Consider the following 54512-nt stretch of genomic DNA (forward strand, 5'->3'; position numbering starts at 1 on the left):
TATGTCGCGGCCCGCGTGCAGCGGGCGCTCGCGGAGGACGATCGGACCGCCGAGCTGGGCATCCGGGTGGATGTACGAGGAGAAGAGATCTACCTGCGCGGACAGGTCTCCTGTGACGAGCGGCGGCGCCAGATCGAGAACGTCGCCCGGGAGGCGGCTCCGGGCCTGCGGGTGCACAACGAGATCACCTTGGTGGAGGTGCAGGAGGCGGGAGAGGAGGAGCACCTGTGAGGGAGCTGCGGATCGCCGCCGTCGCCGACATCCATCTGGGCGAGGATCTGCGCGGCCACTATCGCAAGAAGATCGAGGGCATCGAACGTCGCGCGGACGTGCTGCTGGTGGGAGGCGATCTGACCAGGCACGGCACGATCGCCGAGGGCCGGGTGGTCGCCGAGGAGCTGAGCGGCCTGCCCATCCCGGTCGTCGCCGTGCTCGGCAACCACGACTACCACTCCGACTGCAACCAGGAGATCATCGCTCTCCTCCGTGACGCCGGCATCGTCGTCCTCGACGACGAGAGCACCGTCCTCTCCATCGACGGCGTACGGCTCGGGGTCGCCGGAGGCAAGGGTTTCGGCGGCGGGTTCGCCGGGAAGTGCGCGAGCGAGTTCGGCGAGCCGGAGACCAAGGCGTTCGTCCGGCACACGAAGGAGATCGCCGAGCGGTGGCGGCGGGCGCTCAAGGGCCTGGACGCCGACCACAGGATCGTGCTCAGCCACTACTCACCGGTCAAGGACACGCTGATGGGCGAGCCGCCGGAAATCTATCCGTTCCTCGGCAGCTACATGCTGGCGGAGGCGGCCGACGCCGAGGGCGCCGACCTTATCATTCACGGTCATGCGCACGCGGGCACGGAAAAAGGCGTCACTCCCGGCGGTATCCGGGTGCGTAATGTCGCCCTTCCGGTAATCAAGCACGCCTACACCGTTTACTGCCTGGAAGGCGACGATTGCTGATTCGCTGTTCCGATTCCGAGACGGCGACCGGCCCTTCGGCCGATCGCCGTCTCGGTGTCCGCGAGTAGCGTGGGTGAGGTTGCGGCTGGTGGGTGAGGTTGCGGTTAGGGATTGAAGATGCTGACGCCCCCGGGGCCGACCAGGAATCCGAGGACGATGAGGACGATCCCCCAGAGGATGTCCCGACGGGCCAGGATGACGTAGATCCCGGCGATGACCAGTACCACGGCGATGATCCAAAGCAGAGTAGCCATGGCCCTCCACTGCCCCTGCAAAGGGTCTCGTAACATCATCGAGCCCTGGCGCCGATTGAATTTGCCGCTGAAGCACCCATTGTTACGTCTGCTTGACAATATCGGGGCATCCGGTGATGCATGACGACTTTCGGCTATTTGGCAGCGCGTGCTGGAGGGGGCCGTCGACGTCGTCAGGGAGCTGTGGACGGGCGAGCCGGTGACGTACCGCGGCGAGTTCTACGGCGAGTTCTACGGCGAGTTCTACGAGGTGGACAGGGCCCGGCTCTACTCGCTGCCCGACCGGCCTCCGCCGATCTACGTCTCGGGCTTCGGGCCCAAGCCGGTCGAGCTCGCGGGACGGCTCGGCGACGGCTGCATCCACACCGCGCCCGCCGCCGACATGGTCGAGGCGTTCCACAGGGCGGGCGACGAGGGCAAGCCGTGCGCGGCCGGGCCGAAGGTGCGCCGGGTGTATGACGAGGCCGAGGCGCGCAAGACCGTCCACATGCTCTGGTCCAACCAGGGGATCCCGGGCGAGGCCGCCCAGCTCCTGCCGCTGCCGCGGCACTTCGAGCAGCTCTCGGGCTCGTCACGGGGCGCGGCCGCGGGATCCCGGGCGAGGCCGCCCAGCTCCTGCCGCTGCCGCGGCACTTCGAGCAGCTCTCGGGCTCGTCACGGGGCGCGGCCGCGGGCACTGTGCTCATAGGCACTGTGCTCATAGGCACTGTGGTCGTGGGTGCTGTGGTCGCGCTCTTGTCGTCTTCTAATCGTCGGTCTTGACCAGGCGCAGCGACAGGAGCGGCTGGACGAACCACAGCCACGCGCACAGCAGCGCCACGCCCGCGCCGATCAGCGCGGCGGGCCCGGGGCTGGTCAGCGCGTCCAGCACCAGGGCGGTGGAGCAGGTCATGGACACGGCCAGGGCCACACCGCCGGCCACGCCCAGCCGGTTGGCCCGGCGCAGCAGCAACTCCTTGAGCCCCGACCGGAAGAGGATCCGGTGCTGGGTCGCCGGGGCGATCGTGCAGATCGACGCGACCGCCGCGCTGACGACCGCCAGGTAGAACAGCCAGTTCCCGGTCGTGTCGATCTTCCCGAAGCCGGAGGAGAACGGCAGCGTCAGCAGGAACGCGAACAGCACCTGCACGCCCGTCGCGGCCACCCGCAGGCCCTGCAGCAGCTCGCCGAGCTCGCGGTCGACGCGCTCCTTGCGGCTCTCGCCGGCGTTCTCCAGGGGTTCGAGCACCTCACTCACGTCTTGCCCTCGCCTCGCTCACTTCGCGGCCTTCATCAGGCGCGCGTACGCGAGCTGGAGCCAGTCGGAGATCGCCACGGCCGCCATGGTGGCCCCGGCCAGCCGGGTCACCCGGGGGAAGAACACCGTGCCCGCCGCGTATCCGGTCGCCACCCACTGGGACAGACAGAACGGGCAGGTCAGCAGCTCGCCCACGGCGTGCTGCAACCCGTGGCCGCGGACCTTCTCCTTGAGCTCCGCCGGGCCCGAAAGGCCCTCATAGCGGGTGAAGGGAGCGCGGATGGGGCTGGTGACCGGGTCCTTCGCGAGCGTGCGCGAGAGCCGGTGCGTGAACAGCCCCATCAGCATGAGGTCCATCACCTTGATGTTCTCGGGGGGCCTGCGGCCCGTCAGCTTCGCCGCGGCGAGCAGCGCCGTGACGGCCCCGCCGTACACCGCGAGAACCCGTGTGTACGAGGCCAGGGGACGGTTGTCCTCCCCCTCGTACTCGCGCTTGATCTCCTGGAGGGTCTCGGTCATGAGCGCGCTCTACCCTGGATTGTTTGCGGCGAACATGGCTGGGCAAGCGACGTAAGTGGGTAGTCACAGTCACGAAGTCACCGACGCGATCCTTGAGACGCTCAAGCGCGCCGGGGCCGGCCTCAAGGAGGCCGGGGTGCGGTTCGCGCTGGCCGGAGGCTGCGCCGGCTATGCGAGGGGCGCCGCACCATCACTGCATGACGTCGACTTCGCCCTGGTCGAGGAAGACGTCCCGCTCGCGCTGAAAACCCTGGAGAGCCTGGGTTTCCGAACCGCGAAACCACCGGAGGACTGGCTGGTCAAGGCGTTCGACGAGGAAGGCGTCCTCGTCGACCTGATCTTCTCGCTGGCCGACAGGCCCGTGACGGAGGCCATGATCGCAAGAGCCGAGCCGATCAACACGGCCGCGTTGAGCCTGCCCGTTCTCGAAGCCACCGACCTTGTGATCTCCTGGATACTGCCGCTGTCGGAGCACGCCTGCAACTACGGTTCGCTGCTGCCCATGGTCCGCGCCATGCGGGAGCAGGTGGACTGGGACCGGGTCGCCTCGGTCGTGGCACCGTCGCCGTACGCCTCGACGTTCGTCACGCTCCTGGAACGGCTGCGCATCATCGCCCCTACGACACCGCGGCCGGACGGCACCTGGCCCTGAAGGCCGCGCTCCGGTCCGCCGCACCGGTCCATGCGGTGTGGTTCGCCGACCTGGAGAGGGGCCGCGCCGTGCCGGCGCGGCCCCTTTCATATGCGGATCACATGGACTGGTCGCTCACATGGACGGAGTGCGGGGGAAACGTCCGTAGTACTCCCCGACACGGTCCCGGTAGCCCGGGTCGCTCATCGCCGCCTCGTGGAACTCCGGAGCGTTCTTGATCTCCTGTTTCGTCCGGTTGACGAATACCTTGCGGTCCTGGAAGTCGATCCTCGTCACCACACTCGCGGGAAGCATGACCTTCTTGCCGAAGATCCACGGGCCCGTGTCGACGACGATGTAGCTCTGGCCCACCTCATAGGTGGCCTCGTCCACGGAGCCGATCTTCCCGTCCACGGCCTGCACGTCGTATCCGGCGATGTCCATCTGCTGTCCTGTGGTCGACACGGCGTCGGAATACGACCAGAGATCCGGTGTCATGGTGGTCACTCCCTTCGTCGTCACTCCACGTACCCGAACGGGAGAAGGGGAACATCCCGGACACGTAACGGCAGGACATGATCTGGCCGCGCCGTTTTCCCGGCGCGGGGTCGCAGATGGCGCGGAACACCTCCGGATGCCGCTACTCTTGTGGTGCGGGCGCCGCTAGCTCAGTTGGTTAGAGCAGCTGACTCTTAATCAGCGGGTCCGGGGTTCGAGTCCCTGGCGGCGCACCACATTCTTCCTTCGTGACCTGCGGTTTCCCGGCGGCGACGCCTACGGGACCGCAGGTTTCGTCTTTTAGGCGCAGCCGTTCCCGGCCGGCCTTTCCGGGACGGCCTTTCCCGGGCGGCCGTTCCAGGCGGTCTTTCTGGGTGGCCGGTGACGCGTGGACGCGTGCCGCCCGAGCCGAGTGGGGACGCCGCGCCCAGAGTCCGGTCACGCTGTGTAGGGGCCGAAGCGGGCCCATGCGGTGAACGCGGCGGCGACGAAGAGGACGACGTCCATGTCACAGGCCCGCCGCCGACACGCCGCCGTCCACGGTGAACACCGCGCCCGTGGTGTACGCGGACCGGTCCGAGGCCAGGAAGGCGACGAGGTCGGCGATCTCGCGCGGGCTCGCGGCGCGGCCCAGCGGGAACATCGCGGTCAGCTCGGGATAGCGGGACTCGTCGCCGAAACGGGCGCGGGCCTGGGCCCTCATGAGGGTCAGGATGCGCTCGGTGGCGACGGGGCCGGGGTTGACGCCGACGACGCGAATGCCGTCGGCCAGGCTGCGGCCGCCCAAGGCCCGGGTGAACGTCATCAGCGCGGCGTTGCCGGTGCTGCCCGCGATGTAGTTGGCGTCGGCGCCCTCGCCTGAGGCACCGATGTTGTTGATGATCACGCCGTGGCCCGCGGCCTTCATCCTGGCGTACAGGTGCCGGGTGAGGTTGATGTAGCCGAAGACCTTCAGTTCCCAGCCGTGCCGCCACATTTCCTCGTCCACCGCGGCCAGCGGCCCGCCGGGGATGTCGCCGGCGTTGTTGACCAGGATGTCCGGCACCGGCACTTCGGCGGCGAACCGGTCGAGCTCGTCGCCACGGCGCAGATCCACGAGATGCACGGTGGCCGCCACACCGTGCTCGGCGCGCAGGCGGGCGGCGAGCTTCTCCAGTTCGGGCTCGTTGCGTGCGGCGAGGTCGAGGTCGCAGCCTTCTTCGGCGAGCACCTCGGCGATGGCCGCGCCGATGCCCCGGGACGCTCCGGTGATGAGCGCCCGCTTGCCGCGCAGGTTCAGGTCCATGACGTTGCCTCAATCTTGTCGGAACCATCGGTTTCGGTAAAAGCGTTGTCGAAACTAATAGTTTCGTCAAGTGTTGGCGCCGCCCTGAGGCCTGTCGGCTTCTTGCCAGGCTTCTGCCGGCGTGTGCCCGGCATGTGCCCGGCTTGTGCCGGTCCAGGCGAGGGCACGGCGTCCTCCGGCTGGGTGAGCGGGTCGCGGACGTGACGGATCTGCTCGGGGGTCATCGTCGGCCGGCGGCCCAGGGACCTCCAAAAGAGGCAGGCTCATGAACACCTGGCGCGACCTGTCGCCGACCGGTTGGAATGACCGCATGCCTTGGTTGTCCCGCCGTCGTCCGGCCGAGCTCACCCCGCCGCCCGAGTTCCCGCGGACTCCCCGTGCCGCAGCATGGTGGATCCTGCCGGCGGTGCTGCTGGTCGGCGGCACGGTGGCTGCTGCCATGTGGTGGTTGCTGACCGGCCTGCCTGCGGCCCCGCCAGGACAGGCGGGCGGCGCACGCGGGGAGGCCCTGCGCACCGCGCTGGCCGCCGGTGCCGGCGTCGGCGCCGCCATCACTCTGGCGCTGTCGTTCCGCCGTCAGCGCCACCAGGAGATCATCACTGCCCACACCACCTACGACGCCACCGAGCGCCGGGTCACCGAGCTGTACACCAAAGCCGCCGAGCAGCTCGGCCATGACAAGGCCGCCGTCCGCCTGGCCGGTCTGTACGCCCTGGAGCGCCTGGCCCAGGGCAACCCCGGCCACCGGCAGACCATCGTCGACGTCATCTGCGCCTACCTGCGCATGCCCTACGCCCCGCCCCGGCCTCCCCGCCCCCGGCCGTGGGCCCCATCGACGCCGGGCCCCTGGCAGGCGGCCGCGCCCGCGGACCTCGATCCCGCAGAGGGGGAACGGCAGGTCCGCCTCACGGCCCAGACCATCCTGGCCGAACACCTGCGCGACCCACGCCGTCCCGACCAGCGCGCAAGCCTCCCCTCCCCACCCCGCCACTGGCCCGGCATGCGCATTGATCTGACCGGCGCCATCCTCATCGACCTCGACCTCACCAAGGCCCATCTCAGCGAGGCGCAATGCGCGGGGGCGACATTCAGCGGGGACACCACGTTTCATGGGGCGGTCTTCGCCGGAGAGGCCAACTTCGACGGGGCGATCTTCGCCGGGGACGCCTCGTTCTCCTACGCCGCCTTCGCCGGCTACGGCTGGTTCGGCAGGGCGACCTTCGCCGGGGAGGCTGATTTCGAGGGGGCGACCTTCGCCCTGGACGCCGTCTTCCACGGGGTGACCTTCTCCGGGAACGCCCAGTTCAGCGACGCGACCTTCACCGACAACGCCCTGTTCCCCGAGGTGACCTTCGCGGGCGACGCCGAGTTCGAGGAGGCGGCCTTCACCGAGTTCGCCCGCTTCGATGGGGCGACCTTCTCCGGTGACCTCGTGTTCGACGGGGCGACTGTCACCGAATTCGCTGGATCTCGAATGAACAGGGCCGAATGGACGCAGATCGCCGACCATCCGGATCATGTGTGGCCGCCAGGCTGGCATGCGGTGACCCGCCCGGACGGCAGCACCGGCCTGGTCCGTCAGAAGAGCGGCGCGAGCGAGGAGAACGGCGAAGACACCGATGGCGCGCCGTCCATCCGGGCGGAGGGGCAGGACGGCGTAGAAGAGCGTCCCGGCGAATGAAGCGAGAACTGCGGTCCGGCCGTACGGGCGCACTTCAGGGGTTTCCTCCTCCTGTGACGCTCGGGTCGCCGGCTGGGGCCGCTTTCTGACCGGGGGATGCCGAAACCGTTCGTTCCGTCAACTGTTATGCTCGGCCGCGTGTCCGCAGAGCCGCAGCCTCGTCCGCATACCGGACGGCGACGCAATCCGGCCGTCCGGCAGGCCATCCTCGATCGCGCGGCCGACCTGCTGGCCGACAACGACTACTCGGCGGTCTCGATCGACGTCATCGCCCAGGCCGCCGGGGTGAGCAAGCACACCATCTATCGGTGGTGGCCCTCCAAGGGTGCGGTGCTGCTGGAGGCGATGGCGGAGCGGGCCCGGCAACTGACGCCCGGCCTCGACACCGGTGTCTTCGCCGACGATCTGGAGACCTTCCTGGCGGCAACCTTCCGCACCGCCGTGAAGGTGAGCGGGCTGCTGCGCGGCATCATGGCCGAGGCGCAGCGCGACCCGGTGGCGGCCGAGGGACTGCGCCAGTTCACCGCCGGGCGCAGGGACGAACTGCGGTCCCTGCTCGCCCGCGGGCTCCGGCAGGGCGAGCTGCCCGCGGACAGCGATCTGGACCTGCTGGTCGATCAGCTCTTCGGCCTGATGTGGTATCGCCTGCTGATCGGCCACGCGCCCCTGGACGACGCGGTCGCCGCCCGGCTGGCCCGTTCGGTGATCCGGCCGGGCTGAGCTGCGCCGCGGGCGTCAGCGGGAGATCTCGTACCAGTGGTAGGGGATCGACCAGTCCCAGTGCTCGGTCTCCTCGTCCAGTTCCGGTGCCGGAGCGGGCGCGTCGGGACCCCAGGTCAGCGCGTAGGGGAGGCCGAACTGGGCGACCCAGTAGCGTCCGAGCCGTACGAACCCCCGTCCGAAGGCGAAGATCATTCGTTTCGCCAGCGAGAACAGCATCGGGCACCACTCCTCGCAGGATCGGGCACGGCACCATGTGGCCCAGATCACTTTGTATCTGGAAATCTAAGGTTTATCTGGCTGAATCTTCCGTGTAAATGCCCAGAGCGGTATGTCACGCGGCGCAGTGGGATCGGATCGTACGCGTGACCGCCCGGCGTGAGGCATGCCCGCGCACGTCACCGTCCTGTATCCGTTCCTCCCGCGCGAGCGTGCCGATCGCTCCCGCGCGCCTGTGGATAACGTCACGGCACGGGCGGCGGGGGCTGACAGAATCGCTCGCACGAGCCGATCGGGGGAGGGCGAGCGGATGAGCGGCAGGGGTAGCAGCAGGGGTAGCGGCACGGGTAGCGGTAGCGGCGCGGAGCGGGAGGGCGCGCGGCGGCGGTGGAGCCTCGGGCCGCCGGGCGGGGCCGTCTGGAGCTTCCCCTGGTCGTCGGGCTCTCCCGGCCAGGCGGCCGAGGAGGTGGTGGCCGGGCTGCTGTCCGCGGCGCTGGAGGCGCGACGCCGCCACGACGAGCTCGAGTTCCGGCGATGCGTGAAGATCCTCGCGCAGGGTCAGGGGCTGCGTGAGGCCGTGGACCGGGCCCTGCTCGACGCACTGAACCGGCATGTGACGTTCGCCTGGCAGGGTGGCTGGCAGCCCGCCGACCTCGTCCGGCTGGCGAGCCGGCGGCTGGAGACCCGGCACGTCCGTCTCGTGACCGACGCCGTCGCGGCCGAGATGCGCGCCTATGCCGCCGCGACCGTGGACGACCGCTGGCTCGACCAGCTCGACGCCATGGGCGCGACGGTGTGGTGGGGCCGCGACGAGGAGTATCTCCGTGACGACGGCGACAGGACCGCGATGGTCGCCTGCGCGCTCCGGGTGATCCATCTCCTGGCCACGCTGCCGCCGCTGGAGCGGCTGTGCCCCCTGCCGGGAACGGCCCGCCGTACGCCTGGGGCCCGGGGCGGCGCCGTCGACGAACGGACGCTCGCCCGGGTGCGGGCCCTGCTGGCCAAGGCCGAGTCGACCGAGTTCGAGGCGGAGGCCGAGACGTTCACCGCGGCGGCGCAGGCGCTGATGGCCCGGCACAGCATCGACGCCGCGCTGCTCGCGTCACAGACGCCCGGCCCGGGAGGAGCCGGGGGCCCGGAGGGGCGGCGGCTGGGTGTCGACGCGCCCTACGAGGGCCCGAAGGCGATGCTGCTGGACGTCATCGCCTCGGCCAACCACTGCCGCTCGGTGTGGAGCCGGCATTTCGGGTTCGCCACCGTGCTGGGGTTCCCCGCGGACCTGGCCGCGGTGGAGGTGCTGTTCACCTCGCTGCTGGTGCAGGCGACGACCGCCATGCGGCTGGCCGGATCCCGCCGGGACGGCTTGGGCCGTTCCCGCACGCGGTCGTTCCGGCAGTCGTTCCTCGCGGCGTACGCGCAGCGGATCGGCGAGCGGCTGCGGGAGGCGACGGGAGAGGCGGTGCGGGAGGCCGCCGCCGATGCCGGGCGCGACCTGCTGCCGGTGCTGGCGGCCAGGGAACAGGCCGTCGAGGCGAGGGTCGAGGAGCTCTTCCCGACGCTGACCCTGGTCGGCGCGGGCGCGGTCAGCAACCGGGAGGGCTGGATCTCCGGCCGGGCCGCCGCCGACCGTGCCGTCCTCGACGTACGCCGGAAGCTCGCGGAGGGAGGCCGGGCTCAGTGAAGCGGGCGCAGTGGGGCGGGCGCAGTGGGGCGGGCGCAGCGGGGCAGGCCCGATGAAGGAGACGCAGTGAAGGAGACGCAGTGAAGGAGACGCAGTGAAGGAGGCGCAGGGGCGCGGGGTCAGACGACGGATCCGGTGGCGCCGTCGGTGAGCTCCCTGAGGATGTCCGCGTGCCCGGCGTGCCGCGCGGTCTCCTCGATCATGTGGACGTAGATCCAGCGCAGCGAGAGCGCGGGGATCTGCTCGTGCGGCACCTCGTGATCGAGCGGGAACCGGGCGGCGATGCGCCGCGATTCCGCGCACGCCTGCTCGTAGGCCGCGATCAGGGACTCGACGGTGTCGTCGTCGCCGACCGCGAAGCTTCTGTCGGCGTCCTCCTGTGAGGGAGGCGCCATGGACGGGTCCTGCGCCAGCACCCGCCCGAACCAGTTCCGCTCCACCACGGTCAGGTGCCTGATCAGCCCGGCCAGCGTCGTCGCCGACGGCACATGACGGCGGCGCACGTCCTGCTCGGACAGCCCCTGGGCCTTGCGGACGACCATCGCGCGGTGGAGGTCGAGAAAGGCCTCCAGCACCTGCCGCTCGTCTCCCGTGGCGGCCCGCACCACGGCCTGCGCCGGCTCGGTCGAAGGAAGAGTGGCCATGCCCCGGACCGTACGGAGCGCGCGGATCTCCCGGCAAGAGCCCCTGCCCACGCTCTCAGCGAACCCGCATCGCCGCCTCAGCCGGAGGTGTCGTCGAAGTGCAGCTCCGAGGTGATGCGGTAGCGGTCGCCGCGGTAGATGGACCGGGTGAACTCCACGACCCGGCCGCCGGCCTCGCGGGCCGTGCGTTCGATGAGCAGGGCGGGGGCGTGCTGGGGGACGCCGAGCAGTTCGGCCTCGGTCTCGTCGGTGACGGTCGGCTCGATGCTCTGGGTGGCGCGGCGGACGTCGATGCCGAACCTCGTGCGCAGGAACCGGTAGAACGACCCGGACACCATGTCGTCGGGCCGCAGGGACTCGACCAGGCGGTGCGGCAGGTGGATGCGCTCGATGGCCATCGGCTCGTCGTCCACGAGGCGGAGCCGTACGACGCGCAGGACCGGGTCGGCGGGGGAGACCTGCAGGCGGTGCGCGAGCCGGGCGGTGGCCGGGGCCGAGTCGAACTCGAGGATGCGGCTGAGCCAGTTCCCCTCGGCGGCGGGGGCGTGGAAGGAGTCGTCGCCGGCCGCGAGGGGCTGGGTGACCTTCCTGCGGCCGGTGAACGTCCCCCGCCCGTGCTCCCGCACGAGCATGCCCTGCCGTACGAGCCCGTCGATCGCCGCGCGGAGGGTCGGGCGGGAGACGCCGAGCTCGCGCGACAGGTCGCGTTCGGAGGGGATGGCGGTGCCGGGCTCCTTGTCGGAGATCAGGTCGAGCAGGACGTCTCTGACCCGGTCGCGTTTGAGGCCCGCTGGAAGTCTCTGCACGTCCCAGACCTTACCAGTAGTTGACCACTCCTCCCAGCGCGATGCCTGCGAATATCCCGAATTTTCGCCCCTTGACAGCCCGAATGGTTAAGACCACTCTCCTCTCAACGGTTTACCAATAACTGACCAGTGGGAGGACCGATGAGGTACCGCCTCCTCGCCACGGCGGCCGCGTTCAGCCTCGCGCTCGCCGGATGCGGTTCGGCGTCCGAGCCCGGGACATCCGGAGAGACCGGCACGACCACGCTGACCGTGTGGTTCATGCGCGACAGCCTGTCGGACGCGATCGTGAAGCGGTTCACGGACGACTTCCAGCGGTCGCATCCCGGGATCGCCCTGAACGTCCAGATCCAGGAGTGGGACGGCATCGGGCAGAAGGTCACCAGCGCGCTCGCCAGCAAGGACGCCCCCGACGTCATCGAGGTCGGCAACACCCAGGTCGCCGAGTACGCCGCGAGCGGCGGGGTCAAGGACCTCACCGCCAAGATCACCGACCTGGGCGGCGCCGTCTGGCTGCCCGGCCTGGCCGAGCCGGGAAAGATCGACGGCAGGCAGTACGGCATCCCCTGGTACGCCGCCAACCGCGTGGTCATCTACAACAAGGACCTGTTCGCCAAGGCCGGCGTCACGACCCCGCCGAAGACCCGCGACGAGTGGATCGACGTCACGACCAAGCTGAACAAGGGCGGCGTGCAGGGCATCTATCTGCCCGGCCAGAACTGGTACACCCTCGCCGGATTCGTCTGGGACGAGGGCGGCGACCTCGCCGTCAAGGAGGGCGCCGGCTGGAAGGGCGTGCTCGACACGCCGCAGGCGCTCGCCGGGATGGCGTTCTACCAGCGCCTCCAGGGGCTCGGCAAGGGACCCAGGGACTCCGACGAGGCCAAGCCGCCGCAGGCCGACGTGTTCGGCAAGGGCGACGTCGCGCAGATCATCTCCGCTCCCGGCGGGGCGGTCGCGATCGAGAAGGCCAACCCGGACCTCAAGGGCAGGCTCGGTTTCTTCCCGATCCCCGGCAAGACGGCGGACAAGCCCGGCGCCGTCTTCACCGGAGGGTCCGACCTGATCATCCCCGAGGCGTCCGCCCACCCGGACGAGGCGTACGAGGTGGTCAAGGCCCTGGCCGGGGAGAGGTTCCAGCTCGACATGGCCAAGGAGATGAGCTACGTGCCCAACCGCACCTCGTACGCGGGGGTGCTGAGTGGCGACGAGGCCACGGCGGCGATGGCGGCGGGGGCCGCGGTCGGGCACGCCACGCCCAACTCGCCCAACTGGGCGGCGGTGGAGGCGAAGAACGTCATCAAGGAGTACATGACCAAGGTGCTCACCGGAGGCGACGCGGCCACCGAGGCGAAGGCGGCCTCCGAGGTGATCACCACGATCCTCAACACCGCGTCGTGACATGGCGCGCACCCTCGCCCGTACGGCGGCCCGTCCCGCTCCCCTGATCGGGGCGGGAACCCGCAGGAAGGGGGCGTTCTGGCCCTACCTGCTGGTGGCCCCGGCCCTGGCCGGCTTCGCGTGCCTGCTCGTCTATCCGCTGGCCCGCAGCGTCGTGATCTCCTTCCAGCACTTCCGGCTGGGCGAGCTGATCAGGGGCGGAGCGGACTTCGCCGGGCTCGCCAACTATGCCGAGGCCCTCGGCGGGCCGGAGTTCTGGGGGGTCGTGCGGCGCACGTTCCTGTGGACCGCCGCCAACGTCGTGCTCATCATGGTGATCTCCACGGCCGTCGCGCTGATGCTGCCGCGCCTCGGGCGGCGGATGCGGCTGGCGGTCATGAGTGGGATGGTGCTCACCTGGGCCACTCCGGTGCTCGCCGCGGCCACGATCTTCCAGTGGCTCTTCCAGTCGCGCCTGGGGGTCGTCAACTGGCTGCTGGCCGGCCTGGGCTTCGACTCCTTCCGCGACTACACGTGGTTCGCCCACGGCGGTGCGACGTTCGCGATCCTGGTCGCGCTGGTCGTCTGGCAGTCGGTGCCGTTCGCGGCGCTCACCCTCTATGCGGGGCTCACGACGATCCCCGGCGAGCTGTACGAGGCGGCCAGGATCGACGGGGCCGGGTCGTGGCAGGTCTTCGGCCGGGTCACGTTCCCGATCCTGCGCCCGCTGTTCGGCCTGATCACGTCGCTGGAGGTGATCTGGGTCTTCACCTGCTTCGCGCAGATCTGGGCGATCAGCAAGGGCGGCCCCGGAGGAGCCACGGCCACGCTGCCCGTCTACGCGTTCCAGATCGCGCAGTCGCTGCACCGGTATGACCTGGGGTCGGCCGTCTCCACGCTCACCGTGCTGATGCTGCTCGCGGTGCTGGTCGTCCACCTGCGCCGCATGTTCCGGGAGGAGAACGCATGAACCGGGCTGCACTCAACAGGGGCATGCTCAACAGGGGCATGCTCAACAGGGTCATGCTGAACGGCGCGGCCCTGGGCGTGCTGGCGGTGTCGGTGTTCCCCGTCTACTGGATGGTGATCACCGCGTTCAAGCCGACCGTGGACATCCTCACCGAGACCCCGGCGTTCTGGCCCGCCCGGCCGACCCTCGACCACTTCGCCACGGCCGTGGGCGCCGCGGGGTTCTGGACGTTCTGGCGCAACAGCCTGGCGGTCACCGTCAGCGCGGTGCTGCTCGCGCTGGCCGTGGCGCTGCCGTCCGCGTTCGCCGTGGCCCGGCTGCGCTGGTCGGGCCGGCGCGGGTTCCTCCTGATGGTCTTCGTCGCCCAGACCGCCCCCTGGTCGGCGCTGCTCGTGCCGGTCTACATCATCGCCCGCGACGCGGACATGCTCGACCGGCTGCCGACGCTGACGCTCGTCTACTTCGTCACGACGCTGCCGTTCACGATCGTGACGCTGCGCGGCTTCATCGCGGGGGTCCCGCGCGAACTGGAGGAGGCCGCGCTGATGGACGGGTGCGGCCGGGCCGAGGCGTTCCGCCGGGTGGTGCTGCCGCTGCTCGCGCCGGGCCTGATGTCCACGTCGCTGTTCGGCTTCATCACCGCCTGGAACGAGTTCGCCTTCGCCAACGCCCTCATGATCAAGGACCAGGGCGACCGTACGCTGCCGATCTGGCTGTCCGGGTTCGGCAACGTCTTCGGCATCGACTGGGGCGCCACCATGGCCGCCGCCACGCTGTTCATGCTTCCCGTCCTGCTCGTCTTCCTCGTGCTCCAGCGCCGCGTGTCCGCCGGGATGATCGCGGGCGCGGTGAAGGGATGACTCAGATGATGATTCCGCGGCCCCGCGAGGTGGCCGTGCTCGGGGGAACCGTCACGCTCCACGACGGCCTCGTACGGCACGCGCCCGACGATCCCCGGCTCGGGGCGGAGGGATATCGGATCGACGTCACCCCCGACGGCGCGGAACTCGCCGCCGGGGGGCCGGCCGGCCGCTTCTACGGCCTGCGCACGCTGGCGGCGCTCGGCCCCGAGGCGCCGCTGTGCCGGATCGCCGACCGGCCCGCGCACTCCTGGCGCGGGGTGATGCTCGACGTCGCCCGGCACTTCATGCCGAAGGACTTCGTGCTGCGGCTGATCGACCTGCTCGCGGTGCACCGGCTCAACCGGCTGCACCTGCACCTCACCGACGACCAGGGCTGGCGGCTGCAGATCAAGCGCTATCCCCGGCTCACCGAGATCAGCGGGGAGCACTACACCCAGGAGGACATCCGCGAGATCGTGTCGTACGCCGCCGACCGGTTCGTCACGATCGTGCCCGAGATCGAGATGCCGGGGCACGCCCAGGCGGCCATCGCCGCCTATCCCTGGCTCGGCAACCAGCCGTCGCGCCGCCTGCCGGTGCGGGACTCGTGGGGGATCAGCCCCCACGTGTTCAACCTGGAGGACGCCGCCATCGACTTCTGCCGCGACGTGCTCGACGAGGTCATGGACCTGTTCCCCGGCGAGTACGTCCACCTCGGCGGCGACGAGTGCCCGCCGGACGAGTGGGAGCGCAGCGAGGCGGCGCTGCGGCGGATCGCCGAGCTCGGGCTGCCGGGCCCCGACGCGGCGCGGGCGTGGTTCACCGCCACCGTCGGCGCCCACGTGGCCTCCCGCGGCCGGCGCCCGATCCACTGGTACGACGGCCCCGGATGGGCTCACGACGTGACCGCCATGACCTGGCTCGACCACGAGAGCGGCCCGCGGGCGGCGCTCGAAGGGTTCGACGTCGTGCTGGCCCCGCACACCAGCACCTACTTCGACTATCCCGCCGACGCCCCCGGCCCGCACGGGCACATGCTCTCCCTCGCCGACGTCTACGGCTACGCGCCGCCCGCGGCCCCGGAGGGCGCCACCGGCCGGATCCTCGGCGTGCAGTGCCAGCTCTGGACCGAATACATGCCCACGCCCGAGCACGTCGAGGCGATGGCCTTCCCCCGGCTGTGCGCCTTCGCCGAGGTGGCGTGGGGCACGGCGGGGGACTACCGCGATTTTCTGCACAGGCTCACCCCCCACCTGGAGTCCTTGGGCGTCCGGCCGGGGCCGGTCATCCCCTGACTCCCCACCCCCCACGCACCCCACCCCCCACGAAAGGAAGACTGCGGTGTCACGAAAGCTCTTATGGGCCGGTCTCGCGGCCGTCCTGCTGGCCGCGCCGGTCGTGGCTCTGCCCGCCGAGGCGGCCCAGTCGCTGCGCCTGCGCTACAAGACCAGCGCCACCGGCGCCACCGCCGACCAGGTGGAGCCGTGGTTCGACCTGGTCAACAGCGGGACCACGGCGGTGCCGCTGAACACCGTGAAGATCCGCTACTACTTCACCGCCGACTCGGCCGCCCAGCAGTACCGTTTCGCCTGCTCGTGGGCGGTCGTCTCCTGCTCGACCGTCACCGGCGCCTTCCAGACGATCTCGGGCACGGCCGACCGCTACCTTGAGGTCGGCTTCACCTCCGGCAGCCTGGCGGCCGGCGCCTCGACCGGCGACATGCAGCTGCGCTTCTACCGGGCCGACTGGCAGACGATCCGGCAGAGCGACGACTACTCCTTCGGCCCCGCGCGCACCACGTACGGCGACTGGGACAAGGTCGCGGTCTACCAGGGCGGCACGCTGGTCTGGGGCACCCCGCCCGCTGGCGTCACCGACCCCTCGCCGTCCCCGTCGCCCTCCGCCTCGCCCTCCACATCGCCGTCGCCGGGCGGGCCGGGCGGCGGCAGCGGGGTCGTCTTCGACGACTTCGCCTACTCCTCCTCGTCCGATCCGCAGATCACCGCGCACAACTGGACCGTGCGGACCAACAGCGGCGGCCCCGGCGTCCCCGGGGCGAGCTGGCCGGCGTCCAACGTGGGCTTCCCCGTCGTCACCGGCAGCAACCGGGCCCTGCAACTGCGGGCGGCCACCGACGGCACCGCCGGGGGCACCTCGCAGGCAGAGTTCCTGCACCAGCGCAAGTTCTTCGAAGGCACGTACGCCGCGCGGGTGAAGTTCGCCGACGCCCCCGACAGCGGACCTGACGGCGACAACATCGTCGAGACGTTCTTCACCATCACGCCCCTGGCGTACGACCTCGACCCGGACTACAGCGAGCAGGACTTCGAGTATCTGCCGAACGGCGGCTGGGGCGCGCAGGGCCCGATCATGTACACGACCACCTGGGAGACCTACCGCAACGAGCCCTGGCTCGCGGTCAACACGCACACCGAGCGCACGGCGAGCTACGCCGGCTGGCACGACCTCGTGCTGCAGGTCTCCGGCGGCACGGTCCGCTACTACATCGACGGCACGCTGTTCGCCGAGCACGGCGGCGACTACTACCCCGAGACCCCGCAGTCGGTGAACTTCAACCTCTGGTTCATCGGCGGCGGGCTGCTGGGCAGCGCCACTCCGCGCGTCTACACCCAGCAGGTCGACTGGTTCTACTTCAGCAAGAACGAGGTCGTGGCCCCGGCCGACGTCACCTCCAGGGTGAACGCCTTCCGGAGCGCCGGCACCACGTGGCAGGACACCGTGCCGATGCCATAAAACCCTGGCCCGGGTCCCGGCGGCGGCCGGGGCCCGGGCCCGGGTCCTTCAGCCGAGCAGGTCGGGGTCGGAGGCGAGGATCTGGTCGAGCAGGGGCTGGAAGTTGATCCAGCCGACGAGGTCGTTGCCGATCTGGCCGTGGGTGAGCTTGGCGTTCTCATGTGTGATGGGCACGGTCGGCCCGGCGGCCTTGGCAGCGAGCTGCGCCTGGCAGCTGCGTTCCATGGTGATGAACCACCAGGCCGCCGCCTCCACGCTGTCGCCCACGGTCAGCAGCCCGTGGTTGCGCAGGATCACCGCCTTGTGCGAGCCCAGGGCCTGCGCGATGCGGCGGCCCTCCTCGGTCTCCACGACCACCCCGGTGTAGTCGTCGAACAGGGCGTGGTCCTCGTAGAACGCGCACGCGTCCTGCGTCAGCGGTTCGAGCAGCGTGCCCAGCGCCGACAGGGCCTTGCCGTACACGGAGTGGGAGTGGGCGGCCGCGACCACGTCGGGCCTGGCCTGGTGGACCATCGAGTGAATGGCGAACGCCGCCTTGTTGACGTGATAGCGGCCCTCCACCACCTGGCCCTCGTGGTTGACCAGGATCAGGTCGCCGACCTTGATCTGCTTGAACGACATGCCGAACGGGTTCACCCAGAAGTGGTCGGTGTGCTCCGGGTCGCGGGCCGTGATGTGGCCGGCCACGCCCTCCTCGAAGCCGAACCTCCCGAACAGGCGCAGCGCCGCCGCGAGCCGCTCCTTGCGGTGCCGCCGCTCCTCCTCCACGGTCTCGAACGCCGGCGGCATCCGGAAGGCGAGCTGGTCGGCGGGCACGGGCTGCAGGTCGGACAGGCTCATCGCGACTCCCAGGGCTGGTGAGGCTTCACCCGTCCAGCGTGTCCGCCGCCGCCGTCTCCTGTCCATGCCGGAACCGAATCTTCTTCGGTGCCTCCGAGGACTTCGGTCCTGCCGAACCGGGCAGTGGAGGCGGACCGAATCCGCGTAAGGTGCATGCAACGCGAGCGACAGGAGGTACCGATGCGGTTGGAGGCGGTCTTCTTCGACGTCGGAGAGACCCTGGTGGACGAGACCCGCGAATACGGCACCTGGGCCGACTGGCTGGGCGTTCCGCGGCACACCTTCTCCGCCGTGTTCGGCGCCGTGATCGCACGCGGCGGCGACTACCGGGAGACCTTCCGGCATTTCCGGCCCGGATTCGACCTCCACACCGAGCGCGAGCGCCGGGCCGCCGAAGGCCAGGCCGAGACGTTCGGCGAGGAGAACCTCTATCCCGACGCCCGCCCCTGCATGGCCGAGTTACGGGAGATGGGGCTGCGCGTCGGCCTCGCCGGCAACCAGACCGCCCGCGCCGAGACCATCCTGCGCGCCCTCGGCCTGCCCGTGGACGTGATCGGCACCTCCGACGGCTGGGGGGTGGAGAAGCCGGACGCGTCCTTCTTCGACCGCGTGGTGACGGAGGCAGGCTGCCCGGCGGATTCCGTCCTCTACGTGGGCGACCGCCTCGACAACGACATCCGGCCCGCCCAGAAGGCCGGGCTGCGCACCGCCCTCGTACGGCGGGGGCCCTGGGGCCACATCCTCCGCGACGAGCCGGTGGAACGGGCGTGCCTGTTCCACCTCGACTCGCTGGCCGAGCTGCCCGCCCTGATCCGCAAGCACAACGGCGACTGATCGCTCACCCGGCCTCGGTGAGGTCGACCGAGGCGGCCAGGTCCGCCGCCACGCCGAGCAGGTTCCGTACGGCCTGCCGGTCGCGGGCGGGGTGCCAGGCCATGACGGTCACCGCCTGTTCGCCGGCGAGCGGCACGAAGACGACCCCCGAGCGCCGGAGGCTGTGCGCCGACCGGGCGAGCCGCGTGACGCCGACACCGGCGGCGACCAGGCCGAGCAGGCTCGGCACGCCCTCGGCCCGCTGCACCACCCGCGGCTCGAAGCCCGCCGCGCGGAAGTCCTCGTCATACTTGCGATGCCACGGCTCCCATGAGCCGCGCGGCGTGAGCACCCACGGCTCCCCGGCCAGATCGGCGAGCCGCAGCTCGGCCCGCCCGGCGAGCGGGTGGCCCTCCGGCAGGACCGCGCAGACGGGCTCGGTGACCAGCGGCGCGGTCACCAGGTCGTCGACCAGCGGCGGCCGGGTGAACGCGGCGTCATACCGGTCCTCGCGCAGGCCCGCCACGAGGCCGGCGATCGCGACGGCCTCGGCGAGCAGTTCGACGTCCGGATAGCGTTCGCGGAACGCGCGGACGACCGGCGGCATCATGTAGTTCGCGGTCGAGATGAGGAATGCCACCCGCAGCCTGCCGATCTCGCCGCGCACCGCCCTGCGGGCGGTCTCCAGGGCCGCGCCCGCGTGCGTGAGAACGGCCCGCGCCTCGGGCAGGAACATACGGCCGACCTCGGTCAGGCGCGTGCCCCGGGTGTCGCGGTCGAACAGCCGCCCGCCGAGGGCGTGTTCGAGCGCCGCGATCTGCTGCGACAGCGACTGCTGGGCGATGTGCAGCTCCCGCGCGGCGACGGTGAAGCTCAGATGCTCGGCCACGGCGACGAAATACCGCAGATGACGCAGCTCGGGGGTCACAGGCTCTGACTGTAACCCCCGCAGGGAACGTGTGTTGGCCGCGCGGGGCTCGCTCCGGCAAGAGTGGTCGCACTGATCACGAGAACGAGGAGTGGGGATCATGACCGGACGGGTGTGGTTGATCACCGGATGCTCGGCGGGCTTCGGCCGGGCGATTGCCGAGGCCGCGCTTGCGGCGGGAGACCGGGTGATGGCGACCGCGCGACGGCCCGAGACGCTGGCGGACCTGGTGGAAGCGGGCGGCGGTCGCGTGCGCGCGGCGCGGCTGGACGTCACCGACACCGCGTCGATCGATCTCGCCGTGGCCGAGACCCTGTCGGCCTTCGGCCGGATCGACGTCGTGGTGAACAACGCCGGCCACGGGTCGGTGGGGGCCGTCGAAGAAATCGACATGACCGACCTGCGTGCGCTGATGGAGGTCATGTTCTTCGGGGCGGTGGCCGTGACCAAGGCCGTCCTGCCGCATCTGCGCCGGCAGGGGAGCGGGACGATCGTGCAGATGAGCTCGATGGGCGGGCAGCTCAGCATGCCGGGGTTCGGCGCCTACTGCGCCGCCAAGTTCGCCCTGGAGGGACTGTCGGAGGCGCTCGCCGCCGAGGTCGCGCCCTTCGGCGTACGGGTGCTGATCGTGGAGCCGGGCAAGTTCCGCACCGAGTTCGGCGGCCGGCGCATGCACCGCTCGCAGCCCATCGACGCCTACGAGATGTCGGCGGGCGCGACCCGGGCGTTCGTGGACGGGATGGACGGCACCCAGCCGGGAGACCCGGCCAAGGCGGCGCAGGCGATCCTCCAGGTCGTCGACCACGCCGACCCTCCGCTGCGGCTCGCCCTGGGCGACGACGCGGTGGACGCCATCCGCGCCCACCACGAGTCGCTCCGCGCAGACCTGGACCGCTGGGAGAAGCTCAGCCGCGCGACGAACCTCTAGAGTTGCCCGGGTGACGGCTGATCACGACATCGATCTCGTGCCGCTGCTCGGCCGGGCATGGGAAACGGTGGACCACCGGGATGCGCTGGCCGAGATCGTCAGGCTCGGCTGGACGCCGTGCGGGGTGGGCGACTGGGCCGTCGGGCTGCGTTCGCCGCGGGGCCTGCTCGCGGTGCGGATATGCCCCTTCGACCCTGCATACCCGGCATTCCTGGAGTTGTGCCGCCGCTGCCCCGGCAACCCGTACCTGCCGCAGGTGTCGCTCACCGAGGCGCTCGACGGCGGCGGCTCGCTCACGGTCCTGGAGTTCCTGGCCCCCGCCGAGGAGGCCGAGGCGGCGGCGGTCGCCCGGCGGTGGCGCGAGGGGACGGGCGACGAGGCGTTCGACGCCGTGCGGACCACCGCCCACGCCGTGGACGAGGAATGGCGGGTACGGATGCCGTGGTGGGACGGGATCGACCTCAACAGCGGCAACGTCCGCCGGGCGGTGGACGGGAGGATCGTGCTCGTCGACGTGTTCTGCATGGACGGGGCGTCGCTCTACCGCCAGGTGCTCGACGACTCCGCCGTAGTGCGCGAGCGCCTGTCCGCCGCCGCGACGCGCCACCTGTTGGACATCCCGTTCATCGCCCGCGAGAGCTCCCCGGCCGAGATCGAGGCGCTGCGCGCGGCGTGGCGGGCCGGCGATCACCCCGTCTCGGGGCTCACAGGCGGGAGACCTGGTAGTGGCCGATGCGCCAGCCCTCCTCCGTCCGCTTCACCAGCACGCTGAGATAGACGTGCAGGGTGGGACGGTCGGTGAAGGAGAAGACGACGGCCAGATAGCCGAGGACGAGGCCGTCGGCGGGGGCCGCGGTCTCCAGGACGCGGTACGCGGCCGTCAGCCCGGGCGGCTGGGAGTCGTAGTAGGCGGCGATCCCCGGCCTCCCTACGGTGTAGGGGCGCAGCCCCTGGAAGATCGCGTCCTCCGTGAACAGGGCCGCGACCCGCTGCGGCTCGTGGGCGTCGACGCCGGCCCTCCACCGGTCGAGGACGTCCCTCAGAATCGTTTCCCTGTCGTCGTCGCTGCTCATCAGACGTCTCCTGTCGGTGAGGCCGGGGATCGCGGATCAGTGGCCGGCGCTCATGCCGCCGTCGACGTGGAGGATCTCGCCGGTCACGAAGGGGGCGGTCTCCAGGTAGACGACCGCGTCCGCGACGTCGCCCGGCTCGCCCATCCGCCCCACCGGCTGCAGCGCCGCGAGGGCCTCGTGGGTCTCCTCGGGGTGCATGGGGGTCTTGATGGAGCCCGGTGAGACGGCGTTGACGCGGATGCCGCGCGTGGCGTACTCGATGGCGAGCGATTTGGTCGCGGACTGCAGGCCGCCCTTGGTCAGCGAGGCCAGCACGGACGGCACCCGGGAGTCGGCGTTGTCGACCAGGCTGGTGGTGATGGTGACGACGTGGCCGCCACCCTGGGTCAGCATGCGCGCGACGGCGAGCTGGGTGATGTGGAAGAAGCCGTCGAGGTTCACCCTGGTCACAGCGGCGTAGTCGTCGGGGGTGTAGTCGGTGAACGGCTTGGCGACGAAGATGCCCGCGTTGTTGACCAGGGTGTCCACCCGGCCGAACCGCTCGACGGCCGCGGCGATCGCGCGTTCGGCGGTGGCGGGGTCGGCGACGTCGCCCTGGACGGTGAGGACGCCGGGGTCGTCGGAGGGCGCGATGGCGCGTGAGACGGCGACGACGGCGTAGCCCAGCTTGCGGTAGGCCGTGACCAGCGCGGCGCCGATGCCCTGCGACGCGCCGGTGACGAGGGCGACCTTCTGCTGCGGAATGCTCATGATGATCCTTCCAGAGGGAGCCGGTTGATTACTAGTCAACCGGTCGTCTATTTACACGTGTGAACGTAGGCCGCTGGAGAGGCGAAGTCAAAGCATCATCGGGCGTCGGCCGGAACCGGAATGCTCCCAGCTGATAGGCGCAGGCTCCTACAGGTCCGCGAGCCTGGTCTGGCGGTGCGGATCGTCCCTGGGCAGCCAGGCGTCCGGGCCGTCGACCCCGAAGTGGCCGTCGGCGCGGAGCGCCTCCACGACGGCGAGCACCGAGGCGCGGACCTCCGAGCGGCGCCACACCAGCGACCAGGTCCAGTAGATCTCCGGCGCGACGACCGGGCGCCGTACGAGGTCCGGCGGCAGCGGGGTGGTCTGGCCCTTGGGCGAGTTGATGATCGGGCGGCGGCCGCGGCGCACGTGGTCGAAGAACCCCGGGCCGGTGATGCCGCCGTCGGAGATGCGGACGGCGGTGGCCCCGGTCTCGCCGGCCAGCTCCTCGGCGTACGCGTTCCAGGACGACCAGGAGGTGGTGTCGGCGTCGAGCAGGATGCCGGTGTCGCGGGCGGGAATCTCGGTGCTGTCCCGGCCGGTGGCCACGGCGTAGAGGCGGTCGGCGCCGATGAGCTGGGCGTGCAGGCCGCGCCGCTCCAGATCGCCGGTGCGCAGCCAGCAGATCGCGAGGTCCAGGCCGCCTTCGGAGACCCGGGCGGCCTGGGTGTGCGAGGGCGCGACCCAGGCGTCGACGTGGACCTGCGCCACCGCTGCCGTACGCGTGGTCAGGTCCGGGGGCAGCCAGTTGACGTAGCCGAGCCGCACCGGTTCCGATCCGGCCAGCCGGCGGGCCCGGTGCCGGAGGTCGTCGGCGCGTTCCAGCAGGGCCCGGGCGTCGGACAGCAGGGCGAAACCCGCAGGGGTGAGGGACACCGAGCGGCGATCCCGGTCGAACAGGCGCACGCCCAGGTCGCGCTCCAGCGCCTTGATCTGCTGGGACAGGGAAGGACCGGCGATGAGCAGGCGCCTGGCCGCGTTGCCGAAGTTCAGCTCCTCGGCGACCGCGACGAAATACCGCAACTGGCGCAGCTCCATGCTGGCCATGGTAGGTAGCGCCTACCAGTGCCGCCCGGAGGGGCGGGGGTCAGAGACCGCGGGCCATCTCGGCGCGGGCGCCGAGCAGCGCCAGGCAGTTGGCCCACAGAGGGCCGAGCCGCTGCGTGTCGTTGTAGAGCTTGGCGAACAGAACGTGCCCCTCCAGCTGGGCCACCACCGACCGCGCGGCCTCCCGGGTGTCGGCCACGGTGGCATCCCCACGCGCCTGGGCCTCGACGACGACCGCCTCGATCATGTCGACCTGCGCGTCGAAGATCTCCTGCAGCCGGCCGCGGATGGCTTCGGTCTGGTTGCTCATCTCCAGAGTGAGATTGCCGAACAAGCAGCCCGAGACGGTGCCGCAATCGCGTTGCCCGGCACGCTGGGCGGCCCGGGTCGCCTCGAACAGCCGGCGCAGACGTTCCAGCGGCTCCCCCTCGCCGGACAGGATCCGCCTCCAGTCCCGCTCCTGGTCGGCCCAGTGCTCGTCGATGACCGCCAGAGCGAGGGCTTCCTTGGTCTCGAAGAAGTAGTAGAAGCTGCCCTTGGGCACACCGGCCGCCTTGCAGATCTCCGCCACGCCCAGGGCGGAGTAACCACGCAGCTCGATGAGCGTCCGGGCGGCGCCGAGAATCTTCTCCTTGGCATCGCTGGTCCGTCCCATGCCATCAGTATACGACCGGTCGTATAAAATGCCCGGGTTGGCCGACGGTCGCGTGAGGGGGTCCGTCGTCACATCGTAAGTTCGGGGTGCCGCGACCGGCCGAGGTCGGTCAGCCGTTCGTCCAGCGCCCGCGTCTGCGCGGCGGGCGGCAGGACCTGCAGCACGCGGCGGACACGGTCGTGCCCGATCGCGTACCACTGGTCGTCGAGCGCGTCGACCGCCTGCCTGAGGTGTTCGGCGGCCTGGTCGCCGTCGGCGGGGGCGTGGGCGGCGGCGAGGTCGGCGAGCAGCACCGAGCGCTGCTTGCCGCCGTTCGGGCCCAGGTCGTCGAGCGCCTTGCGCAGCCTGCGGGTCGCCTCCTCGTGGTGGCCCGCCGTCAGCGCGCTGTAGCCGGCGAACCCGTCGAGCCTCGCCCGCTCGAAGAAGTCCAGCCACGGGGGGTCGTCGCCGTCCGCGTCCACCATCTGGTCGGCGCGGTCGATGTGGCGCATGCACTCCTTCGGCTCGCCGCAGCGGGCCGAGATCTCCGACGCCACGCAGTGCAGCCACGCCCGGGTGAGCGGGCCGACGCCGTGCCAGGCGTGCGCGAACGCCGCGTCCAGCAGGCCCAGGGCGTCCGTACGGTTGCCCTCGAACCCCGGCACGAACGCCGCATGGGCGAGCACGGCGGCGGCGAGCGGATGGTCGCCGCACTCCCGGGTGGCCGACAGGGCCATCCGGTACAGCCGCGCGGCGGTGGGGCCGTCGTCGAGGTCGAAGAAGGCGACCCTGCCCGACAGCAGGGCCGAGCGCGCGGCCGCCTCGGCCAGCGTCTGCCTGACCGCTCCCTCCGGCGCCGCCCGCAGCAGGCTCATGCCGAGTCGCGTGTGCGCGACCGACGCCTGGAAGATGTCGTCCGGCGGCGAGGTCCAATAGAGGGCGGCCTGCTTGTCGACGACGCGGGCGAACGCCTCGGCCGACTCGGCGTCGACCCCGCGTCCTCGTTCCACCGCCGCGGGAAGACGCTCGCCGCCCTCGCCGAGGAGCGGAGCGAGCACGCCCGCGCCGAGAAGCCCCCGCAGGAACGTGGAGCGGTCGATGCCTTCTGCGACGATCATGCTCAGCAGCCTCCGTATCTCGTCCACCACCTCCGTGACCGGCCGTATGGCCATCTCGTCGGGGGTGAGCAGTCCCAGCTCGCTCGCGGGCTTGTCGAAAATCGTCACGAGGTGCTTGCGGTAACGCGGATCCGGCCACCGCTCGCCGGTCTCCCACCGACGCACCGTGTTGGCCGTCAGGCCGGTGTCCTTGTCGTCGCACGACCGCATGGACGCGCGGATGCGCTCGCACAGCTCCTCGTAGGACCACCCGCGCTGCAGGCGTTCCCACGCGAGCCGGCGGTTCGGCGGATGGCGGTGGTTGGCCGGCATGTCGCACCCCTCCTCGCACGACCGCAAGCACGCTGTGTCAGCGTGACACGCTGACACTACGGGAGATTTTGTGTTCGCGCGGCTACTGGCTGTGATTGGACGTCCTCTGGCTGATACTCCAACCGCTTCAAAAGCGCTTAGCTTGGCCCACTTCCGCGAGCAGCCGTTGGAGATGGGTGACATGACCACGTTGGAGGACATCGCACGGGTCCATACGGGCTGGATCATCTGGCGGTCGGACGTCGGCCGCTGGTGGGCGACCAGGCGCGGCGCGGTGGACCTCGAAGCGATCCGCATGGGATGCGCGATGACGCTCGACGCCGACGATCCCGAGGCCCTCGCCGCCGCCCTGGACGCACAGGCCGAGCTGACCGCCGAGTTCGCCGCCGACGCCGGGTGACCGGGACCCTCCGGTACGGTCGGCGACCGCACCGGAGACGGTCCGTGAGACAACGTGAACCGCGCAGGCGCCGTCACCGGTGCCTGCGCGTCGCACTGCCTGCCCTCCGCTGCTCGGGTGAGCAGGTCAGGCCAGCAAATCAGGCCAGCAAATCAGGCCAGCAGATCAGGCCGCAGTACCTCCGCCTGGAGGACGCGCTCGATCTCCTTCTCGTCCGCATTGTGTCCCGTCTGCCGCCGCAGCTCCTTCCGTACGGCGTCGAGGATCACCGGAGTGAGGAGGACGCGTACGAGGGACTTCGGGGCCGTCGCCGCGCGGGCCTTCCACAGGTCGTCTATCAGGCGGCGCTTGAACGCCTCCTTGCTGAGGTAGAAGAGCGCGTCGGCCTTCCCGGTCAGACCGCCGTCGTCGAGGAGATCGACCTGCAGGGCCAGGTCGATGACGACGGGAAGACCGCCGGTGAGGTGGTAGACCTGCCACACCTGCCCATTCGTCAGCACCATCCATTCGAGGCCCTCGTTCACCGCGTACATCTGCACCTGCCGCAGGTGCTTGACGCCCAGTTTCTGCGTGCACCGCTTGACCTCGATGAAAGCGGCGAGCTGCTTGTCCACCCGGATGCCGTAGTCGGCGAATTCCCCTTTGACCTGATATTCGGTCGTGAGGTCTTCGTATTTGTCGTATCCCAGCCCCTCGCAGAGGAAATCGGTGACGAGGAGCCGGGTGTCGCCCTCGTTGGCGTCGCGGGCGATGAGGTCGCTGAGCGGCTTGCCGTACCGGCGGATCGCCGTGCGAATCCGATTGCGCGCCTCGGATTCCCATTTCGGCATGGTCCGTGGCGTGGATGCCTTCCGGATCCCGCGTGCGTCGCTGTCATCCCTGGTGACGGCTGGAGTCGCCTCGGATGTGGCAAGGGCCTCGGACGTCTGGTCGCTCATCGGATGCGCCTTCTCCTCGCTGCGGTTCGGGTCATCGTGTAGTCACGGGTGTAACGGTGTTGGACGCGTTTCCGCCTCCAAATGGTTACCACTGTAAATATCTGTTCAGCAACAAATAGCGATGCCCGCTATTTCCGGCCACTTCGTGCTTTATTGGGAAATGTCTCCATAAAAGGAGGATGCAGGGCGCCGCTCGGTGCCGGTGCCGGTGCGGGCGCTCTGGGCGGGCGGGAGCACTCGGCCGCCGGCGGCCGGTGCTGCCTGTGCGGGTCTGGTAGGGGGTTCCCGCTTCGCTTGCGTGTCGCTATAGTGCAAAGTGCAATAAAGCGATGGGGGAGTGATGGCGCGGGGACGGGCGGACAGGGACCTGGTCGGGCTGACGGTGCTCGCCCTGCTGTCCGTACGGCCCGCGCACCCCTATGAGCTGCACCGATTCGTCATCGACACGCACAAGGACTACATCGGCGGCCTGCCGCGCAGCCTCTATCACGCGGTCGACCGGCTGGCCCGCGAGGAGCTCATCGTCCCCGTCGAGACCAGCAGGGAGGGCCGCAGGCCCGAGCGAACGGTCTATCAGGTGACCGACGAGGGGCGGGCCGAGCTGAGCAGCCGGCTCCGCCGCCTGCTGGAGCAGCCGGACGGCGACACCAAGGTCTTCCTGGCCGCGGTGTCGTTGATGGGGTGCCTTCCGGTCCCCGAGGCGGAGCGGGCGCTGAGCACCCGCGTCGCCACGCTGGAGGGCGCCATCGTCGCCGCCGACGCGCACATCGCGGCGCTCGCCGGCTCCGGCCTGCCGCGCGTGCTGGTCCTCGAAGTGGAGTACGACCGGGCGATGAAGGCGGCCGAACTGGAGTGGGTCCGCGCGACCCTCGCCGAGATCCGGTCCGGCCAGGTTTCCTGGAGCGCCGATTCGAACGCCGGGCAGCTCGACCCACAGTGACGCGCCGGCCGGATGCGCCAACATCCGGCCGGCGCCGGACCCGACCACCCGCGAAGCGGCCGATCAGGACTCGCACCCCAGAGGATAGGCGGCTTCGCGGTCATCCGAGAGGAGCCGCACGACATGTCCGACGACATCAACCGCCTGCTCGACGCGCTGATCACGGCCTGGAACGGCGGGGACGCCGCCGCCTTCGCGGGGCTGTTCACCGAGGACGCCGACTACGTGACGTACTTCGGGGCCCGCATGGAGGGCCGGCAGGCCATCGAGGACAGCCACAGGGCGCTGTTCGAGGGGCCGCTGAAGGGATCCCGGCTGGGCGCGCCCGCCGTCGCGCCGCCGCTGCGGAAGATCCGCCTCCTGAGCCCGGACGCGGCGCTGGTCGTGACCACCGGGGGATCGGCCCTGCCGGACGGCACGGCCGATCCGGGCCGTGATTCGATCATGACGTTCACCGCCGTCAGGGAGGTCGGCGGCTGGCGCTTCGCGTCGTTCCACAACACCCGGATCGGCACGCCGTGACGTCCGCGGGAACCCTCCTCGTCGAGGTTCGCGGCATCGTCGAGGCCCCGGTCGAGCGGGTGGCGGGCCTGCTCCTGCACGTACGGCCGGGGCCGGTGGGACGCGACAACTGCTTTCCGTTCGCCGAGCACGGCGGAACGCTCACGGGCGGGCCGGACCGCTTCGTCCTCGCCGCGCCCGGCCACTCGATGACAGTGGAGGTGGGGCGGGACCTGCTGGCCGCGCAGGGCGGCTGGTGGTGGCGGGGCGAATACCGCCTCGCACCCGACCCCGCCGGCACGCTGCTGGTGCACCAGGTCCGCAACGTGGCCGAGCGGCTGAGGTGGGGAGTGCCTCTCGCCAACGGGTTCTTCCGGCGGCTCGGCCCGCAGACGCGCGACGGCTTCGCCGCGCTGCTCGACCGGGTGGGCGCCGAGCTGGGCTGCCCGGTGCGCCTGCTGGACAAGCGGTGAAGACGTCCCGGAGCGGATGCGCCCGCGCTCCGTGCGCAAGTGACCTCCGTCACATCGGGTGATGTCACGTCTGAGCGATCGGCGGTGTCCTGAGGGCATGACCGAACACAAAACGCTCCACAAGGTCGTGGTCATCGGTGGCGGTTACGCCGGAACGCTGGCGGCCAACCGCCTGCGGGCGCGCGATGACGTCGTCGTCACCCTGGTCAACCCCCGCCCGGAGTTCGTGGAACGCATCCGGCTGCACCAGTACGTGGCCCGCACCGGCGACGCCACGATCGACTACGGCACGCTGCTCGGCGAGGGTGTCCACTTGGTCGTCGACAAGGTCACGCGCGTCGACACCGCCGCGCGCAGGGTGGTCAGCCTCGGCCGGCGCGCGGGGATCCGGCAGCTGGCCCGCAAGGACGACACCGCGGTGAACGTCTTCATCGGCGGCCGCATGGGCGCGGTGATCAAGGAGGTGACCTGCAAGTTCGTGGTGGCCAAGCGGATCCGCCTCGAGGCGCGCAGGCCGGGTTCCATGACCTGGCCCACGGGCGGCCCGCGTCTTGAGCGGCCGGCCTCCGCCGCGCGGGTGGTCATCTCCCCGTGAGCACCGACGAGCATGCCGAGCGGTTCATCCTGTTGCGGCCGCTGCTGTTCACGATCGTCTACGAGATCCTCGGCTCGGTGACCGAAGCCGACGACGCGCTGCAGAACAGCTATCTGCGGTGGGCAGAAGTGGACCTCGCGACGGTGCGGGACACCAAGTCCTATCTGGCACAGCTGGTGACCCGGCAGGCGCTCAACGCCGTGCGGACGAGCGCGCGCCGTCGCGAGGACTACATCGGCTCGTGGTTGCCCGAGCCGCTGCTGCTCGACGAGAACGACGCGTCGAGCGATGTGCTGCTCGCCGAGTCGGTGTCGATGGCGATGCTCGTGCTGCTCGAAACACTCACCCCCGATGAGCGTGCGGTGTTCGTGCTGCGCGAGGTGTTCGGCTTCGACTACCACGACATCGCCACAGCGGTGGGCAAATCCGCGGCGACGGTGCGCCAGGTGGCGCACCGCGCCCGCGAGCACGTACGGGCCCGGCGTAAGCGCTTCGAGCCCGCCGACGCCGCCACGACCGCGCGGATCACCGAGCGGTTCATGACCGCGGCGTCCACCGGCGACCTGGAGGGGCTGCTGTCGCTCCTCGCGCCCGACGTCACCTGGACCGCCGACAGCGGCGGCAAGACCACCGCGGTGCGCCGGCCGGTGGTGGGCGCGGAGAAGGTGGCCGCGGTCCTCATGAACCTGTTCCGCCAGGAGCGGCTGGCGGGGCTGCGGATCGAGAGGGTCAACTGCAACAACACCCCTGCGATGGTCCTCGGCGGCGAGCGCCTGGAAGGCGTGTTCCTGATCGAGATCGCCGATGAGAAGATCACCAACTTCTACGCCGTCCGCAACCCGGACAAGCTTCTCGCGGTGGCGGCCCCGCGCCGGATCAGCCGCTAGGAGCAGGCGGCAACGCGACCCGGTGACCCTGGAGACCCTCCGCACGGCCTTGGCCAAGATCGCTGGGACGGATTTCGGAATGCGACTCGCCACGCTGGCCACCCGGGCCGGTCCGGGCCCGGGACGTCAGCCCTTCTCCGCGCCCTCGTTGGCCCCGCGTACGAAGTAGCGCTGGAACACCACGAAGATGACCGCCACCGGGATGGTGGCGAGCACGGCGGCGCCGAGCTTGAGCGGATACTGCGTGCCCTTGCCGAGCGAGCCGCTGACCAGGTCGGCGATGCCGCGCGGCAGCGTGAACAGCTCCGGGCTCTGCACCGCCACGAGGGTGTGCGCGAACTCGTTCCAGCTCCCCTGGAAGGAGATGATCGTGAGGGTGATCAGGGCCGGTCGAGCCATCGGGAGCACCACCGACCAGAACGTCCGCCACACCCCCGCGCCGTCGATGCGCGCGGCCTCCTCCACGCTCACCGGGACCGATTCGAAGAACTGCTTCATGATGAAGACGCCCGCGGCGTCCACGATCAGGGGCAGCACCAGCGCCGTGTAGCTGTCGTACAGGCCGAACTGGTTGAGCACCAGGAACTTCGGCACGAACAACACCACGGGCGGCACGGCCATGACCCCGATGACGGCGGAGAACAGCGCCTTTCGGCCGCGGAAGCGGATACGCGCCAGCGCGTACCCCGCCATCGAGCACAGCAGCACCCGCCCCGCGGTGACCAGGATCGTCACCAGCACCGAGTTGCCCAGCCAGAGCGGCAGGTCGGTGTTGAGGAAGACCTTCTCGTAACCGCTGGTGGAGAAGGGGTGGGGGACGGGCGACAGCGCGTCGGCGGCGGCGTCGGGCTCGGTCTTGAACGAGTTCGCGACCTGGATCACGAACGGATAGAGGAAGACCAGCGCGAAGAAGACCAGCACGAAGTAGCCCGCGAAGGTGGACGCGAGCGAGCGGGAGTCCCGGCGTTTCACGGTCACGACCTCCTCGTACGGCGGGCGGGGTCGCGGTCGCGCATGATCCACCGCTGGAGCAGCGCGAGCACGACGATGATGGCGAACAGCACGAACGAGATGGCCGTCCCGGAGCCGTACTCGAAGCTGCGGAAGGCCGTCTGGTAGGACAGGAAGGCCGGGGTGAGCGTGGTCTTGGCCGGGTTGCCCTGGCTCATCACGTAGACCTGGTCGAAGACCTGCCAGGTGGCGATGAGGCCGAGCGTCAGCACCAGGAACAGCGTGGGCTTCAGCAGCGGGAGCGTGATGTGCCGGAACCGCTGCCGGCGCCCGGCGCCGTCGAGCATGCCGGCCTCCTCCAGCGTGACCGGGATGTCCTGGAGCGCGGCCAGGAACATCAACATGAACGTTCCAGAGGTCGTCCAGACGACCAGCATGATGATCGTGCACATCGCCACGCTGGGCCCGGACAGCCACTCCCACCACGAGAGCCCGAACGGCCCGCCGTCCGTCAGCGCCGCCGGCGGATTGTCGGGGTCGGCCAGGCCGAGCCCGCCGAGCAGCAGGTGGAGCACGCCCCGCGAGTCGGAGAACCACTGCGGGCCGTCGATCCCGAACACCTTCAGCAGGCTGGTCACCGCGCCGGAGTTGGCGAAGATGAACAGGAACACCACGCTGATCGCCACCGAGCTGGTGACCGAGGGGAAGAAGAACGCGGCGCGGAAGAACGTCTTCCCCTTCAGCATCCTGCTGTTCACGATCAGGGCGAGGCCCAGCGCCAGCACCGTCTGGGCCGGCACGACGATCGCGACGTAGTAGAAGTTGTTGCGGATGCTGGTCATGAAGTCCTGGCGGGCCAGGCCGTCCTCGGTGAACAGCCGCGTGTAGTTCTCCGTCCCGACGAACGGCACGCCCGGGCGGAACGGGCTGCCCTGGCCGTTCCAGTCGGTCAGGCTGACCCACATCGCCATCAGGATCGGCAGCAGCAGGAACAGGCCCAGGATCACCACCACCGGCGCCACGAACAGCCAGCCCGCGATATTCTCCCGCACGGCCGCGCTCAGCCGGGGCCCGGGCCGCGGGGCCCGTGGGGCCGCGGGCGCGGGGGCGGGTGCGGTGTCGGCCACGGTGTCGGCCAACGGTCACTCCTTCCGGTCGGCGGGGCCCCGGCCGTGACCGGCCGGGGCCCGCACCGGCTCGCGTCAGCCGAGGGCGGCCTGGGTGTTCTTCTGCACGCGCTCCAGCAGCGCCTTCGGGTCACTGGAGGTGAGCTTCTGGATGCCGGTGTCGAAGTCGGCCAGGACGCTGTCCATCTTCGGCGCGTTGACCGGGCCCTGGGCGTAGTCGGCGCCGTTCACGAACGGGGCGTCGGCGGGGAACTCCTTGGTGTAGGCGTCCTTCGCCGACTGCCGCGAGGGCATGACGCCGAAGGCCCGGGCGAAGGCCATCTGCTGGTCGACGGTGGTCATCGCCTCGACGAAGTCGATCGCCTGCTGCTTGAACCTGCTCTTCGCGGAGACGCCCCAGCAGTTGGTGAACGACAGCGTGCCCTTGCCCTTGGGACCGGCCGGAAGCTCGTGCACGCTGTACTTCACGTCGGGGAAGTCGGCCTTCAGCGCGCCCTTGATCCAGTTGCCCTCGATGGTCATCGCGGCCTTCCCCTTGCCGAACGCCTCGCCGCCCCAGCCCGCGTCGAGCCGGCTCGGGAACTGGGCGAGCTTGTCCTTGAGCAGCGACTGGACGTACTGCAGGGCCGTGAGGTTCTCGGGGCTGTCGGCCGTCGCCTGCTTGCCGTCGGGGCTGGTGATCCAGCCGCCCGCCTGCACCATGAACGCGCCGACGCGGTCGCGGGTGTCGGCGATCGCGAGCGGCGTGACGCCCTTGGCCTTGAGCTTCTCGCTCACCTCCCTGAGCTGGTCCCAGGTCGTCGGCACGTCGCCCTCGCCCAGCCCGGCCTTGGCCCACATGTCGTCGTTGATCACCAGGGCGAGGGTGGAGAAGTCCTTCGGCGCGCAGTAGAACGTGCCGTCGTAGGTGAACGTGGTGCGCAGGCTCGGGTAGAAGTCCGACGCCCCGGTCAGCTTGTCGGCGTACGGCTCCAGCGCGCCCACGCTGGCGTAGTCGGCGAACCGGGAGGCGTCCACGTAGAACACGTCGGGCGGGTTGTCGCCCGCGAACGCCTGGCCGAGCTGCTGGGCGAGGTCCTGCGCCGGGGTCACGGTCGCCGTCGAGCCCGACTTCTGCGCCCAGGCCGCGGCGGCGTCCTTCACCGCGGTGGTCTCCGCGTCGCCGGAAGACCCGATAAGGATCTGCAGCTCGGCCGGGCCGGCGCTCTGCCGGGCGGGAGCGGCCGCCTTGTCGTCGTCGAAACCGCTGCCGCAGGCGGCCGTGGCGAGGAGAGCGGCGCAGGCGGCGCCGAGCACCGCCGTACGTACGGTTCTGTTCTTCATGAAGGTTCCCGATCTTCGTTGAGGGGGATGACGCGCCGGTTCACGCCGACTGGCGGACGACCAGCGAGGGTTCGAGCAGCACGTTCGCCGGCGGTTCGCCGGGCTTCGCCTGGCCGTCGAGGAGTGTGGTGAGCAGCGCCACGCAGTGCGCGGCGGCCTGCGCCAGCGGCTGGCTCAGGCTGGTCAGGCCGACCGCCTTGGCCACCGGCGTGTCGTCGAAGCCGATCACCGCGACCGGCCGTTCCGCCGCCCCGCCGCCGGGTCCTCTGCCGGGCTGCCAGGCGAGGCCGGGGGAGCGGGCGGCGTGCAGCGCGCCGAGCGCGAGCGAGTCGCTGGCGCAGACGAGCGCGGTCACCCCGAGATCCGACCGCAGCAGGTCGTAGGCGGCCTTCTCGCCGTCGGCGACCTCGTCGCTGGTGGCCCGGCTCAGGCCGGTGGGGTCCACGCCCGCCGCGGTGAGCGTGCGCGCCCAGCCCTCGCGGCGGTCGTCGCCGACCCCCGAGCCGGGCGGCCAGCCGAGGAAGCCGATCGCGCGGTGGCCCGCGTCGAGCAGGTGCCGGGTGGCGGCGGCCGTGCCGGCCGCGCCGTCCACGTCCACCCACAGGTGCTTCGGGGAGTCCGAGCTCCAGGGGCGGCCGAATGTGACGAACGGCACCTTTTGGTCCAGCAGCCAGGCCGTACGCAGGTCGCCGTGGTGGGTGCTGGTCAGCACGAACGCGTCCGGCTCGTACGCGCCGAGCAGGTCCTCGAACGTGTCGACCTCGGCCCGATCGTCGTCGGCCGTGTAGAGCAGCACCCGGTAGCCGGACCGCGCCGCCGACTCGGTCAGGCCGTGCAGGAAGCGGTCGAGGACCGAGCCGTTGATGCCGTCGCGGTCGGGCTCGATGCGGATGGCGATCAGCCGGGACCGGCCGGTGCGCATCTGGCGGGCGGCCTGGTTGACCCGGTAGCCCAGCTCCTCAACCGCACGCAGCACCCGCTGCCTGGTCTCCTCGCGGACGACGCCGGGGCTGTTCAGGGCGTTCGAGACCGTCTGGCGTGATACGCCGGCGCGCCGGGCCACGTCGGCGATTGTCACCTTTTCGGCCATGATCCGCCCTTCTAGGGGTTTGAACGTTCAAGGAGGCGTACGGCATGATTAGATCGATCAAAATAAACTGAATGTTTCGCAATGTGCACCCCCGGCGACCACATGTCAAGGTCAAGGCCGGGACGATTCGATTCAGGAGGGCCCTTCGGTGCTCGTCGGAACCACGCCCGGTCCGGGCGGCGCGTTCGCCGCCGGTGCGGCGTACCGCCTGCAACCGCCGCTACACGAGCTGGTCGGCACCGTCATGGCGCCGACCGGAGCGCTGAGCGGCGCTGACGGCCAGATCCGCCCCTTCGGCGTCCAGGGGCTCTTCCACGCCGACCATCGGGCGCTGTCACAGGCGACGCTGCTCGTCAACGGCCACGAGCCCGAGGCCATCGGCCACGTCCACGAGGAGGCCGGGCGCACCCGGTTCGTCTCGCTCGCCCGCTGGCTCGGCGACCCCCAGCCCGACCCCACGGTGCGGCTCGAACGCGTCCGTGAGGTCGGCGCGCGCGGCATGAGCGAGCGCGTGGAGATCACCTCCACCGCCACGGTGACCGTGGTCGCGTCGGTCACCGTCGAGCTGGGCTGCGACTTCGCGCCGATCGAGGTGGTCAAGTCGGGCGGCGAGATCGTCCCCGCCGAACCCGACGGCCCGGACCCGGCTCGTACGGACGGCGCGGGCCGCGGCGGCCTGTCGTGGCGGAGCGGGGGCATCCGGGTCACGGCCGCGGGTGAGGACGCCCGCGCGGAGACCGGCGGCGGCGCCCGGCTGCGCTGGGAGCTGAGCCTGCCCCCAGGCGGGACGGCGACGCTGCGCTGGGAGGCCGTCGTGGACGACCCCGCCGCCGTCGTCGTGACGCCGGCCAGGACGCTGGAGTGGAGCAGGCCCGAGGTCACCGCCGCCGACCGGCGGCTGACCCGGCTGCTGCACCAGTCGCTGGAGGACCTGCGGTCGCTGCGGCTGGCGGAGATCGGCGCCCCCGAGGACACCTTCCTCGGTGCGGGGGTGCCGTGGTTCCTCACGCTCTTCGGGCGCGACAGCCTGTGGGCCGCCCGGATGCTGCTGCCGCTCGGCACCGACCTCGCCGCCGGCACGCTGCGGGTGCTCGCCCGCCGGCAGGGCACGCGGGTGGATCCGGCCTCGGGCGAGGCACCGGGCAAGATCATGCACGAGCTGCGACGGCGCGAGTTCACCGTCGAGGGCAACGGCCTGCGGCTGCCCGCGGCCTACTACGGCACGATCGACGCCACCCCCCTGTGGATCAGCCTCCTGCACGACGCCTGGCGGTGGGGGATGCCCGAGCGCGAGGTGGCGGCGCTGCTGCCGCACATGGAGGCCGCGCTCGGCTGGCTCGCGGACTTCGCCGACCCCGACGGCGACGGGTTCGTGGAATACATCGACACCTCCGAGCGCGGCCTGGCCAACCAGGGCTGGAAGGACTCCGGCGACTCCATCCGGTTTCGCGACGGGAGCCAGGCCAAGCCGCCGATCGCGCTCGTCGAGGTGCAGGGCTACGCGTACGAGGCGGCGAGGAACGCGGCGTCGCTGCTGGAGGCGTTCGGCCGTCCCGGCGCCGAGCGGTGGAACGCGCACGCCGACGCGCTGTCGGAGCGGTTCCGCGCCCAGTTTTGGGTTGACGGCCCGAACGGGCGCTTCCCCGCGCTCGCGCTCGACATCGACAAGCGGCCGGTGGACGCGCTGACCAGCAACATCGGCCACCTCCTCGGCACCGGCCTGCTGTCGGAGGCGGAGTCGGCCCAGGTCGCGGACCTGCTGGCCGCCCCGGCGATGAGCGGCGGCTACGGGCTGCGCACGATGTCGTCCGGCGACGGCGGCTTCAGCCCGCTGTCCTACCACTGCGGCTCGATCTGGGCGCACGACACCGCGATCGTGCTCGGCGGCCTGGCCAGGGCCGGGTTCGCCGCGCAGGCGGCCGGGCTCGCCGAAGGGCTGCTCGCCGCCGGAGAGGCGTTCGGCTACCGGCTGCCCGAGCTGTACTCCGGGGACGGCGCCGGCCCGCACCCGGCCTTGGGCAGGCCCATGCCCTACCCGGCGGCCTGCCGTCCCCAGGCGTGGTCGGCCGCCGCGGCGGTGGCGATCGCGCACGCGGCGCTGGGCCTCTATCCCGACGTGCCGGCCGGGCGGGTGCTGCTGCGGCCCATGGCCGGGGCGCCCCTCGGCGCGGTGTCGGCCCGGGGGCTGCGGGTGGCGGGCGCGGAGGTGAGCGTCGCCGTGGACGCGGCCGGGCGCGCCACCGTCACCGGCCTGCCGCCGGGCCTGAACCTCGACGTACGGTGACGGCCCGGCCACGACTCCTGGCATGATCGAATACATGTTTGAATATGCTGGTAGCCATGACGGCTTTCCAGGCTTCGCTCCTCGATTGGGGCGAGGACGTTCATGTCGGCGAGCTCGGCTCGTCCGTGCGCCGCACTCCGCTGGAGCGCGGCGCCTGGATCGACGTGCGGCACCACTGGATCGAGGGAGCCGACGCGCTCTTCGAACGCCTGCTTGAGGCGGTGCCCTGGCACGCCGAGCGCAGGCACATGTACGACCGGGTCGTGGACGTGCCGCGCCTGCTGAAGTTCTACGACGAGGACGAGGAGCTTCCCGACCCGGTGCTGGTGCAGGCGAGGGACGCGCTCAACGCCCACTACGAGGAGGAGCTCGGCGAGCCGTTCCGTACGGCCGGCATGTGCCTCTATCGCGACGGCAGGGACAGCGTCGCCTGGCACGGCGACACCATCGGGCGGGGGAGCACGCAGGACACGATGGTCGCGATCGTGTCGGTCGGCACCCCGCGCCCGCTGCTGCTGCGCCCCCGGGGCGGGGGAGGCCCGGCGCTGCGGCACGAGCTGGGCCACGGCGACCTCATCGTCATGGGCGGGAGCTGCCAGCGCACCTGGGAGCACGCGATCCCCAAGTCGGCCAAGGCGCTCGGCGCCCGCATCAGCGTCCAGTTCCGCCCGCGCGGCGTGCGCTGAGCGCGGGCAGGGGGCTGGCAGGGGGCGGTGGGACGGCCGTGAGCATGTGCGGTTAGCTGGTAGTCCTTGAGTAAGGCCGCGGCAAAGGACCGGCCCAGTCGCGCAAGAAAGGCCACGGATGATCCCGCACCCCTACGTCCCCGCCCCCGCTCGATACGACGACATGCGGTACCGGCGCAGCGGAAGGAGTGGCGTGCTGCTTCCCGAGATCTCCCTCGGGCTGTGGCACAACTTCGGCGACGGCCACCCGCTCGACGTGCAGCGCGCCGTCCTGCGCCGGGCCTTCGACCTCGGCATCACCCATTTCGACCTGGCCAACAACTACGGCCCGCCGTACGGCTCCGCGGAGGAGAACTTCGGCCGCCACCTGCGCGCGGACTTCCGGCCCTACCGCGACGAGCTGTTCATCTCGACCAAGGCGGGCTACGACATGTGGCCCGGGCCGTACGGCGAGTGGGGGTCGCGCAAGTATCTGCTGGCGAGCCTCGACCGGTCGCTGAGCCGGATGGGCCTCGACTACGTCGACGTCTTCTACTCCCACCGGCCCGACCCGGACACCCCGATCGAGGAGACGATGGGCGCCCTCGACACGGCGGTGCGCTCCGGCAAGGCGCTCTACGTGGGCATCTCGAACTATTCGGCCGAGCAGACCGAGCGGGCCGCCGCCGTGCTGCGCGAGCTGGGCACGCCGCTGCTGATCCACCAGCCGCGCTACTCCATGCTCGACCGCTGGGTCGAGGACGGCCTGCTGGACACGCTGGAGCGGGCCGGGGCGGGGTGCATCGCCTATTCGCCGCTCGCGCAGGGCCTGCTGACCGGCCGCTACCTCGACGGCGAGGTGCCGGCCGACTCCCGGATGGCGATCGGCCACTTCCTCAAGCGCGACCGGCTCACCCCCGATCTGCTGGAGACCCTGCGCGGCCTCAACAAGATCGCCCAGGAGCGCGGTCAGTCGCTCGCGCAGCTCGCGCTGGCGTGGATCCTGCGCGACCAACGGGTCACGTCGGTGCTGGTCGGGGCGAGCTCGGTGGCGCAGCTCGAACAGAACGTCGCGGCCCTGGACGCACCGGCTCTCACCGCCGAGGAGCTGTCCGCGATCGAGGGCCTTCTCTAGCCCTCCCGCCGACATGGTGTCCGCCTGAAGGGTTCCGACCACCTCAGGCGGCACCGCTCCGGACACGACTCAGCTCGTGCTCTTCTCCAGGGCGGCCCGGATGTCTCTGACGAGGGCGTGGTTCATGAAGGGAACGGCACGCTGGCTCGCCACTTCCTCCAGGATCCGGGTGCTGTGCGAGCGCTCGAAGATGGAGGTGAAGTGGCCCTCGAATCTGCTTTGGCTCTCCTGATCGATCACCTCGAACGCCGCCGACAACGACCCCAGGGCCGTGGCGAAGTAGAAACCGACGATGACCTGCTTGTTCTCGCGATGATAGGCGAAATACGGCACCTGGTCGTAGACCCTGATGTGGAGCTCGGCTCGTGGCGGTAAGGACGCCCCCTTGAGGAGGGCGTAGAGGCGTTCGCATATGTCCAGCGAGGCGGCGAGATCGGTCAGCATCTGTTGCTCGTTCTGCCCCTCTTCTCTGGCCAACCTCGAAATGAGGTCCGACCTCGGGTCGAGGAACAGGATTCGGATGACCGACCCTTCCTGCAGCTTGCGGAGCATGACCTGTTCGACGGGCGCGAATTTGCGCGCGGTGAGATCCGCGTCGATCCGATGGAGCACGGAGCGGCCCGCGCAGAAGAGCTCGCAGGGCTGGGTGGAGGTGGCCCAGGAGTAGTAGCCGTCGTATCCGCGACGTTGCGGCGACACGAGACGGAGACCGAACGGCGGCGGCTGTTGAAGCCGGTCCTGCAGCCGGGCGGCGATGTCCTCCGCCGCGTCTTCCGACTCGGTGCGGACGATCGCGACCTCGCGGAACGCGGACACCGTTCCCGCCACGACGAACGAGACACCAAGTCCGCTGACCAGTGCGAGGAGACCTTTGGGGCTTTCGCCCGCCAGCAGCAGGAGGATCATGCCCCACGGAACGAGGAAAATCGAGACCAGCAGACGGAAGAGTTTGTTGCGCTTCATGCGTTCGCCTCTCGCCGGACTCTTCGGCTCACACATGGAACGTTCTATGAAGCGCTTTGGTTACGGACCGTCGCGTTTTGTTACGAATCTGTGAACCGAGCTGTCCGTAACGGCCGTCGAGTTTCAGCCCGTCGAATAACGCGGCGCCGCGTTTTGTCAGTCGGCCTCGGCGCTGCCGTTCACGCGGAGCTTGCGGCGGGCCCGCTCGTAGAAGGTCGTCGTGCCGAGCCGCACCACGCGGGCGGCGGCGCGCAGCGCGGTCACCGTGAGCCGGTCGCCGGGACAAAGGTGGCCGCCGATGGTGCCGTCGACCTCCAGCGCGAGCTGGCCGCTGGTCGGGAGCACGTCGAGCGTCACCTCCTCGTCGGCCGACAGGACCAGCGCCCGGTTGAACGCCGAGTGGGCGGCGGCCGGGACGACGAGGAAGCCCTCGACCGTGGGGGAGACGATCGGGCCTCCCGCCGAGAAGTTGTACGCGGTCGACCCCGTGGAGGTGGAGACGATCACGGCGTCGGCGGAGTAGCGGACGAACGGCTCGCCGTAGACCGAGACGGACACCGCGGCGAGACCGTCGCCGGGGATGCGGACGAGGGCGATGTCGTTGAACGCGGTCACCATCCGGCCGTCGTGGCTCGTCGCCCGGACGGCCATGCGCGGCTCGACCGTGTATCTGTGCTCGTCTATCGCCGACAGCGCGGGCGCCAGCTCGTCCACGTCGATCTCGGCGAGGAAGCCGAGCCGTCCCAGGTTGACCCCGAGGACGGGGGTCGGCCGCCCGGCGATCAAGCGCATCGTGCGCAGCATCGTGCCGTCGCCGCCGAGGCTGACGAGGAGGTCGGACCGCTTCACCAGCGTCTGGGCGTCCACCGCGATGGCGCTGCAGTCGATGCGCCCGACCTCGTCGGGCAGCCCCAGCACCGTGCAGTCCCGCTTGCGCGCCCACTCGACGATCGTCTCGATCGCCTCCCGGGAGTCGCGTTGCGGGTGCAGGACGAGACCCACGGTGCTGACCATGCCCATGCCCACACTGTACGGGGCCGTGCGGACGGCTCTACCGAACGGCCTCCGGGGCCGCCTGGCCCAGGGGAAGGTAGACCCGGAACCGGGTGTCGCCGGGTCGTGAGTCCACCCGGATGTCCCCGTGGTGCTTGTTGACCACGATCCGATAGGAGATGTCCAGGCCCAGGCCGGTGCCCTCACCGACGGGCTTGGTGGTGAAGAACGGCTCGAAGATGCGGGGGCGGACCTCGGGCGCGATGCCGGTGCCGGTGTCGCCGACCTCGACGACCAGGTGGCCGTCCTTGCGCCGGGTGCGGAGGGTCAAGGTGCCCGTGCCGTCCATCGCGCCGAGCGCGTTGTCGATCAGGTTGGTCCACACCTGGTTCAGCTCGGCGGCGTACGCCGGGATGAGCGGCAGCGACCGGTCGTAGTCCTTGACCGTGCGGACGCCCTCGGGGATCTTGCCGTGCATCATGGTCAGCGTGGCGTCGAGCAGGTCGTGCACGTCGACCGTCTGGTGGGGGGCGCGGTCGAGCTGGGAGTACTGCTTGGCGGCGGCGACCAGGCCGGAGATCCGGTTGACCGCATCGTCGATCTCGCACATCAGCAGCTCGGTGTCCACCGTGTAGGTGAGCCATCGGACCGCGGACTCCAGGTTCTCCTCGCCCACCGCCCCGGCGATCTGGTCGAGCCAGGTCGCGTCGAGGCCGCCGGCCACCAGCGTCGCCGCCAGGTCCCAGCCGCCGACGATGTCGTGGTCGTCCAGCCAGTCGGCGACCGCGTCCTCGGCGTCGGAGCGCGCCAGCGGCGTGAGGTCGGGGGCGGAGGCCGACCGCTTGACCGCGTTCTCCTGGAGCTCCACCAGGTCGTGCAGCTGGCTGCCGTCCAGCCGCCCGTCGGCGATCATGGCGAGCTTGTGCCGCATGCCCGCCACCCGCTCGCGCAGCGCCGACGTCGCCCGTACGGCGGCGGCCGCCGGGTTGTTCAGCTCGTGGGTCAGACCGGCCGACAGCGAGCCGAGCGCGAGGAGCCGCTCGCGTTCGCCGACGATCGTCTGGACGGTGCGCATGCCGAGGAACAGCCCCTCAAGCAGGTGCATCGCCATCGGGAACCACTCGCGCACGCACTCGGCGATCACCTCGGCAGGCAGCACGAAGAACGAGGCGTCGGTGACCGCGGTCAGCGAGTTCAGGTAGAGCTGAGAGAACTCGCCGGCGATGTACGCCTGGGTGGCGCCGCCGTACACGCCGCGCTGGCCGGTGCGGCTGACCTCGACGTCGTCGCCCTGCACCCGCCTGCTCATCGCGACCGTGCCGTTCAGCAGCACGAAGAAGCAGGTGGCGGGGTCGCCCTCGGTGTAGACGCGGGTGCCGGCGAGCCGCCGCTCGACCCGTCCCGCCTCCGACAGCCGGGCGAGCTGCGCGTCGTCCAGCGCCTCGAACAGGAACAGCGTGCGCAGCTCGTCGGGGGGCAGCGTCGGCTCATGGGGATGGTCGGTCATGGAGCCTCCAGATAACGGTGGACGAGCGAGACCGCCATGGCGCCCTCGCCCACGGCCGAGGCGACGCGCTTGACCGACCCGGCCCGCACGTCGCCCGCGGCGAAGACGCCGGGCATGCTCGACTCCAGGTGATAGGGGTCCCTGGACAGTGCCCACCCGGGCGGGCGGCGGCCGTCGGCGAGCAGGTCGGAGCCGGTCAGCACGTAGCCGCCGCCGTCGCGGGCGACCACGTCGCCGAGCCAGTCGGTGCGCGGTTCCGCCCCGATGAAGACGAACAGCCACGACGCCGGCACGGTGGTCGTCTGTCCGGTCCTCCCGTCGCACAGGGTCAGGCGCTCCAGGTGGTCGCGGCCCTCGCCGGCGACCACCTGCGTGCGCGGATGGACCTCGATCGAGGGAATGGCCTCGATCTGATCGATCAAATAACGCGACATCGACCGGGTGAGGTCCTCTCCCCGGATGAGGACATGCACTTTGCGGGCGTAGCGGGAGAAGTGCACCGCCGCCTGCCCCGCCGAGTTCGCCCCGCCGACGATGTAGACCTCTTCTCCGGCGCAGCTCGGGGCCTCGGTGGCGGCCGCGCCGTAGAAGACGCCCCGGCCGGTCAGGTCGGCCAGGCCGGGCGCGTCCAGCAGCCGGTAGGACACGCCGGTCGCCAGCACGACCGTGTGCGCCGTCACGGCGGTGCCGTCGTGGAAGCGCAGCAGGGTGGCCGAGCCGGTCCGTTCGAGGCCGACGACCTCGCGGGTGGTGAGCAGCTCGGTGTTGAACTTCAGTGCCTGCCTGCGGGCGCGGTCGGTGAGCTGGGCGCCGGAGATCCCGTCGGGAAAGCCGAGGTAGTTCTCGATCCGGCTGCTCTGCCCGGCCTGGCCGCCCGTGGCCCGCTGCTCCACGAGCAGGGTGCGCAGCCCTTCGGACGCGCCGTAGACGGCGGCGCCGAGGCCGGCGGGTCCCGCGCCGATCACGGCGAGGTCGTAGAGATCCGAGGCGGGGGTGGTGGCCATGCCGACGTGCGCGGCGAGGTCGGCCTCCGTGGGCCTTGCCAGGGCCTTGCCGTCCGTGGTGATCACCACCGGCACGTCCGCCTCGCACATCCCGGCGGCCGCCAGCAGGCGGGCGCCCTCGGCCTCGTCGGCCCGCAGCCACCGGTACGGCACGAGGTTGCGGGCGAGGAAGTCCCGCACCGTGAACGAGTGCGCCGACCAGCGATGTCCCACGACCTTGGTTTCCGGCATCGTCACGGCGGGGGTGGCGAGCCACGCCTCCAGCAGTGAGTCCAGCACCGGGTAGAGCTTCTCCTCCGGCGGGTTCCACGGCTTGAGCAGGTAGTGGTCGAGATCGACGATGTTGATCGCGTTGATGGCGGCGTCGGTGTCCGCGTAGGCGGTCAGCAGCACCCTGCGCGCCAGCGGGTAGACGTCCATGGCCGCCTCGAGGAACTCGATGCCGTTCATCTGGGGCATCCGATAGTCGGCCAGGAGGACGGCGACCTGCTCGCCGCGCAGCTTGATCTCGCGCAACGCGTCGAGCGCACTGGGGCCGGACTCGGCTCGGATCACCCGGTAGCGGTCGCCGTATCGGCGGCGGATGTCACGAGCCACGGCCCGGGAGACGGACGGGTCGTCATCGACGGTGAGGATCGCGGCATTCTGCACATCTCACACGGTACTGGTGGGTCTTCGCTGATTGGCACCCCTGAGGACATAGGTCCCACGGGAGGGGGACGTTCGCCGGTCGCCCCGCGGCCGGTCGTGACGAAGGCTGGGGAGACAAGGCTGGGGGAGACGAGGGAGGCCGGCCATGCCGATGACCGTGAGCGACGTCATGAACAGGTTCGTCGTCGCCGTCGAGGCGGCGGCCTCGTTCACCGACGTGGTCACCGCGATGTGCCGCTTCCATGTGGGGGCGGTCCCCGTCGTGGACGGGGACCGGCGGGTCATCGGCATGGTGAGCGACAGCGACCTGCTGCTCAAGGGCCTCGACAGGCGGCCCGGCGATCTGATCATCGAGGGGGCGTCCCGCTGCAGGGAGCGCAGGAAGGCGAGCGGACGCGCCGCCGCCCAGATCATGACCAGCCCCGCGATCACGGTCACCGAGGACACCACGCTGCGGCGGGCGGCCTGCCTGATGCGCCGCAACAGGATCAAGGAGCTGCCCATCGTGGACGGCGAGACCGGCCGCATCACCGGGCTGGTCAAACAGTCGGACCTGATCAGGGCGTTCTGCCGGCCCGCGGAGGACCTCCGCGACGACGTCGTCGAGGTGGTGTCGCGCTACTCCCCGCAGTGTTCCGTACGCGTCGAGGACGGGATCGTCCACCTCGTCGGCGGCGTGGCACGGCGTTCCCAGATCCGCGCACTGATCGAGGAGGTCTGGCAGGTGGACGGCGTGGTGGACGTCGACTCCTCCATCACCTATGAGAAGGACGACCTGGACCGGGCCGTCCCCGCGGGCGCGCCCCGGTGGACCGGCTCTGCGGACGGCGGGAAGGACCGATGAGCGTCGAGACCATGACCGCGTCCGAGGTGATGACCCGGACGCTCGTCACCGTGGAGCCGGAGGAGTCGCCGCTGATGGCCTGGGAGCTCATGTGGCGGGCCGGCGTCCACCACCTCCCGGTCGTGGACGCCTGCTGCCGGCTCGTCGGCGTGCTCCAGCGGGAGGACATCGCCGCGCACTGGTCGGGCGGCCCCGCCGAGCAGTCCATGACGGCGGTGCGCACGCTCCTGCAGGGGCGGCGCTGTCCCCGGGTCCTCCCGGACGATCCGCTGTCCGAGGTCGCCGCGCTGATGGTCGACGCCGACTGCGGCGCGGTCCCCGTGCTGGGTCCTGACGAGGTCCTGCGGGGCCTGGTCACCACCACCGACATGCTGATGGCGCTGGCCGGGAGGACGGCGCGGCCGGCCGGCGACTCCACGAACGTGAAGGGCGGCCTGTTCCGCCTGGAGCCGGTGCCGTCGGCCCCCTGTCCATGAACCCTGCCCATGACCGTTACCTGTCCATGAGCAGGACGGCGGCCCCCTTGACGCGGTCGGCGGCCAGGTCGGCCAGCGCCTGGTCGGCGGCGCTGAAGGAATAGGGCGTCGTCGTGACCTGCGGGTGGTGGAGGGACGCCAGCCGCAGGAACTCCCGCCCGTCGTCGCGGGTGTTGGCCGTCACGCTGCGCAGCGTCCGCTCCTGGAACAGGTGGCGCTGGTAGTTGAGCACCGGGATGTCCGTGAGGTGGATCCCCGCCACCGCGAGCGTGCCGCCCCGGTCGAGCGCGGTCAGCGCGACCGGCACGAGGTCGCCCACGGGGGCGAACAGGATGGCCGCGTCGAGGGGCTCGGGCGGCGGGTCGGTGCTGCCCGCCGCGGAGGCCGCGCCCAGCCGCAGCGCGAGCTCCCTGGCCGCCGCCGACCTCGTCATCACGTGCACGGTCGCGCCCTCGGCGATCGCGATCTGCGCGGTCAGATGGGCCGAGGCGCCGAACCCGTAGACGCCGAGCCGCCCGCCCGGGGGCAGGTCGGCGCGGACCAGCGCGCGATAGCCGATGATCCCCGCGCACAGCAGCGGGGCGAGCGTCTCGGCCGGGGTGTCCTCGGGCAGCGGATAGACGTACGCCGCGGGGGCGGTCAGCAGCTCCGCGTATCCGCCGTCGGCGTCCCAGCCCGTGTAGGTGGACTCCGGGCACAGGTTCTCCGCGCCGCGCCGGCAGTAGCGGCACCGGCCGCAGGTCGAGCGCAGCCAGGCCACCCCCACACGAGCGCCGACCGGTGGCCCCGGCGCGTCCGGGCCGAGCCCGGCCACGCGTCCCACGACCTCGTGCCCGGGAACCGTACGCGGGCGCTTCGGAGGAAGATCGCCCTCGGCGAGGTGCAGGTCGGTGCGGCACACCGCGCACGCCTCGACGCGGATGAGCAGCTCCCCGGGCCCGGGCACGGGGTCCGGCAGCACGGTCCGCTCCAGCGGCCGCGTCGCGATGGGCCCCGGCCGGGCCACGACCCAGGCCTCCATCACGTGTGCCGGATGCGCCGGCCGGTGACCTCGTTGGGCGAGATCCGGATGTAGAGCGGCCGGTCGCCGCCCGCCCACGACTCCACGGCGTCCTTGTCCACGTCGCCGGTGATGTGGTGGGCCCCGCCGCGCACGAGCACGCTCCATCCCTCGCGGGTGCTCTCGTCGATGTGGTCCACCTCGAAGGCCACCATGAAGTCGGCCCCCTCGATCCCCGTGCGCAGGTCGGTGTCCATCGGGCCGCCGAGAGCGGTGCGGAACAAGACGGCGCCCTGCTCGATCGTGTAGTTGACCGGCAGGATCACGGGTCCGATCGGGTCGTTGAAGGCGATCCTGCCCACGCCGCCCGGCGAGATCAGCCGCAGGCACTCCTCGCGGTCGAGCTTGTCCAGGTGCGGCGCGCCGGCGGGAGCCGTGTCCTCGGTCATTCGAACCTCCACAGTGATCCTCAAGGGCGTCGGCGACCACTCTGCCGTCCCCGTCTCTCCGGCGACACGGACCTCCGTCGTACGACGGAGGGACGAAGGGCCCGATAAGGCTTGGCCGTCGTTTGCCGCAATCCATCCTTTAACCGCATGCCCCGGATGGGCACGCACGTCACATGGAAGTGCTGAGCAGCCGCATACTCGTGCGATCGACCGACCGGGCCGCGAGCCGCCGCTTCTATCGCGACGTCCTGGGCCTGGCCGTGAACCGGGAGTTCGGGCCGGCCGAGGACCCCGGGGTGGTGTTCTTCCTGGGGCAAGGGCTTCTGGAGGTCTCCGCGCACGCCTCCGGCGCCGATCGGGAGAGCGCGACGCTCTGGTTGCAGGTGCGCGACGTCCAGAAGGAGCACGACCGGCTGGTGGAGACCGGGGTGCGGGTGTCCCGGCCGCCCCGGCTGGAGCCGTGGGGGCTGGTGGAGATGTGGATCGAGGATCCCGACGGCATGCCCATCGTGCTGGTCGAGGTCCCCGAGGGCCACCCGCTGCGGCGCGACCTCCGCTCCTTCGCACCGCACCCCGCCTGAGCCGAGCCCCGCTTGAGCCGAGCCCCGCTTGAGCCGAGCCCTGCCTGAGCCGAGCCCCGCCTGAATCGAGCCCGGGCCCCACCCCCCGGGCTGAGGTGCTGCTGAATTGAAGAATTCTTCATATTGCTCATATGCTGAACTCCGCCGACGGAGGAGAGGACCACATGCACGAGTTCACGGCGGAGTTGCGCGCCCGGCTCGCCGAGGCGCGCGAGGACCTGCGGCGAGCACAGGAGAGCGGCGACGAGCACGGTGTCCAGGTCGCCTCGGGCCGTCTGGACAACCTGAACCGTCTGGCCGCCGATCACGGGATCAACCCGGAGGCGGCGGGAGAGGCCGAGTGAGCCCGATGCCCGTCCCGCTCTATCAAGCCAAGGCCGACTTCTTCCGCACCCTGGGACATCCGGTGCGCATCCGCGTGCTCGAACTGCTGCGAGACGGCCCCCGTCCCGTCCGTGAATTACTCGGCGAGATCGAGGTGGAGGCGTCGAACCTCTCCCAGCAGCTCGCCGTGCTGCGCCGCACCGGCCTGGTCAGCGCGGTCAGGGAGGGCGGCTCGGTGGTCTACTCCCTCGCCACCCCCGACATCGTGGACCTGCTCGCGGCGGCCCGGCGGATCCTCACCGACATGATCACCGGCCAGGGTGAGCTGCTGGCCGAGCTCCAGGCGGAGGCGGCCGAGTGACCAGCACGGCCAAGCGGTTGTACGACCGGGTCGCGGGCCTGCTGCCCTCGCCCGCCGACTGGCGACCGGCCCGCCGCAGTCCCGGCCGGGACCTGATCGCCGGCCTCACGGTCGCGGTGGTGGCCCTGCCGCTCGCGCTGGCCTTCGGGGTCGGCTCCGGGCTGGGCGCGCAGGCCGGCCTGGCGACCGCCGTCGTCGCGGGCGCGATCGCCGCCGTCTTCGGCGGCAGCAACCTCCAGGTGTCGGGCCCCACGGGGGCCATGACCGTCGTCCTCGTGCCGATCGTGCACAGCCACGGCCCCGGCGGGGTGCTCGCGGTCGGCCTGCTCGCCGGGATCGTGCTCGTCGTCCTGGCGCTGGCCCGGGTCGGCAGGTACGCCCGCTACATGCCGACCCCCGTCATCGAGGGCTTCACGGCGGGCATCGCCGTCGTCATCGCGCTCCAGCAGGTGCCCGCCGCGCTCGGCGTGACCGGCGAGGGCGAACGCGTGTGGCAGGCGGCCGGGGACGCGGTGGCGAACTACGTCCGCACCCCGCACCCGGTGCCGATCGTGATGGCGCTCGTGGTCGCCGCGGTCATGCTGCTGGGCGCGCGGTGGCGGCCCGCGGTGCCGTTCTCGTTCCTCACGGTCGTGGCCGCCACGGTCGTGGCCGAGCTCACCGGGCTGGACGTCGCCCGCATCGGAACCCTGCCGGCCGGGCTGCCCGCGCCGTCGGTGAGCTTCCTCGATCCGGGCGCCGTCACCTCGCTGCTCCCCGCGGCCCTCGCGGTGGCCGCCCTCGGGGCGCTGGAGAGCCTGCTGTGCGCCTCCGTCGCGGACGGCATGAGCGTGGGGGAGCGCCACGACCCCGACCGCGAGCTGTTCGGGCAGGGCCTGGCGAACGTCGTCTCCCCGCTCTTCGGCGGCATCCCCGCCACCGCCGCGATCGCCCGTACGGCGGTCAACGTCCGCTCGGGCGCGCGCTCCCGCCTGGCCTCCCTCACGCACGCCGTCGTGCTGGCGGTCATCGTGTTCGGCGCGAGCGGCCTCGTCGGGCGGATCCCGCTGGCCGCGCTGGCCGGCGTGCTGCTGGCCACGACGGTCCGCATGGTCGAGGTCGGCTCGCTGCGCGCCATCGCCCGCTCCACCCGGGGTGACGCCGCGGTGATGATCCTCACCTTCGCCGTCACCGTCGCCTTCGACCTCGTCACCGCGGTCGCGGTCGGCGTCGGCGTCGCCATCGTGCTCGCCCTGCGGGCCGTCGCGCGCAGCGCGCAGATCGAGCAGGTCCCGCTGGAGACCGGCGACCACAGCGACGAGGAACGGCGCCTGCTCGCCGAGCACATCGTGGCCTACCGGTTCGACGGCCCGCTGTTCTTCGGCGCGGCCCACCGCTTCCTGCTGGAGCTGTCGGAGGTCGCCGACGTGCGGGTGGTCATCCTGCGGATGTCGCGCGTGTCCACGATCGACGCCACCGGCGCGGGCGTCCTCGGCGACGCGATCACCCGGCTGGAGGGGAGGGGCATCACCGTGCTGCTGTCGGGCATCCGGCCGGGCCACGACGAGGTGCTCGACGGGCTGGGGGTGGCCGGCCATCTCCGCCGCGACGGGCTCGTCTTCCCGGACACTCCGGCCGCTATCGCCCACGCCAGGACGCTGCTCGGACTCCAGCCGGCGCCGTCGCCGGCCCCGGTCCCCGAGGCCCGTCACCCGGACGTTCCCGCGCGGACGGTGTGATCGGCGCGCGACTGCCCGTAGGCTTCCGAATGGAAGTATGTAAGCCTTAATTTCCTACCAGCTTTGTGGGAGACTGGGGTGATGAGCGTCTGGCCCCGCGAGACACCGGTCACCGCTGCCGTCACGGCCGCGCGCTGGGTGCGGTCGGCGGCGGTGGACGACGACCTCGGACGGCGATGGCGGGCCAATCCCGATCCCCGGGGGCGGTCGGCCGGAGCCGGTGACGCCTCGTCTCTCTACGCCGGCGCGGCCGGCGTCGTGCTGTTCTTCCTCGAACTCGCCGCCGCCACCGGTCACGAGGCCTACCTGGAGGACGCGCTCGCGGGCGCGCGAAGGCTCGCCGTCACCTGGCCCGAGCAGCGCGACCCGACCTTCTATCACGGGCTCGCCGGTCTGGTCTTCGCGATGGCGGAGACGGGGTGGGCGACGGGCGACGAGGAGGTCTTCGGGGCGGCCCGCGCCGCCGCCGACCGCCTCGTCCGCGACGCCCGCCCGCTCGGCGACGGCATCGGCTGGACCGGTGACCCCGCGCAGCGCGGCGACGGCGGGATCGTGCTCGCGCTGCTGCACGCGGCCGGCATCCTCGGCGTCCCGGCCTATGAGGAGGTGGCGATCGAGGCGGGGGAACGCATCGCGGCGCTCGCCGTCCCGGGACACCGGTTCGGCGGCGACGCCGTCCCCGACCTGCCCGTGGACGCCGTCACGCCCGGGTTCCTGTCCGGCACGGCGGGCACGGCGTTCCTGCTCGCCCGCCTCTACGGCGTGACCCGCGACGAGCGGTTCCTCGCGGGCGCCCGCAGGGGCGCCGGCTTCGTCCGCGCGGTCAGCGTGGTCACCGACAGATGCGCGCTCGTGCCGCACCACATCCCGCAGGGGCGGCGGCTCCACTACCTCGGCTTCTGCTCCGGCTCCGCCGGGGTGGCCCGCATGTTCTACGAGCTGCACCGGGTCACCGGAGACCCGGGCGATCTCGACTGGGTGGAGCGGCTCGCGCACGGGATCATGCAGAGCGGCGTGCCCGGGGCCCGGCCCCCGGGGCACTGGGACGTGGCCTGCCTGTGCTGCGGCACCGCCGGGCTGATCGAGTGTTTCGTCGGCCTGTACGCCGCCACGGGGCACGAGCCGTACCTCGGCTTCGCGCGCACGCTCGCGATCGATCTGATCGGGCGCGCGACCGCGGGCGACGAGGCGGGCTTCCGCTGGTATCAGGCATATCGGCGGCTGCGGCCCGGAGAGGTCACGGCCGACACCGGATACATGGTGGGAGCCGCGGGCATCGGCACGGCCCTGCTGCACCTGGACGCCACGGAGCGCGCCGCCGCGCCGCGCCGGCTGATCCTCCTGCCGGACAACCCCTTCCCCGCCATCCCGATCCCGGCCGCCGTCCTGCGCGGCGACCAGGCATAGAGGCGGCGGACTACTCCGTACGACGTAAGCGGCCCCCACACTGCGCCCGGCGCGGTAGCCGGAAGAGTCCTCCCCGGGGCGACGACGGCGAGGACTCGTCGCGGCACGATCTCCACCGAGAGACACTTCTCGGGAAGGACGGAGCGACGATGCTGTTTGTCGAGTTGCTGGTGCCCAAGGGCATGTTCGACGAGTGGGAGCGCCGGGTGCTCGCCGGGCGGCTCACCGCGCGGCGTCTGCTGTCGGCCGGGGACGGCACGACGGCGGCGGCCGACCCCGGTGTCATGGATCTGCTCGACTCGCTCTCCCATGTGGTGGTCCGCGAGGAGGAGGTCTGGATCGCGGGCGGGACCCTGCTCGACACCCCGCTCGACGGCTCGCGGGCCCCCTGTTATGTGGTGAACGTCATCGTCGGGCTGTGGGGGAAGGAGATGAGCGAGCACCTCGTCTCCCGCATCACCGCGGAACTCGCGGAGGCGGAGGGCCGTCCCGAGCCGAACGCCGTGGTGAACGTGATCAGCCTTCCGGAGGGCGGCTACGGCCTGCGCGGGCGGGTGTGGCGCTCCTCGGACTTCCTCGCCCTCATCGAGGACTCCAAGACCGGCCCTGTCGAGGAAACGCCGGACGGCATGGTCGTCGACCCCGTCTGCGGCGCCACGGTGCCGCTGGCCGAGGCGGTGCTCCTGAAGCGCGACGGGCAGACCTACGGCTTCTGCTGCCCCCATTGCCGGGGGCACTTCGTCAGGGAGTCGAGCGCCGCGGGGGCGTCCTGACGACGGCCCGCTCCCGACGAGGCGCCGGGCCGGACCCGGGCTGAAAATTTCACCTGTTCGCGACGGGTACGCCCAGCTCAGCGAGGCTGACGCACGCCACGCTGTTGACTTAACCGGTCAAGCTGACAACGCTTCGCTCCGGTCTTCTATGGCGGTCTCCTACGGCCGCTCTTCTATGGAAGGACGGAGCATGCGACGGAGAGGCGCGATCCTCACCGCACTGGGGCTGCTGGCCGCGGGCGGACTCACCTTGGGCAACACGCCGGCGGCCCACGCCGCCGTGGCGTGCAAGGTCACCTACACGGCCAGTCAGTGGCAGGGCGGCATGTCCGCCAACCTGAGCATCCAGAACCTGGGCGACGCCCTGAGCGACTGGACGCTCACGTTCACGTTCCCCGACAGCGGCCAGAAGGTCACCCAGGGGTGGTCGGCCACCTGGAGCCAGTCGGGCAGCACCGTGATCGCGACGGCGATGGACTGGAACAAGTCCCTGTCCACCGGCGGTTCGGCGAGCATCGGCTTCAATGGATCCTGGTCCGGGAGCAACCCGGCGCCGACCGGCTTCAAGGTGAACGGCGTCGCCTGCGACGGCAGCACGCCGTCGCCGTCCGCGTCGCCCTCACCTTCGCCCTCACCTTCGCCCTCGCCCTCACCCTCGCGCTCGCCGAGCCCGTCGCCGTCGCCGTCGCCCTCGACGTCGCCCAGCCCGCCCACGGGGGCGGCACCGAAGCTGAAGGTGTCGGGCAACAAGATCGTGAACGTGGCCACCGGCAGCCCGTACCGGCTGCTGGGCGTCAACCGGTCGGGCGGCGAGTTCATGTGCGTGCAGGGCCGCGGCATCTGGGACGGCCCGGTCGACAACGCGGCGATCGACGCGATGAAGGCGTGGAACGTCCGGGCGGTCCGGGTCCCGCTGAACGAGGAGTGCTGGCTCGGCCTGAGCAACATCCAGTCCTCGTACGGCGGCGCCGCCTACCAGAACGAGGTCAAGGCATACGTCGATCGGCTGGTCGCCAAGGGCATCACCCCGATCGTCGAGATGCACTGGAACTACGGGCAGTACACCGGCAACTCCTCGGGCTGCTCCGACGTCCACGCGTCGTGTCAGAAGCCGATGCCGGACGCGCAGTACGCCCCGCAGTTCTGGACGGGGGTGGCGAACGCGTTCAAGGGCCGTGACGAGGTCGTGTTCGACCTTTTCAACGAGCCCTATCCGGAGCGCGCGACCGGCAGCGCCGCCTCCGGGTGGGCCTGCTGGCGCGACGGCGGCACCTGCTCCGGCATCCCCTATCAGGTCGCGGGCTTCCAGTCGCTGGTGAACGCGGTGCGGGCCACCGGCGCGACCAACATCATCATGCTGGGCGGCCTGGCCTACTCCAACGACCTGTCCCAGTGGCTGCAGTACAAGCCCACGGACTCGCGCGACAACCTCGCCGCGGCGTGGCACGTGTACAACTTCAACTCCTGCGTCAGCACCTCGTGCTGGGACGGCCAGCTCGCGCCGGTGGCCGCCCAGGTCCCGCTGGTGGCCGGGGAGATCGGTGAGAACACCTGCTCGCACGGGTTCATCGACCAGGTCATGAACTGGTTCGACGCGAAGGGCGCGTCCTACCTGGGCTGGACCTGGAACGCCTGGGACTGCTCCACGGGCCCGTCCCTGATCAGCGACTACAACGGCACTCCGACAGGCTTCGGAGCGGGGCTGCGGGCTCGGCTGCTGTCGTCCTGATTCCGATACGTGGCGTGCCCTCCTTCCCTCCAGCCCCCCGGGAAGGGGGGCGCGTCACACCTGACTTTGCCACCACATGGGCGGTTAGTCCAGAAAGTAAAATTTTCGCCCGAGATGTCGGGATTTGGGGTGTTCTTGGCTTAGTGTCCGGTTACCCAGCCGTGACCAGTCAGGAGATCCCCCATTTCCAGCTACGCGGACCCCATGAACGCCCTGCGGGACCAGGCAAGCCTGGCGAAGGGCGAGACGCACCACGCGGCCGCCGTGCCCCAGCATCGGCAGGCCGCCCCCGCCCGCCCCGCCCCTGAGGCGGGCTCCCCGCACACAGCCGCCGACGCGGGCGCCGCGCCCGCCATTCCCCCGGTCGGCTGCCCGACCGCCGAAGGCAAGACCGTCCTGCACGCCGGCAAGACGACCGCGTCGTACTTCTGGGACGACGGGTCGGGCGTCAACGGCGACACCGGCGCCCCGGCGTCGGGCGAGCCGATGCAGAAGGGCCTGGCCGCCAGCCCGAGCTGGCCGATGGGCACCAAGGGCTACGTGATCTACCAGGGGAAGAAGGCCGAGTTCTTCATCGGCGACCGCGGCCCCGGCATTCCCTCGAGCAACGGGGTCATGCTCGACCTCGACGGCAAGACGTTCGCCGACCTGACCGGCGGCACCTGGGACAGCGACTCGCTCACCGTCGACGACGCGGGCGGGCTCGGCCACATCCCCGTGCACTACGTGATCACCGAGTGGGGCAAGGGCCTCGGCAAGACCGGCGAGCCCAGGCCGTTCTCGTCCGGCGCGTACGGGGTCAAGGACCACCCGAAGCCCCCGCCGCCCTGCCCCACCGCGGCTCCCGCTCCCTCCGCCCCACCC

60 protein-coding genes and 1 tRNA gene (2 of these 61 running past the window's edge) are annotated in these 54512 nt (G+C 71.0%); 35 read left to right on the plus strand and 26 right to left on the minus strand.

Features of this window, described 5'->3' with window-relative positions:
* Together FLX08_RS07305 and FLX08_RS07310 are read left to right on the plus strand one after the other, a co-directional pair.
* Window positions 1-231 carry the 3' portion of a BON domain-containing protein gene (locus FLX08_RS07305; RefSeq protein ID WP_142617441.1) on the plus strand. Its footprint begins 15 nt before the window's first position, so the window shows 231 of its 246 coding nt (coding positions 16-246); the start codon falls outside the window, past its left edge; its stop codon occupies window positions 229-231.
* Window positions 228-956 (plus strand): metallophosphoesterase family protein, encoded by a 729-nt coding sequence (locus tag FLX08_RS07310; protein WP_208761303.1) that lies wholly within the window; start codon window positions 228-230, stop codon window positions 954-956. The genes FLX08_RS07305 and FLX08_RS07310 overlap by 4 nt, the downstream gene beginning before the upstream one ends.
* 104 nt (window positions 957-1060) lie before the next feature.
* On the opposite strand, the gene FLX08_RS40455 is transcribed toward FLX08_RS07310, so the two are convergent.
* Window positions 1061-1210: a GPGG-motif small membrane protein gene (locus tag FLX08_RS40455; RefSeq protein WP_167530303.1), complete on the minus strand. Its 150-nt coding sequence runs from the start codon at window positions 1208-1210 to the stop codon at window positions 1061-1063.
* Window positions 1211-1358: 148 nt separating this feature from the next.
* Here FLX08_RS40455 and FLX08_RS07315 point away from each other — a divergent pair, with 148 nt between their 5' ends.
* On the plus strand, window positions 1359-1898 hold the full coding sequence (locus FLX08_RS07315; protein WP_167530304.1) for an LLM class flavin-dependent oxidoreductase: 540 nt from the start codon (window positions 1359-1361) through the stop codon (window positions 1896-1898).
* 57 nt (window positions 1899-1955) lie between these two features.
* Here FLX08_RS07315 and FLX08_RS07320 read toward each other — a convergent pair whose 3' ends face one another.
* Window positions 1956-2447 carry a DUF6328 family protein gene (locus tag FLX08_RS07320; RefSeq protein ID WP_142617443.1) on the minus strand — a complete coding sequence of 164 codons (492 nt, stop codon included), beginning with the start codon at window positions 2445-2447 and terminating at the stop codon, window positions 1956-1958.
* A gap of 18 nt (window positions 2448-2465) precedes the next feature.
* Window positions 2466-2966 (minus strand): DUF1360 domain-containing protein, encoded by a 501-nt coding sequence (locus tag FLX08_RS07325; RefSeq protein ID WP_142617444.1) that lies wholly within the window; start codon window positions 2964-2966, stop codon window positions 2466-2468.
* A 55-nt stretch (window positions 2967-3021) separates the two neighbouring features.
* Here FLX08_RS07325 and FLX08_RS07330 point away from each other — a divergent pair, with 55 nt between their 5' ends.
* Complete coding sequence (locus tag FLX08_RS07330) at window positions 3022-3618, plus strand: nucleotidyltransferase family protein (protein WP_142617445.1); 597 nt, start codon at window positions 3022-3024, stop codon at window positions 3616-3618.
* A gap of 114 nt (window positions 3619-3732) precedes the next feature.
* Here the strand turns inward: FLX08_RS07330 and FLX08_RS07335 are convergent, their stop codons facing one another.
* Window positions 3733-4095: a PRC-barrel domain-containing protein gene (locus FLX08_RS07335; protein ID WP_142617446.1), complete on the minus strand. Its 363-nt coding sequence runs from the start codon at window positions 4093-4095 to the stop codon at window positions 3733-3735.
* Window positions 4096-4254: 159 nt separating this feature from the next.
* Here FLX08_RS07335 and FLX08_RS07340 point away from each other — a divergent pair.
* Window positions 4255-4331: transfer RNA gene (locus FLX08_RS07340), tRNA-Lys, on the plus strand.
* Between the two features lie 272 nt (window positions 4332-4603).
* Here FLX08_RS07340 and FLX08_RS07345 read toward each other — a convergent pair.
* Window positions 4604-5380, minus strand: coding sequence for an SDR family oxidoreductase (locus tag FLX08_RS07345; protein WP_142617447.1), 777 nt, complete (start codon window positions 5378-5380; stop codon window positions 4604-4606).
* 310 nt (window positions 5381-5690) lie between these two features.
* Here FLX08_RS07345 and FLX08_RS07350 point away from each other — a divergent pair, with 310 nt between their 5' ends.
* Entirely contained in the window at window positions 5691-7061 is a 1371-nt protein-coding gene (locus FLX08_RS07350; protein WP_142617448.1) for a pentapeptide repeat-containing protein, read from the plus strand.
* A gap of 138 nt (window positions 7062-7199) precedes the next feature.
* Window positions 7200-7781 carry a TetR/AcrR family transcriptional regulator gene (locus tag FLX08_RS07355; protein WP_244312471.1) on the plus strand — a complete coding sequence of 194 codons (582 nt, stop codon included), beginning with the start codon at window positions 7200-7202 and terminating at the stop codon, window positions 7779-7781.
* 15 nt (window positions 7782-7796) lie between these two features.
* Here FLX08_RS07355 and FLX08_RS07360 read toward each other — a convergent pair whose 3' ends face one another.
* Window positions 7797-8000: a hypothetical protein gene (locus tag FLX08_RS07360; protein ID WP_142617450.1), complete on the minus strand. Its 204-nt coding sequence runs from the start codon at window positions 7998-8000 to the stop codon at window positions 7797-7799.
* Window positions 8001-8310: 310 nt separating this feature from the next.
* On the opposite strand from FLX08_RS07360, the gene FLX08_RS07365 reads away from it, so the two are divergent.
* Window positions 8311-9681 carry a DUF2786 domain-containing protein gene (locus FLX08_RS07365; protein WP_142617451.1) on the plus strand — a complete coding sequence of 457 codons (1371 nt, stop codon included), beginning with the start codon at window positions 8311-8313 and terminating at the stop codon, window positions 9679-9681.
* A 119-nt stretch (window positions 9682-9800) separates the two neighbouring features.
* On the opposite strand, the gene FLX08_RS07370 is transcribed toward FLX08_RS07365, so the two are convergent.
* Entirely contained in the window at window positions 9801-10325 is a 525-nt protein-coding gene (locus tag FLX08_RS07370; protein ID WP_142617452.1) for a DinB family protein, read from the minus strand.
* A gap of 77 nt (window positions 10326-10402) precedes the next feature.
* Window positions 10403-11131, minus strand: a complete 729-nt coding sequence (locus FLX08_RS07375; protein WP_142617453.1) for a GntR family transcriptional regulator — start codon at window positions 11129-11131, stop codon at window positions 10403-10405.
* A gap of 141 nt (window positions 11132-11272) precedes the next feature.
* Between FLX08_RS07375 and FLX08_RS07380 the strand changes: the two genes are divergently transcribed.
* The 5 genes from FLX08_RS07380 to FLX08_RS07400 are packed head-to-tail and all read left to right on the plus strand — an operon-like array spanning window position 11273 to window position 17077.
* Window positions 11273-12532: an extracellular solute-binding protein gene (locus FLX08_RS07380; protein WP_142617454.1), complete on the plus strand. Its 1260-nt coding sequence runs from the start codon at window positions 11273-11275 to the stop codon at window positions 12530-12532.
* Window position 12533: 1 nt separating this feature from the next.
* Window positions 12534-13481 carry a carbohydrate ABC transporter permease gene (locus tag FLX08_RS07385; protein ID WP_142617455.1) on the plus strand — a complete coding sequence of 316 codons (948 nt, stop codon included), beginning with the start codon at window positions 12534-12536 and terminating at the stop codon, window positions 13479-13481.
* On the plus strand, window positions 13478-14341 hold the full coding sequence (locus FLX08_RS07390) for a carbohydrate ABC transporter permease (RefSeq protein WP_142617456.1): 864 nt from the start codon (window positions 13478-13480) through the stop codon (window positions 14339-14341). The genes FLX08_RS07385 and FLX08_RS07390 overlap by 4 nt, the downstream gene beginning before the upstream one ends.
* A gap of 5 nt (window positions 14342-14346) precedes the next feature.
* On the plus strand, window positions 14347-15618 hold the full coding sequence (locus FLX08_RS07395; protein WP_142617457.1) for a beta-N-acetylhexosaminidase: 1272 nt from the start codon (window positions 14347-14349) through the stop codon (window positions 15616-15618).
* Window positions 15619-15664: 46 nt separating this feature from the next.
* Entirely contained in the window at window positions 15665-17077 is a 1413-nt protein-coding gene (locus tag FLX08_RS07400; protein WP_142617458.1) for a cellulose binding domain-containing protein, read from the plus strand.
* A 48-nt stretch (window positions 17078-17125) separates the two neighbouring features.
* On the opposite strand, the gene FLX08_RS07410 is transcribed toward FLX08_RS07400, so the two are convergent.
* Entirely contained in the window at window positions 17126-17917 is a 792-nt protein-coding gene (locus FLX08_RS07410; protein WP_142617459.1) for a class II aldolase/adducin family protein, read from the minus strand.
* Window positions 17918-18097: 180 nt separating this feature from the next.
* Here FLX08_RS07410 and FLX08_RS07415 point away from each other — a divergent pair, with 180 nt between their 5' ends.
* On the plus strand, window positions 18098-18751 hold the full coding sequence (locus FLX08_RS07415; RefSeq protein ID WP_142617460.1) for an HAD family hydrolase: 654 nt from the start codon (window positions 18098-18100) through the stop codon (window positions 18749-18751).
* Between the two features lie 4 nt (window positions 18752-18755).
* Here FLX08_RS07415 and FLX08_RS07420 read toward each other — a convergent pair whose 3' ends face one another.
* Window positions 18756-19658, minus strand: coding sequence for a LysR family transcriptional regulator (locus FLX08_RS07420; RefSeq protein WP_142617461.1), 903 nt, complete (start codon window positions 19656-19658; stop codon window positions 18756-18758).
* A 100-nt stretch (window positions 19659-19758) separates the two neighbouring features.
* Here FLX08_RS07420 and FLX08_RS07425 point away from each other — a divergent pair, with 100 nt between their 5' ends.
* Together FLX08_RS07425 and FLX08_RS07430 are read left to right on the plus strand one after the other, a co-directional pair.
* Window positions 19759-20586 carry an oxidoreductase gene (locus FLX08_RS07425; RefSeq protein WP_142617462.1) on the plus strand — a complete coding sequence of 276 codons (828 nt, stop codon included), beginning with the start codon at window positions 19759-19761 and terminating at the stop codon, window positions 20584-20586.
* 10 nt (window positions 20587-20596) lie between these two features.
* The gene (locus FLX08_RS07430; protein WP_142617463.1) at window positions 20597-21358 is read left to right on the plus strand and encodes a hypothetical protein; all 762 of its coding nucleotides are present in this window, start codon (window positions 20597-20599) and stop codon (window positions 21356-21358) included.
* On the opposite strand, the gene FLX08_RS07435 is transcribed toward FLX08_RS07430, so the two are convergent.
* The 5 genes from FLX08_RS07435 to FLX08_RS07455 all read right to left on the minus strand — a co-directional run bounded on the left by FLX08_RS07435 (window position 21291) and on the right by FLX08_RS07455 (window position 25559).
* Window positions 21291-21659 (minus strand): YybH family protein, encoded by a 369-nt coding sequence (locus tag FLX08_RS07435; RefSeq protein WP_142617464.1) that lies wholly within the window; start codon window positions 21657-21659, stop codon window positions 21291-21293. The two genes, FLX08_RS07430 and FLX08_RS07435, sit on opposite strands and share 68 nt — an antisense overlap.
* A 36-nt stretch (window positions 21660-21695) precedes the next feature.
* Window positions 21696-22409: an SDR family NAD(P)-dependent oxidoreductase gene (locus FLX08_RS07440; RefSeq protein ID WP_142617465.1), complete on the minus strand. Its 714-nt coding sequence runs from the start codon at window positions 22407-22409 to the stop codon at window positions 21696-21698.
* 147 nt (window positions 22410-22556) lie between these two features.
* Window positions 22557-23486, minus strand: coding sequence for a LysR family transcriptional regulator (locus tag FLX08_RS42895; protein WP_208761304.1), 930 nt, complete (start codon window positions 23484-23486; stop codon window positions 22557-22559).
* Window positions 23487-23535: 49 nt separating this feature from the next.
* Window positions 23536-24150, minus strand: coding sequence for a TetR/AcrR family transcriptional regulator (locus tag FLX08_RS07450; RefSeq protein WP_142617467.1), 615 nt, complete (start codon window positions 24148-24150; stop codon window positions 23536-23538).
* Window positions 24151-24218: 68 nt separating this feature from the next.
* Window positions 24219-25559, minus strand: coding sequence for a helix-turn-helix domain-containing protein (locus FLX08_RS07455; protein ID WP_142617468.1), 1341 nt, complete (start codon window positions 25557-25559; stop codon window positions 24219-24221).
* Between the two features lie 181 nt (window positions 25560-25740).
* On the opposite strand from FLX08_RS07455, the gene FLX08_RS07460 reads away from it, so the two are divergent.
* Window positions 25741-25959 carry a hypothetical protein gene (locus FLX08_RS07460; protein WP_142617469.1) on the plus strand — a complete coding sequence of 73 codons (219 nt, stop codon included), beginning with the start codon at window positions 25741-25743 and terminating at the stop codon, window positions 25957-25959.
* Window positions 25960-26111: 152 nt separating this feature from the next.
* On the opposite strand, the gene FLX08_RS07465 is transcribed toward FLX08_RS07460, so the two are convergent.
* On the minus strand, window positions 26112-26789 hold the full coding sequence (locus FLX08_RS07465) for a type I restriction enzyme HsdR N-terminal domain-containing protein (protein ID WP_167530305.1): 678 nt from the start codon (window positions 26787-26789) through the stop codon (window positions 26112-26114).
* A gap of 448 nt (window positions 26790-27237) precedes the next feature.
* Here FLX08_RS07465 and FLX08_RS07470 point away from each other — a divergent pair, with 448 nt between their 5' ends.
* From FLX08_RS07470 to sigJ, 5 genes are all read left to right on the plus strand, one after another.
* The gene (locus FLX08_RS07470; protein WP_142617471.1) at window positions 27238-27837 is read left to right on the plus strand and encodes a PadR family transcriptional regulator; all 600 of its coding nucleotides are present in this window, start codon (window positions 27238-27240) and stop codon (window positions 27835-27837) included.
* A gap of 123 nt (window positions 27838-27960) precedes the next feature.
* Complete coding sequence (locus FLX08_RS07475; RefSeq protein WP_142617472.1) at window positions 27961-28359, plus strand: SgcJ/EcaC family oxidoreductase; 399 nt, start codon at window positions 27961-27963, stop codon at window positions 28357-28359.
* Window positions 28356-28811, plus strand: coding sequence for a hypothetical protein (locus FLX08_RS07480; protein ID WP_142617473.1), 456 nt, complete (start codon window positions 28356-28358; stop codon window positions 28809-28811). The genes FLX08_RS07475 and FLX08_RS07480 overlap by 4 nt, the downstream gene beginning before the upstream one ends.
* A gap of 97 nt (window positions 28812-28908) precedes the next feature.
* Complete coding sequence (locus FLX08_RS07485) at window positions 28909-29406, plus strand: FAD-dependent oxidoreductase (protein WP_142617474.1); 498 nt, start codon at window positions 28909-28911, stop codon at window positions 29404-29406.
* Entirely contained in the window at window positions 29403-30293 is an 891-nt protein-coding gene (gene sigJ / locus FLX08_RS07490) for an RNA polymerase sigma factor SigJ (RefSeq protein WP_142617475.1), read from the plus strand. The genes FLX08_RS07485 and sigJ overlap by 4 nt, the downstream gene beginning before the upstream one ends.
* 126 nt (window positions 30294-30419) lie before the next feature.
* Here sigJ and FLX08_RS07495 read toward each other — a convergent pair whose 3' ends face one another.
* From FLX08_RS07495 to FLX08_RS07510, 4 genes are all read right to left on the minus strand, one after another.
* Window positions 30420-31271, minus strand: coding sequence for a carbohydrate ABC transporter permease (locus FLX08_RS07495; RefSeq protein ID WP_244312472.1), 852 nt, complete (start codon window positions 31269-31271; stop codon window positions 30420-30422).
* Complete coding sequence (locus tag FLX08_RS07500) at window positions 31268-32383, minus strand: carbohydrate ABC transporter permease (protein ID WP_244312473.1); 1116 nt, start codon at window positions 32381-32383, stop codon at window positions 31268-31270. Before FLX08_RS07500 ends, FLX08_RS07495 begins: the two co-directional genes overlap by 4 nt.
* A 63-nt stretch (window positions 32384-32446) precedes the next feature.
* A complete protein-coding gene (locus FLX08_RS07505; protein WP_142617477.1) occupies window positions 32447-33694 on the minus strand; it encodes a sugar ABC transporter substrate-binding protein in 1248 nt (415 codons plus the stop codon).
* A 40-nt stretch (window positions 33695-33734) separates the two neighbouring features.
* On the minus strand, window positions 33735-34784 hold the full coding sequence (locus tag FLX08_RS07510) for a LacI family DNA-binding transcriptional regulator (protein ID WP_142617478.1): 1050 nt from the start codon (window positions 34782-34784) through the stop codon (window positions 33735-33737).
* Between the two features lie 148 nt (window positions 34785-34932).
* Between FLX08_RS07510 and FLX08_RS07515 the strand changes: the two genes are divergently transcribed.
* From FLX08_RS07515 to mgrA, 3 genes are all read left to right on the plus strand, one after another.
* Window positions 34933-37068 carry an amylo-alpha-1,6-glucosidase gene (locus tag FLX08_RS07515; RefSeq protein WP_244312474.1) on the plus strand — a complete coding sequence of 712 codons (2136 nt, stop codon included), beginning with the start codon at window positions 34933-34935 and terminating at the stop codon, window positions 37066-37068.
* Between the two features lie 56 nt (window positions 37069-37124).
* Entirely contained in the window at window positions 37125-37754 is a 630-nt protein-coding gene (locus FLX08_RS07520; RefSeq protein ID WP_142617479.1) for an alpha-ketoglutarate-dependent dioxygenase AlkB, read from the plus strand.
* A 118-nt stretch (window positions 37755-37872) separates the two neighbouring features.
* A complete protein-coding gene (mgrA, locus tag FLX08_RS07525; protein WP_142617480.1) occupies window positions 37873-38868 on the plus strand; it encodes an L-glyceraldehyde 3-phosphate reductase in 996 nt (331 codons plus the stop codon).
* A gap of 69 nt (window positions 38869-38937) precedes the next feature.
* Here the strand turns inward: mgrA and FLX08_RS07530 are convergent, their stop codons facing one another.
* The 4 genes from FLX08_RS07530 to FLX08_RS07545 all read right to left on the minus strand — a co-directional run bounded on the left by FLX08_RS07530 (window position 38938) and on the right by FLX08_RS07545 (window position 43986).
* Window positions 38938-39831 carry a DUF5919 domain-containing protein gene (locus FLX08_RS07530; protein WP_142617481.1) on the minus strand — a complete coding sequence of 298 codons (894 nt, stop codon included), beginning with the start codon at window positions 39829-39831 and terminating at the stop codon, window positions 38938-38940.
* Window positions 39832-39987: 156 nt separating this feature from the next.
* On the minus strand, window positions 39988-40851 hold the full coding sequence (locus FLX08_RS07535; RefSeq protein ID WP_167530306.1) for an NAD(+)/NADH kinase: 864 nt from the start codon (window positions 40849-40851) through the stop codon (window positions 39988-39990).
* A gap of 31 nt (window positions 40852-40882) precedes the next feature.
* Entirely contained in the window at window positions 40883-42331 is a 1449-nt protein-coding gene (locus FLX08_RS07540; RefSeq protein WP_142617482.1) for an ATP-binding protein, read from the minus strand.
* Complete coding sequence (locus FLX08_RS07545; protein WP_142617483.1) at window positions 42328-43986, minus strand: NAD(P)/FAD-dependent oxidoreductase; 1659 nt, start codon at window positions 43984-43986, stop codon at window positions 42328-42330. The genes FLX08_RS07540 and FLX08_RS07545 overlap by 4 nt, the downstream gene beginning before the upstream one ends.
* A gap of 145 nt (window positions 43987-44131) precedes the next feature.
* On the opposite strand from FLX08_RS07545, the gene FLX08_RS07550 reads away from it, so the two are divergent.
* A complete protein-coding gene (locus FLX08_RS07550) occupies window positions 44132-44830 on the plus strand; it encodes a CBS domain-containing protein (protein WP_142617484.1) in 699 nt (232 codons plus the stop codon).
* Window positions 44827-45306, plus strand: coding sequence for a CBS domain-containing protein (locus FLX08_RS07555; RefSeq protein WP_142617485.1), 480 nt, complete (start codon window positions 44827-44829; stop codon window positions 45304-45306). The genes FLX08_RS07550 and FLX08_RS07555 overlap by 4 nt, the downstream gene beginning before the upstream one ends.
* A gap of 16 nt (window positions 45307-45322) precedes the next feature.
* Here the strand turns inward: FLX08_RS07555 and FLX08_RS07560 are convergent, their stop codons facing one another.
* Both FLX08_RS07560 and FLX08_RS07565 read right to left on the minus strand, forming a co-directional pair.
* A complete protein-coding gene (locus FLX08_RS07560; protein ID WP_142617546.1) occupies window positions 45323-46327 on the minus strand; it encodes a zinc-binding alcohol dehydrogenase family protein in 1005 nt (334 codons plus the stop codon).
* Window positions 46327-46755, minus strand: coding sequence for a pyridoxamine 5'-phosphate oxidase family protein (locus tag FLX08_RS07565; RefSeq protein WP_142617486.1), 429 nt, complete (start codon window positions 46753-46755; stop codon window positions 46327-46329). The genes FLX08_RS07560 and FLX08_RS07565 overlap by 1 nt, the downstream gene beginning before the upstream one ends.
* Window positions 46756-46928: 173 nt before the next feature.
* Here FLX08_RS07565 and FLX08_RS07570 point away from each other — a divergent pair, with 173 nt between their 5' ends.
* The 8 genes from FLX08_RS07570 to FLX08_RS41965 form a co-directional block, all read left to right on the plus strand.
* Window positions 46929-47336 carry a VOC family protein gene (locus FLX08_RS07570; protein ID WP_142617487.1) on the plus strand — a complete coding sequence of 136 codons (408 nt, stop codon included), beginning with the start codon at window positions 46929-46931 and terminating at the stop codon, window positions 47334-47336.
* A gap of 164 nt (window positions 47337-47500) precedes the next feature.
* Window positions 47501-47680 carry a hypothetical protein gene (locus tag FLX08_RS07575; protein WP_142617488.1) on the plus strand — a complete coding sequence of 60 codons (180 nt, stop codon included), beginning with the start codon at window positions 47501-47503 and terminating at the stop codon, window positions 47678-47680.
* 5 nt (window positions 47681-47685) lie between these two features.
* On the plus strand, window positions 47686-48021 hold the full coding sequence (locus FLX08_RS07580; protein ID WP_142617547.1) for an ArsR/SmtB family transcription factor: 336 nt from the start codon (window positions 47686-47688) through the stop codon (window positions 48019-48021).
* A complete protein-coding gene (locus FLX08_RS07585; RefSeq protein ID WP_142617489.1) occupies window positions 48018-49739 on the plus strand; it encodes a SulP family inorganic anion transporter in 1722 nt (573 codons plus the stop codon). The genes FLX08_RS07580 and FLX08_RS07585 overlap by 4 nt, the downstream gene beginning before the upstream one ends.
* A gap of 81 nt (window positions 49740-49820) precedes the next feature.
* The gene (locus FLX08_RS07590; protein ID WP_142617490.1) at window positions 49821-51146 is read left to right on the plus strand and encodes a lanthionine synthetase LanC family protein; all 1326 of its coding nucleotides are present in this window, start codon (window positions 49821-49823) and stop codon (window positions 51144-51146) included.
* Between the two features lie 149 nt (window positions 51147-51295).
* The gene (locus FLX08_RS07595; RefSeq protein WP_142617491.1) at window positions 51296-51919 is read left to right on the plus strand and encodes a YHS domain-containing protein; all 624 of its coding nucleotides are present in this window, start codon (window positions 51296-51298) and stop codon (window positions 51917-51919) included.
* Window positions 51920-52109: 190 nt separating this feature from the next.
* Entirely contained in the window at window positions 52110-53648 is a 1539-nt protein-coding gene (locus FLX08_RS07600) for a cellulase family glycosylhydrolase (protein ID WP_142617492.1), read from the plus strand.
* Between the two features lie 204 nt (window positions 53649-53852).
* On the plus strand, window positions 53853-54512 hold the 5' portion of the coding sequence (locus FLX08_RS41965; protein WP_244312475.1) for a hypothetical protein. It continues 474 nt past the right edge of the window; only the first 660 of its 1134 coding nucleotides appear in the window; the start codon lies at window positions 53853-53855; its stop codon lies off the right edge, out of view.

Source organism: Microbispora hainanensis, from assembly GCF_006874475.1.
Classification (GTDB): domain Bacteria; phylum Actinomycetota; class Actinomycetes; order Streptosporangiales; family Streptosporangiaceae; genus Microbispora; species Microbispora hainanensis.

Excerpts from the sequence above, each read along its gene's own strand:
- FLX08_RS07485 (WP_142617474.1), top strand. The coding sequence starts at position 28,909 with ATGACCGAACACAAAACGCTCCACAAGGTCGTGGTCATCGGTGGCGGT.
- FLX08_RS07395 (WP_142617457.1), top strand. The coding sequence starts at position 14,347 with ATGATGATTCCGCGGCCCCGCGAGGTGGCCGTGCTCGGGGGAACCGTC.
- FLX08_RS07475 (WP_142617472.1), top strand. The coding sequence starts at position 27,961 with ATGTCCGACGACATCAACCGCCTGCTCGACGCGCTGATCACGGCCTGG.
- FLX08_RS07380 (WP_142617454.1), top strand. The coding sequence starts at position 11,273 with ATGAGGTACCGCCTCCTCGCCACGGCGGCCGCGTTCAGCCTCGCGCTC.
- FLX08_RS42895 (WP_208761304.1), bottom strand. The coding sequence starts at position 23,486 with ATGGAGCTGCGCCAGTTGCGGTATTTCGTCGCGGTCGCCGAGGAGCTG.
- FLX08_RS07560 (WP_142617546.1), bottom strand. The coding sequence starts at position 46,327 with ATGGAGGCCTGGGTCGTGGCCCGGCCGGGGCCCATCGCGACGCGGCCG.
- FLX08_RS07590 (WP_142617490.1), top strand. The coding sequence starts at position 49,821 with ATGAGCGTCTGGCCCCGCGAGACACCGGTCACCGCTGCCGTCACGGCC.
- FLX08_RS07510 (WP_142617478.1), bottom strand. The coding sequence starts at position 34,784 with ATGGCCGAAAAGGTGACAATCGCCGACGTGGCCCGGCGCGCCGGCGTA.
- FLX08_RS07600 (WP_142617492.1), top strand. The coding sequence starts at position 52,110 with ATGCGACGGAGAGGCGCGATCCTCACCGCACTGGGGCTGCTGGCCGCG.
- FLX08_RS07350 (WP_142617448.1), top strand. The coding sequence starts at position 5,691 with ATGCCTTGGTTGTCCCGCCGTCGTCCGGCCGAGCTCACCCCGCCGCCC.
- FLX08_RS07580 (WP_142617547.1), top strand. The coding sequence starts at position 47,686 with ATGCCCGTCCCGCTCTATCAAGCCAAGGCCGACTTCTTCCGCACCCTG.
- FLX08_RS07455 (WP_142617468.1), bottom strand. The coding sequence starts at position 25,559 with ATGCCGGCCAACCACCGCCATCCGCCGAACCGCCGGCTCGCGTGGGAA.
- FLX08_RS07450 (WP_142617467.1), bottom strand. The coding sequence starts at position 24,150 with ATGGGACGGACCAGCGATGCCAAGGAGAAGATTCTCGGCGCCGCCCGG.
- FLX08_RS07345 (WP_142617447.1), bottom strand. The coding sequence starts at position 5,380 with ATGGACCTGAACCTGCGCGGCAAGCGGGCGCTCATCACCGGAGCGTCC.
- FLX08_RS07530 (WP_142617481.1), bottom strand. The coding sequence starts at position 39,831 with ATGAAGCGCAACAAACTCTTCCGTCTGCTGGTCTCGATTTTCCTCGTT.
- FLX08_RS07570 (WP_142617487.1), top strand. The coding sequence starts at position 46,929 with ATGGAAGTGCTGAGCAGCCGCATACTCGTGCGATCGACCGACCGGGCC.
- FLX08_RS07415 (WP_142617460.1), top strand. The coding sequence starts at position 18,098 with ATGCGGTTGGAGGCGGTCTTCTTCGACGTCGGAGAGACCCTGGTGGAC.
- FLX08_RS07440 (WP_142617465.1), bottom strand. The coding sequence starts at position 22,409 with ATGAGCATTCCGCAGCAGAAGGTCGCCCTCGTCACCGGCGCGTCGCAG.
- FLX08_RS07460 (WP_142617469.1), top strand. The coding sequence starts at position 25,741 with ATGACCACGTTGGAGGACATCGCACGGGTCCATACGGGCTGGATCATC.
- FLX08_RS07425 (WP_142617462.1), top strand. The coding sequence starts at position 19,759 with ATGACCGGACGGGTGTGGTTGATCACCGGATGCTCGGCGGGCTTCGGC.
- FLX08_RS07520 (WP_142617479.1), top strand. The coding sequence starts at position 37,125 with ATGACGGCTTTCCAGGCTTCGCTCCTCGATTGGGGCGAGGACGTTCAT.
- FLX08_RS07555 (WP_142617485.1), top strand. The coding sequence starts at position 44,827 with ATGAGCGTCGAGACCATGACCGCGTCCGAGGTGATGACCCGGACGCTC.
- FLX08_RS07370 (WP_142617452.1), bottom strand. The coding sequence starts at position 10,325 with ATGGCCACTCTTCCTTCGACCGAGCCGGCGCAGGCCGTGGTGCGGGCC.
- FLX08_RS07535 (WP_167530306.1), bottom strand. The coding sequence starts at position 40,851 with ATGGGCATGGTCAGCACCGTGGGTCTCGTCCTGCACCCGCAACGCGAC.
- FLX08_RS07565 (WP_142617486.1), bottom strand. The coding sequence starts at position 46,755 with ATGACCGAGGACACGGCTCCCGCCGGCGCGCCGCACCTGGACAAGCTC.
- FLX08_RS07550 (WP_142617484.1), top strand. The coding sequence starts at position 44,132 with ATGCCGATGACCGTGAGCGACGTCATGAACAGGTTCGTCGTCGCCGTC.
- FLX08_RS07385 (WP_142617455.1), top strand. The coding sequence starts at position 12,534 with ATGGCGCGCACCCTCGCCCGTACGGCGGCCCGTCCCGCTCCCCTGATC.
- FLX08_RS07505 (WP_142617477.1), bottom strand. The coding sequence starts at position 33,694 with ATGAAGAACAGAACCGTACGTACGGCGGTGCTCGGCGCCGCCTGCGCC.
- FLX08_RS07435 (WP_142617464.1), bottom strand. The coding sequence starts at position 21,659 with ATGAGCAGCGACGACGACAGGGAAACGATTCTGAGGGACGTCCTCGAC.
- FLX08_RS07465 (WP_167530305.1), bottom strand. The coding sequence starts at position 26,789 with ATGCCGAAATGGGAATCCGAGGCGCGCAATCGGATTCGCACGGCGATC.
- FLX08_RS07595 (WP_142617491.1), top strand. The coding sequence starts at position 51,296 with ATGCTGTTTGTCGAGTTGCTGGTGCCCAAGGGCATGTTCGACGAGTGG.
- FLX08_RS07575 (WP_142617488.1), top strand. The coding sequence starts at position 47,501 with ATGCACGAGTTCACGGCGGAGTTGCGCGCCCGGCTCGCCGAGGCGCGC.
- FLX08_RS07360 (WP_142617450.1), bottom strand. The coding sequence starts at position 8,000 with ATGCTGTTCTCGCTGGCGAAACGAATGATCTTCGCCTTCGGACGGGGG.
- FLX08_RS07325 (WP_142617444.1), bottom strand. The coding sequence starts at position 2,966 with ATGACCGAGACCCTCCAGGAGATCAAGCGCGAGTACGAGGGGGAGGAC.
- FLX08_RS07365 (WP_142617451.1), top strand. The coding sequence starts at position 8,311 with ATGAGCGGCAGGGGTAGCAGCAGGGGTAGCGGCACGGGTAGCGGTAGC.
- FLX08_RS07390 (WP_142617456.1), top strand. The coding sequence starts at position 13,478 with ATGAACCGGGCTGCACTCAACAGGGGCATGCTCAACAGGGGCATGCTC.
- FLX08_RS40455 (WP_167530303.1), bottom strand. The coding sequence starts at position 1,210 with ATGGCTACTCTGCTTTGGATCATCGCCGTGGTACTGGTCATCGCCGGG.
- FLX08_RS07335 (WP_142617446.1), bottom strand. The coding sequence starts at position 4,095 with ATGACACCGGATCTCTGGTCGTATTCCGACGCCGTGTCGACCACAGGA.
- mgrA (WP_142617480.1), top strand. The coding sequence starts at position 37,873 with ATGATCCCGCACCCCTACGTCCCCGCCCCCGCTCGATACGACGACATG.
- FLX08_RS07410 (WP_142617459.1), bottom strand. The coding sequence starts at position 17,917 with ATGAGCCTGTCCGACCTGCAGCCCGTGCCCGCCGACCAGCTCGCCTTC.
- FLX08_RS07540 (WP_142617482.1), bottom strand. The coding sequence starts at position 42,331 with ATGACCGACCATCCCCATGAGCCGACGCTGCCCCCCGACGAGCTGCGC.
- FLX08_RS07470 (WP_142617471.1), top strand. The coding sequence starts at position 27,238 with ATGGCGCGGGGACGGGCGGACAGGGACCTGGTCGGGCTGACGGTGCTC.